This is a genomic window from Paracoccus sp. (in: a-proteobacteria) (assembly GCF_035556475.1).
In the GTDB taxonomy this organism is placed as follows: domain Bacteria; phylum Pseudomonadota; class Alphaproteobacteria; order Rhodobacterales; family Rhodobacteraceae; genus Paracoccus.
In genome coordinates this window covers 1-42,560 of the sequence record NZ_DATMFA010000071.1, presented here as the reverse complement: position 1 = coordinate 42,560, position 42,560 = coordinate 1, and the positions used below count along the sequence as shown (strand labels likewise).

Annotated in this window: 39 protein-coding genes; 20 read left to right on the top strand and 19 right to left on the bottom strand. The window is 65.3% G+C overall.

What is annotated here, in order from left to right; all coding sequences use genetic code 11:
* The 8 genes from VNQ78_RS09015 to VNQ78_RS08980 all read right to left on the bottom strand — a co-directional run.
* Positions 1–504 (bottom strand): copper resistance CopC family protein (locus tag VNQ78_RS09015; RefSeq protein ID WP_325688845.1); only part of this gene is annotated, 504 nt, incomplete at its 3' end.
* Complete coding sequence (locus VNQ78_RS09010) at positions 501–941, bottom strand: DUF1775 domain-containing protein (RefSeq protein ID WP_325688843.1); 441 nt, start codon at positions 939–941, stop codon at positions 501–503. The genes VNQ78_RS09010 and VNQ78_RS09015, both read right to left, overlap by 4 nt.
* Positions 942–945: 4 nt before the next feature.
* The gene (locus VNQ78_RS09005) at positions 946–1,731 is read right to left on the bottom strand and encodes an ABC transporter ATP-binding protein (protein WP_325688841.1); all 786 of its coding nucleotides are present in this window, start codon (positions 1,729–1,731) and stop codon (positions 946–948) included.
* Positions 1,725–2,717, bottom strand: coding sequence for an ABC transporter permease (locus VNQ78_RS09000; RefSeq protein ID WP_325688839.1), 993 nt, complete (start codon positions 2,715–2,717; stop codon positions 1,725–1,727). Before VNQ78_RS09000 ends, VNQ78_RS09005 begins: the two co-directional genes overlap by 7 nt.
* 9 nt (positions 2,718–2,726) lie before the next feature.
* Entirely contained in the window at positions 2,727–3,752 is a 1,026-nt protein-coding gene (locus VNQ78_RS08995) for an ABC transporter substrate-binding protein (protein ID WP_325688837.1), read from the bottom strand.
* A 22-nt stretch (positions 3,753–3,774) separates the two neighbouring features.
* Positions 3,775–4,881: an LLM class flavin-dependent oxidoreductase gene (locus tag VNQ78_RS08990; protein ID WP_325688835.1), complete on the bottom strand. Its 1,107-nt coding sequence runs from the start codon at positions 4,879–4,881 to the stop codon at positions 3,775–3,777.
* 14 nt (positions 4,882–4,895) lie between these two features.
* A complete protein-coding gene (locus VNQ78_RS08985; RefSeq protein WP_325688833.1) occupies positions 4,896–6,050 on the bottom strand; it encodes an acyl-CoA dehydrogenase family protein in 1,155 nt (384 codons plus the stop codon).
* Positions 6,051–6,269: 219 nt separating this feature from the next.
* Positions 6,270–7,157, bottom strand: a complete 888-nt coding sequence (locus VNQ78_RS08980) for a LysR family transcriptional regulator (RefSeq protein WP_325688831.1) — start codon at positions 7,155–7,157, stop codon at positions 6,270–6,272.
* Between the two features lie 96 nt (positions 7,158–7,253).
* Between VNQ78_RS08980 and VNQ78_RS08975 the strand changes: the two genes are divergently transcribed.
* Positions 7,254–7,997 carry a sulfite exporter TauE/SafE family protein gene (locus VNQ78_RS08975; RefSeq protein ID WP_325688829.1) on the top strand — a complete coding sequence of 248 codons (744 nt, stop codon included), beginning with the start codon at positions 7,254–7,256 and terminating at the stop codon, positions 7,995–7,997.
* Between the two features lie 11 nt (positions 7,998–8,008).
* Here the strand turns inward: VNQ78_RS08975 and VNQ78_RS08970 are convergent, their stop codons facing one another.
* The gene (locus tag VNQ78_RS08970) at positions 8,009–9,229 is read right to left on the bottom strand and encodes an amidohydrolase family protein (protein WP_325688827.1); all 1,221 of its coding nucleotides are present in this window, start codon (positions 9,227–9,229) and stop codon (positions 8,009–8,011) included.
* 77 nt (positions 9,230–9,306) lie between these two features.
* On the opposite strand from VNQ78_RS08970, the gene VNQ78_RS08965 reads away from it, so the two are divergent.
* Positions 9,307–9,708, top strand: coding sequence for a nuclear transport factor 2 family protein (locus tag VNQ78_RS08965; RefSeq protein ID WP_325688825.1), 402 nt, complete (start codon positions 9,307–9,309; stop codon positions 9,706–9,708).
* Positions 9,709–9,712: 4 nt separating this feature from the next.
* Here VNQ78_RS08965 and VNQ78_RS08960 read toward each other — a convergent pair whose 3' ends face one another.
* The gene (locus VNQ78_RS08960) at positions 9,713–10,423 is read right to left on the bottom strand and encodes a GntR family transcriptional regulator (RefSeq protein WP_325688824.1); all 711 of its coding nucleotides are present in this window, start codon (positions 10,421–10,423) and stop codon (positions 9,713–9,715) included.
* Between the two features lie 172 nt (positions 10,424–10,595).
* On the opposite strand from VNQ78_RS08960, the gene VNQ78_RS08955 reads away from it, so the two are divergent.
* From VNQ78_RS08955 to VNQ78_RS08935, 5 genes are all read left to right on the top strand, one after another.
* On the top strand, positions 10,596–11,444 hold the full coding sequence (locus tag VNQ78_RS08955) for an ABC transporter ATP-binding protein (RefSeq protein WP_325688822.1): 849 nt from the start codon (positions 10,596–10,598) through the stop codon (positions 11,442–11,444).
* The gene (locus tag VNQ78_RS08950; protein WP_325688820.1) at positions 11,441–12,214 is read left to right on the top strand and encodes an ABC transporter permease; all 774 of its coding nucleotides are present in this window, start codon (positions 11,441–11,443) and stop codon (positions 12,212–12,214) included. Before VNQ78_RS08955 ends, VNQ78_RS08950 begins: the two co-directional genes overlap by 4 nt.
* A gap of 27 nt (positions 12,215–12,241) precedes the next feature.
* Positions 12,242–13,267, top strand: a complete 1,026-nt coding sequence (locus VNQ78_RS08945) for an ABC transporter substrate-binding protein (RefSeq protein WP_325688818.1) — start codon at positions 12,242–12,244, stop codon at positions 13,265–13,267.
* A 5-nt stretch (positions 13,268–13,272) separates the two neighbouring features.
* On the top strand, positions 13,273–14,766 hold the full coding sequence (locus VNQ78_RS08940) for a gamma-glutamyltransferase family protein (RefSeq protein WP_325688816.1): 1,494 nt from the start codon (positions 13,273–13,275) through the stop codon (positions 14,764–14,766).
* 84 nt (positions 14,767–14,850) lie between these two features.
* On the top strand, positions 14,851–15,288 hold the full coding sequence (locus VNQ78_RS08935) for a GNAT family N-acetyltransferase (RefSeq protein ID WP_325688814.1): 438 nt from the start codon (positions 14,851–14,853) through the stop codon (positions 15,286–15,288).
* A 31-nt stretch (positions 15,289–15,319) separates the two neighbouring features.
* Here the strand turns inward: VNQ78_RS08935 and VNQ78_RS08930 are convergent, their stop codons facing one another.
* Entirely contained in the window at positions 15,320–15,496 is a 177-nt protein-coding gene (locus tag VNQ78_RS08930; RefSeq protein WP_325688812.1) for a hypothetical protein, read from the bottom strand.
* A gap of 346 nt (positions 15,497–15,842) precedes the next feature.
* Between VNQ78_RS08930 and VNQ78_RS08925 the strand changes: the two genes are divergently transcribed.
* From VNQ78_RS08925 to VNQ78_RS08915, 3 genes are all read left to right on the top strand, one after another.
* Positions 15,843–16,274, top strand: a complete 432-nt coding sequence (locus tag VNQ78_RS08925; RefSeq protein ID WP_325688810.1) for a nuclear transport factor 2 family protein — start codon at positions 15,843–15,845, stop codon at positions 16,272–16,274.
* Positions 16,275–16,426: 152 nt separating this feature from the next.
* Positions 16,427–18,010 carry an ABC-F family ATP-binding cassette domain-containing protein gene (locus VNQ78_RS08920; RefSeq protein ID WP_325688808.1) on the top strand — a complete coding sequence of 528 codons (1,584 nt, stop codon included), beginning with the start codon at positions 16,427–16,429 and terminating at the stop codon, positions 18,008–18,010.
* 157 nt (positions 18,011–18,167) lie between these two features.
* Entirely contained in the window at positions 18,168–20,693 is a 2,526-nt protein-coding gene (locus VNQ78_RS08915) for a calcium-binding protein (protein WP_325688806.1), read from the top strand.
* Between the two features lie 212 nt (positions 20,694–20,905).
* Here VNQ78_RS08915 and VNQ78_RS08910 read toward each other — a convergent pair whose 3' ends face one another.
* Together VNQ78_RS08910 and VNQ78_RS08905 are read right to left on the bottom strand one after the other, a co-directional pair.
* Entirely contained in the window at positions 20,906–22,639 is a 1,734-nt protein-coding gene (locus VNQ78_RS08910) for an IlvD/Edd family dehydratase (RefSeq protein WP_325688804.1), read from the bottom strand.
* Between the two features lie 159 nt (positions 22,640–22,798).
* Positions 22,799–23,266: an Lrp/AsnC family transcriptional regulator gene (locus tag VNQ78_RS08905; RefSeq protein WP_325688802.1), complete on the bottom strand. Its 468-nt coding sequence runs from the start codon at positions 23,264–23,266 to the stop codon at positions 22,799–22,801.
* Between the two features lie 118 nt (positions 23,267–23,384).
* Here VNQ78_RS08905 and VNQ78_RS08900 point away from each other — a divergent pair, with 118 nt between their 5' ends.
* The 10 genes from VNQ78_RS08900 to VNQ78_RS08855 all read left to right on the top strand — a co-directional run bounded on the left by VNQ78_RS08900 (position 23,385) and on the right by VNQ78_RS08855 (position 34,382).
* Complete coding sequence (locus tag VNQ78_RS08900; RefSeq protein WP_325688800.1) at positions 23,385–25,757, top strand: transketolase; 2,373 nt, start codon at positions 23,385–23,387, stop codon at positions 25,755–25,757.
* Positions 25,758–25,994: 237 nt separating this feature from the next.
* Positions 25,995–26,795 (top strand): creatininase family protein, encoded by an 801-nt coding sequence (locus VNQ78_RS08895; RefSeq protein ID WP_325688798.1) that lies wholly within the window; start codon positions 25,995–25,997, stop codon positions 26,793–26,795.
* Between the two features lie 4 nt (positions 26,796–26,799).
* On the top strand, positions 26,800–27,597 hold the full coding sequence (locus VNQ78_RS08890; RefSeq protein ID WP_325688796.1) for an ABC transporter ATP-binding protein: 798 nt from the start codon (positions 26,800–26,802) through the stop codon (positions 27,595–27,597).
* 4 nt (positions 27,598–27,601) lie between these two features.
* On the top strand, positions 27,602–28,444 hold the full coding sequence (locus tag VNQ78_RS08885) for an ABC transporter permease (RefSeq protein WP_325688794.1): 843 nt from the start codon (positions 27,602–27,604) through the stop codon (positions 28,442–28,444).
* Positions 28,441–29,637 carry an amidohydrolase family protein gene (locus tag VNQ78_RS08880; RefSeq protein WP_325688792.1) on the top strand — a complete coding sequence of 399 codons (1,197 nt, stop codon included), beginning with the start codon at positions 28,441–28,443 and terminating at the stop codon, positions 29,635–29,637. Before VNQ78_RS08885 ends, VNQ78_RS08880 begins: the two co-directional genes overlap by 4 nt.
* A complete protein-coding gene (locus tag VNQ78_RS08875; RefSeq protein WP_325688790.1) occupies positions 29,631–31,013 on the top strand; it encodes an FAD-binding oxidoreductase in 1,383 nt (460 codons plus the stop codon). The genes VNQ78_RS08880 and VNQ78_RS08875 overlap by 7 nt, the downstream gene beginning before the upstream one ends.
* Before the next feature lie 27 nt (positions 31,014–31,040).
* Positions 31,041–32,051, top strand: coding sequence for an ABC transporter substrate-binding protein (locus VNQ78_RS08870; protein ID WP_325688788.1), 1,011 nt, complete (start codon positions 31,041–31,043; stop codon positions 32,049–32,051).
* A 66-nt stretch (positions 32,052–32,117) separates the two neighbouring features.
* Positions 32,118–32,735, top strand: coding sequence for a TetR family transcriptional regulator C-terminal domain-containing protein (locus tag VNQ78_RS08865; RefSeq protein ID WP_325688786.1), 618 nt, complete (start codon positions 32,118–32,120; stop codon positions 32,733–32,735).
* A 35-nt stretch (positions 32,736–32,770) separates the two neighbouring features.
* Positions 32,771–33,967, top strand: coding sequence for an NAD(P)/FAD-dependent oxidoreductase (locus tag VNQ78_RS08860; RefSeq protein ID WP_325688784.1), 1,197 nt, complete (start codon positions 32,771–32,773; stop codon positions 33,965–33,967).
* Between the two features lie 19 nt (positions 33,968–33,986).
* A complete protein-coding gene (locus VNQ78_RS08855; RefSeq protein ID WP_325688782.1) occupies positions 33,987–34,382 on the top strand; it encodes a RidA family protein in 396 nt (131 codons plus the stop codon).
* Between the two features lie 20 nt (positions 34,383–34,402).
* Here VNQ78_RS08855 and VNQ78_RS08850 read toward each other — a convergent pair whose 3' ends face one another.
* The 6 genes from VNQ78_RS08850 to VNQ78_RS08825 all read right to left on the bottom strand — a co-directional run.
* Entirely contained in the window at positions 34,403–35,563 is a 1,161-nt protein-coding gene (locus VNQ78_RS08850) for an alpha/beta hydrolase (protein WP_325688780.1), read from the bottom strand.
* A gap of 69 nt (positions 35,564–35,632) precedes the next feature.
* On the bottom strand, positions 35,633–37,642 hold the full coding sequence (locus VNQ78_RS08845; protein ID WP_325688778.1) for an ATP-dependent helicase: 2,010 nt from the start codon (positions 37,640–37,642) through the stop codon (positions 35,633–35,635).
* Between the two features lie 67 nt (positions 37,643–37,709).
* Positions 37,710–38,195, bottom strand: coding sequence for a CYTH domain-containing protein (locus VNQ78_RS08840; protein ID WP_325688776.1), 486 nt, complete (start codon positions 38,193–38,195; stop codon positions 37,710–37,712).
* A 56-nt stretch (positions 38,196–38,251) separates the two neighbouring features.
* Positions 38,252–39,739 carry an MATE family efflux transporter gene (locus VNQ78_RS08835; RefSeq protein ID WP_325688774.1) on the bottom strand — a complete coding sequence of 496 codons (1,488 nt, stop codon included), beginning with the start codon at positions 39,737–39,739 and terminating at the stop codon, positions 38,252–38,254.
* A gap of 130 nt (positions 39,740–39,869) precedes the next feature.
* Positions 39,870–41,048 carry a dihydrolipoamide acetyltransferase family protein gene (locus tag VNQ78_RS08830; protein WP_325688772.1) on the bottom strand — a complete coding sequence of 393 codons (1,179 nt, stop codon included), beginning with the start codon at positions 41,046–41,048 and terminating at the stop codon, positions 39,870–39,872.
* 1 nt (position 41,049) lies between these two features.
* Positions 41,050–42,560 (bottom strand): transketolase C-terminal domain-containing protein (locus VNQ78_RS08825; RefSeq protein ID WP_325688770.1); only part of this gene is annotated, 1,511 nt, incomplete at its 5' end.

Sequence of the window (42,560 nt, the reverse complement as noted above, 5' to 3'; positions counted from 1 at the left end):
TGCAGCAAGCCGGGGAAAACGGTTGGTCCCTCCGGCAAGGATGCCGCCCCCGGCCGCGAACAGCAGTGCCGCGAGCAGCATGGCGCGTGAGAGCCAGAGCCCGATGCGCGTGGCGGGCGGAGCGCCTGCGACCTCCGCCATCTCTCCGCTGGGCGCACCGACCGAAAAGAGCAGCGCCCCCGCTACGGGATGCCCGTCGGACGATGTCACGCGCCATGACAGCAGATGACTGCCGCGCTGCAATCCGGCGGGGAGGTCATAGGTCAGGCCGCCGCCCGCGGCATCCGGTGCGGGCAGCAGCCGTGTCTCGCCATCGCTCGCGGTCAGCCGCGCGACAAGCGGGCGGACCGGCTCGCTGAAGCGCAGCGTCACCGCAACCGGTGCGGCCTCCAGCACCATGCCCTCGGGCGGGTCCGAACCGGTCAGGGCGGCATGGGAGAACGCTGCCCCCGTCGACAGGAAAAGGGCGCAAAGCGTCCCGGTGGCGCGGAACGCCCGGATCATTTCTTGGGCAGCACCTGCAGGGCCGGCGCCGGGTGATCAGCCGCGGCATCCGGCTCGATCCAGCGCAATTGCTGGTCTCCGCAAACCTGCACCACCGGTAGGGGGATGGTGCCGGGCGCATCGGCGGAGATGGTCGCGCGCAGGACGAATTGCGCCTTTTCGTGATCGGACAGCGGCCCGCCCTGCCAGCCGATCTCGCCCTTGGCCGAGGTCACATGCCAACCCGGTTGGGCCAGCGGTTCGGCGGTCAGACCCTCGGGGATCGCGACGCGCAGCGCGGTCGTCGGCGCACCGGCGCAGCCATGCCCGACAATCAGCACCAGATCGACGGTTTCTCCGGCGCCGGCGGTTTCGGGATGGATGTGGATATGCGCCAGACCCGGCAGCGGCATCAGCGCCAGCCACAGGGCCAGCGCGACCTTCATGCAACTCGTCATCAATTCACCAGCTTGCTTCCAGTCCCAGATGGCGCAGCGCCTCGTGCCGCAATTCGGCCAGCCGCGGATCGCCGCGATGGCGCGGATAGGGCAGGTCCACCTGCAGATCGGCCACGATGCGCGCCGGGCGCGGGCCAAGGACGATCACCCGCTGGGCAAGGAACAGCGCCTCCTCGACATCATGGGTGACAAGAACGGCGGTCAACCCGCTTTGCTGCCAAAGCCGCACCAGCTCGGTCTGCATCGCAAGCCGGGTCAGGCTGTCGAGCTTGCCCAGCGGCTCATCCAGCAGCAGCACGTCGGGACGGTTGACCAAGGCGCGCGCAAGCGCCACGCGCTGCGCCATGCCGCCCGAAAGCTGGTGCGGATAGGCCCGGTCGAACCCGTCAAGCCCGACCAGCCGGATCGCGTCATCGACGCGGCCACCCTCGCTTTTCAGGATGCCCTGCGCCTCAAGCCCCAGCGCGACATTGGCCCGAACATTGCGCCAGGGAAACAGCGTCGGATCCTGAAACACCAGAATGCGCGAGGGGTCCGGGTCCGCGACCGGATCGCCGTCCACCGTGATCTCACCCGCACTCGGATGATCCAGCCCGGCAACCAGCCGCAGCAGCGTGGACTTGCCGCAACCCGAAGGCCCGAGCAGGGCGACGAACGAGCCCGGCTCGATCTGCAGCGAGACATCGTCCAGCACCGGCAAGGGCGCGCCCTCGAGATCGAAGCGGTGCGAGACCGCGCGGATGCTGATGTCACTGCCCGCGGGCGCGATCTTCGGGGATGCGGCTACCACCGGACGACTCCTTTCTGCCAGACCAGCACCCGGTCCCGGATGCGGAAGAGAAGCGTGATCAGGCCCGAGCACATCGCCGCCATGACGAAAAGCGCGGCATACATATTGGCATAGGCGGCCCAGCCCTGCGCCCATTGCAGATACCAGCCAAGGCCCGCCTCGACGCCCAGCATCTCGGCCACAACCAGCACCGCGAAGGATGTGGAGAGGCCCATGAACAGGCCGACGAAGACATGCGGCAGCGCGGCCGGGATCGCGACGCGGGTGATCAGGAACAAGGGCGAGGCGCCCAGCGTCCGCGCGATCTCGTAATAGTCGCGATTGACCGAGGCGATACCTGACCAAGTCAGCACCGCGACCGGGAAGGCCGTCGAGAAAGCAATCAGGAAGACGCTGGCCGAACCCGAGGTCGGGAAGATGAAGAAGGCCAGCGGCAGCCAGGCGGTCGCGGGCAACGGCCCGACATAGCGCAGCAGCGGTGTCGCCCAATAGCTGACAGCCCGCGACCAGCCCATGCCGATGCCGATCAGGAAGCCCGCGATTGCCCCGAAGAAGAAGCCGCGTGCCAGCAACCAGACCGAGAAGGAGGCACTGTAGAGGATCTTCGGCCAGTCATAGAGGAACACCTCCAGCATCGCCTGCGGGGTCGGGAAGAAGGGCTGCGGCAGGATCCCGGTCTTGGCGGTCAGCACCGTCCAGAGCGCCGCGCCCAGCCCGATGGCCAGCAGCCACGGCCCGCGCGAGGCGCTCCAGCGGCCGAGGCGGCCCAGCCGGTTGCCGCCAAGGCCGAGGAGGACCAGCGCGGCGGCGACCGCGCTCCAGAACAGCGCGAGTTCGCGGACCAGCGGCTGGAATGTCAGGTCAGGCCAGAAAAGCAGGATCGCGACGGCGCCGATCCAGCCCAGCGAGGCCAGCAGGGTGACGCGCTGGACCACAGCCTGCGACGGCTCGGCGCGGATCTCGGCCTCGATGTCGATGGTCGTCATCATGGCCTCCTAGACGCTCAGCACGTCGGCATAGACGCGTTCGGCGAATTGCTGCGGATCGGTCGAGCGGCGGAAGATGTTGATCTCGCGCAGTTCGGTCGCATATTGCGCGATCTCGGTCTTGAGGTCCGCGCCGGTCGGCGTGTGGTTATGGGTCTGGTCGTTCAGGACCGCGATCAGATCCTCGACCGTGCGGTTCTTGGGCGCCTGCGGCAGGAAGGCCTTGGCCGCATCCTCGGGGCGGGCGACGGTCCAGTCCTGCGCCTCAAGCAGCGCACGCGTTACCGCCGTGGCCGTCGCCGGATCGTCGCGGACCAGACTGCCGCTGAGGCCGGCGATGCAGCAGACCCGGTTCTCGAACCCGTGATCGAGGTTCGATGCCACCTGCACATATTTCTCCGGCGTATCCTTGAGCCAGAAGAAGGCGCGCGGGTCGCCGTCGGCAATGGCGTCGATCTCTCCCCGCTCGGCCGCGATCTCGAGCACGTCGGTCGAGAAGGCGCGCCATTTCACATCGGTTTCCGGGTTGATCCCCGCCTGATGCAGCAGGATCGAGAAGAAGTTCTTGCCCGGCGCGGCAAGATCGGTCACGCCAATGGTCTTGCCCTTCAGCTGCGAAAGCTCGGTGATGCCGGTCGATTTCAGCGCCACCAGCCGCGAGCAGCCGCCATGGGTGCCCGCGGTGATCTTGACGTCGAAACCCTGCTCCAACGCTTTCAACCAGCGCAGCGCCATGCCGATGCCACCATCGGCCTTGCCGGTGGCAATCGCCTCCAGCAGCGCCTCGGTCGAGGCGCCGAAATTGACGATCTCGACATCCAGCCCATGCTTCTCGAAAATGCCGTGGTCCTTGGCGACAAAGATCGGAGCAAGGCAGATCGCCGAGGCGTTCGAGGCAAATTTCAGCGGCTTCAGCCCCCCTGCCCCCTGTGCGCGGGCAAGCGTGCCCAGCCCGACGCCCAGAAAGGGCGCGGCCAGCGCAACGCCAAGCCCGGATTGCAGCAGGCCGCGGCGGTTCGTGGTGATCTTGGTCATGGTCGTTCCCTTCGGATCGCGCCTATTCGGCGGCATGGCTGCGGACGGCTTCGTCCGCGACAAGGGCGCGCACGCGCGGGATCAGATCCCGGCCATAGCGCAGGGCATCGTTGAGCGGGTCGAAGCCTCGGATCAGGAAGGTCGAGATCCCCAGCCGGTAGTAATCCAGCATCGCCTCGGCCACCTGATCGGGCGTGCCGACCAGCGAGGTCGAGTTGCCATTCGCGCCGGTCAGCGCCGCGATCTCGGTCCAGAGTCGCTTGTCGAGGCGCGACCCCTTGGCGGCGGCGGCCAGCAGGCGGCGCGAACCCTCATTCTGGGGCGCGGCGGGGTTCAGTGTATTGACCAGCCGCTGGCCACCGCCAGCCGCGCGCAAGGCCCGCGCGCGCTCCAGGATGCGCGCGGCCTTGTCCCATGCGGCGTCCTCGGTTTCGGCAAGGATCGGACGCAGCGACAGCGAGAAACGCGGGTTGCGCCCATGTTTGGCCGCTGCCGCCCGGACTGTCGAAACGGTCTCGGCCACCTGCTCATAGGTCTCGCCCCAAAGTGCGTAAACATCGGCATGCTCTCCCGCGACCTCGATCGCGGCAGGCGAGGAGCCGCCGAAATAGACCGGCACCCCTTCCGGCCCTTCGGGTTTCACATCCGAGAACCCGCCCTTCACGCGGTAATAGGTTCCGGCATAGTCGAACGGCGTCTCGCTGGTCCATTCGCGCCGCACGATGTCGAGATATTCGCGGGTGCGGGCATAGCGCTCATCCTTGGTCAGCCAGTCGCCATCCTGCTCAAGCTCGCGGTCATTGCCGCCGGTGATGACATGAACGGCGACGCGTCCATCGGTCAGGTGGTCCAGCGTCGCCAGTTGCCGCGCGGCCAGCGTCGGCGCGGTAAAGCCCGGACGGTGGGCCAGCATCAGCTTGAGCCGGCGCGTGACGCTTGCCACATACTGCCCGACGAAAAGACTGTCCGGTGTTGCCGAGTGAAAGGCCAGCAGGACGCGGTCGAAACCGCTCTGCTCATGGATCGCGGCCGAGGCGCGGATGAATTCGCGATCAATGATCGGCCCCTGACGGGCGATGGTCTCCGAGGCGTTGTGATTGCCGATGAAGCCGATGAATTCGACGGTCATGTCCTTCTCCTCTCTCAGGTTCCCAGCGCGGTGCGACCCGCTGCCAGCAGGACGCTGTCCTCTTGCGGGGTATGGATGCGGCCGCAGAGAACGTCGCGATAATGGCGTTCCAACGGGTTTTTCCGGCTGATGCCGTGGTTTCCGGCAAGCTTGAGCGCAGCCTCGACGGCCGCGATCGCGTTCTCGGTGGCGACATGCTTGATGATCCCGACCTCGCGTGCGGCTGGTGCCGGCCCGGCATCCGTCTCAGCCGCAGCGGAGGCGATCAGACGCCGGTTCACGGCGATGCGCTCCTCGATCCCGCCGACGGCCTCCTGCATGCGGGGCAACTCGGCCAAGGGCTTGCCCAGATTGGCGGGGACGCGGGATTTCAGGAAGGCGACGATCCAGTCGCGGCCAGCTTCGGCCACGCCGGTATAAAGGGCGGCGATCAACAGGCTCGACCATGCAATCGCTTCGTCGGCCCGGATCGCCCATTCGGAAGGCCGCCGGATATCCGCGGCGTGGTCGGCGGGCAGATAGACGTCCTGAAACTCGACATCGTGACTGGACGAGGCGCGCAGGCCCAGCGTGTCCCAGCCAGGAATGATGCGAACCCCCTCGGCGTCCAGCGGCACAAGGAACTGTCCCACGCGCGGCTCGTCTTCGTCCGTGCGGGCCCAGACCACGCCCCAGCGCAGCCCCTCGCTGCCGGTCGAATAGATCTTGCGCCCGGTCAGCAGCCAGCCATCGCCCGCCTGACGCGCGACGGTTTCGGGCAGACCGCCCCGCATCGGGGTGCCAAGCGCCGGTTCGACCCGAAGGGCATTGATCAGCGCGCCTTCCTCGGCGGCGGCACGCACGACGCGGGTGACCAGCGCCTCGGACCAGCGGCCGCGATGCAGGGTCGCGAGATGGGCATATTGCATGACAAGGATCAGCGCCACGGCCGGATCGCCACGGCCGATCTCGCGAATGATAGATGCGGCAAGCCCGAGCCCCGCCCCCTGCCCGCCAAACTGCTCGGGCGCGGTCAGGGCCAGCAGGCCAGCATCGCGCAGGGCCGCGACATGTCCGGTCGGGAAACGCCCCGCGAGATCGTCCTCTGCCGCGCCGAGGGCAAAGGCATCGCCAAGGCGGCGGGCGGTCTCGATCTCGGCTGGCTCGGCATTGACGGGCGAAATGAGCATCGGGGCTTTGCTCCGGCTGGTTCAAACACGATTAACGTAGTCGTATTAACCTCACGCCTCCATTCCAAAGCCGAGTAAGCAAAGGGAAGAAATTGCTCTGGTAGGCCAGCCCGACACATGCGGCGTGCTTTCGGCCGTGGCGGCGATTGTTTTGTCGCGCGCAGAGATCGGCGGTGTTCGTGGATCGCTTTCGTCGTGACCCCGAGGCTGGGGATCAGGCTACCTGATGGAGCGGATCAGATGCTGCAGCAGGCTTCGCGCCGGACCGGAAAGCTCGGTGCCAGTTCTGACGCAGACCGACAGGCGCCGCAGCGCCCAGTCATCGGCCAGCCGGATGATCGCGATACGCGACGACCGTTTCATGCGCCGGGCGACGGTCTGGGGAACGATCCCGATACCGACATCGGCACCGGCCAGAAGGCAGATGGCCTCGAAGGTCCGAAGCCTCACGCGATAGCGCAGCTGCATTCCCGTCGCCGCAGCCTGCGCAGCGATATGATCCTGAAGCGCACTGTCGGAGAGCCCGATGAAATAGCGCCCGGCAAGGTCGGCAAGACGGACCTGCCGCATTCCGGCGAGATCGCTTTGCGGCGCCGTGACGAGAACCAGCCGGTCTTCGGCAAAGGGATACAGGACCAATCCGTCCCGGGTCGCAGAGTCCGAAAGAATGCCGATTTCGGCAAAGCCTGCCGCCACGCTGCGGGCGATCTCGACGCTCTGGCGTTCCTTCAGATCAACGTCGATGCGGGGGTTGGCGGCCATCCAGTCGGCAAGGCGCGGCGGCAACAACTCGGTCATCGCGGCGGTGTTCGCCAGAAGCCGCAGGGTCGAGCGCAGGCCCGTGGCATATTCGCCCAGCTCCCCGCGCATCATCGCCATCTGGCGGGTGATGAGCCGCGCATGATGGGCCAGCGCCTCGCCCGCCTCGGTCAGCGAGACGCCGCGCCGTCCGCGTTCCAGCAGTCTGATGCCGCCGGACAGCTCCATATCGCGCAGGCGCTCGCTGGCGGCGGGCAGCGATAGCCCGGCATCGGCGGCACCATGGGTGATGCTGCCCGCGTCGGCCACGGCAAGAAACAGGCGAAGGTCGGTCAGATCGAAACGCATGGCCCAGCTTAAAACATAAGCAGCCTTCGGGCCAGCCGAAGTCTGGTTTCGGAGGTTCCGCATTTTCCTGAAGTGTCCCGTCGCTATGTAGACGCCATGACCGATTTCACCATTCCGATCGTCGCCGCTACGTTCCTTGCCGCCGGTATTGTCAAAGGCGTCATGGGCATGGGCCTCCCCACATTCGCCATGGGCATCCTCGGCGCGCTGCTGTCTCCCTTGGCGGCGGCGAGCCTGCTGATCATCCCGTCCATGACCACCAATCTGTGGCAACTCCTCGCCGGGCCGAACATCGGCGTATTGATGCGGCGGCTGTGGTCGATGATGGTGGCAAGCATGGCGGGCACGCTGATCGCCGTGCCCTTGCTGACCGAAGGCGATAGCGGGCTGACGACATCGGCCCTCGGCGCCGCGCTGATCGCCTATGCACTCTATACCCTTTTCGCACGGCCATTCCGGGTCTCGTCCCGTCAGGAGCGCTGGCTCTCGCCGCTGATCGGGTTTGTGACCGGGTTGATTGCTGGAGGCACCGGAGTCTTCGTTCTTCCCGCAGTTCCCTGGCTGCACGCACTGGGGCTTGAAAAAGACGACCTGGTTCAGGCGCTCGGCATGTCCTTCACGACATCGACCATCGCGCTGGCGCTTGGACTGGCCTCACGCCAAGCGTGGCAGGTCGATCAGCTTGCACTTTCCATGCTGGCGGTCATCCCGGCGCTGATCGGCATGTGGGCGGGACAGATCCTGCGCCGCGCAGTCAGCCCTGCGACATTCCGGCGCTGGTTCCTGATCATGCTCGCGCTGCTTGGCGGCGAAATGCTGCTGCGCGCCGCCGGGACATGAAGGCGGCGGCCTCAGCGCAGGATCCGCGCCGCTGGCCGAACGAAGCTTTGCCGTCCGGCCTTGAAGCCCATCACGGGCGGGGCGATGGCGGCAAAAGCCTCGCTTTTGTCCGGCGCATCGAAAACGACAAGATCGGCACGGTCGCCGGGGGCAAGTCCATAGCCACCGAGCCGCATCATCCGCGCGGGACCATAGGTGATCATCGACAGGCAGCGGTCAAAGTCCTGCGCGCCCAGATGCATCGCGTTTGCATAGAGATTTGCCATCCGCATCAGCGAGCAGTCGCCATAGGGCGTGAACGGGTTCATGACATTATTAGTGGCGACGCCGGCTACGACCCCCGCATCCGACAGCAGATGCACCGGCGCGATGCCACGCGGGGCGCGATGGCCCTGATCCATGCCGTTCAGGTAAAGGTCGGTTGCTGGCAGTGCGATCACGGCCACCCCCGCCTCGGCCAGCAGATACGCATAATGCTTCAGCCGCGCGTCCTCCATCATTGACAGCTTGGTGGCATGGCCGATCGTGACCCGCCCCTGCCATCCATGACGCAGGCTTGCCGCGCAAATCGCATCCATATGCGTCCAGCTTGGATCCAGGTCGAAATCCAGATGGAAGTCGAGATCGATATCATGATCGACCGCCAGCGCGAAGAGCCGGTCGATCTGGGCCTGCGGGTCGGGATCCGTATAGGGGCAGCCGCCCAGAACTTCGGCCCCGCGCGCCAGCGCGCCGAGCAGCAAGGGTTCCGCCTCGGGGTCGTTCGTCAACCCCTCCTGCACGAAGGCGCAAATCTGGATATCCATGGCGAAGGCATAGGAGCGGCGCAAATCCGCAATCGCTTCGAAGCTGCGCAGACCGGCACGGCCGTCGACTTCCACATGGCCGCGCATATGCATCGTGCCTTGCGTGATCGCGGCTTCGATCACCCTGGCGGCGCGGGCATGGACATCCTCGACCGTGAACCCGCGCTTCAACGTGGCCACGGCCGCCACCGCCTCGGCCAGCGAGGTCGCGTGGCCGCAACGGCAGTTCAGCCCGGCCTTGTCGAGATGGATATGCGCGTCGACAAATCCCGGCAATACCAGCTTGCCTTGCAGGTCGATCTCCCGCTCGGCCTGCCATCCCCCTGCCCCGAGACCGACGATCCGCCCGTCCGCGATGGCGATGTCGCAACTCTCCGTCCGATCCGCCAGATGGGCATTGCGCAGAAGCAGGCTTGGCAGCGGCATTTCGGCAGAATCCTTGCATGTGTATTGCATACCGATTATGTATGCAGAACTGGCATGATTGACAACAGGGCACCACCATGACCGCGCGTAACGAGCAAGACCTTCAAGCCGTCAAAGATTATCTGGATGCCTCGATGGCGCAGGACCCCGAACGCGCGGCGCGTTATGTCGCGACACCGTTTCTGGTGCGCTTCACCGGCAACCGGCATTTCGACACGCCAAGCGGCCCGACCTCGTTCAACGCCGCGCGCTATAAATGGGTGAAGAAGCGGATCGAGCGTTACGACGTGGTCCCGGGCGAGACGGAGACCATCATCTACAGCCTCGGCTATCTCTATGGTGAATGGCCCGATGGCACCGCCTTCGACCATAACCGCTATGTCGACCGCTTTGTCGTCCGCGACGGCCTGATCGTCGAGACGGATGTCTGGAACGACAGCGCCGAATGGATCCTCGACCCCTCTGTCGCGCGGTCCTGACCGGTCAGGAGCCTTGCGCGTAGGGCTCCAGAATGCTGACCAGATCGCGTGCGCGACTTCCTTCGCCGGACAGCAGCGCCCGCGAAGCCACCGCTTCCAGATGGCTGCGCATCATCTGTGCGGCCTTGTCCGCCGGCCCGGTCTGGATCGCGTCGATCAACTCCAGATGTTCGGTAATCGCGCAGTCGGAAGAATGTGGCCGCGCGAGGGATGACAGGCAAAGCCCTGCACGATAACAGATTTCCGTAACATAGCGGATAAAGACCGGCCGCGCGGTCATCTCTGCCAGCCTGATGTGAAACTCGGTGGCCAGCCGGATGGACATGCCCTCGGGTCCGTGCCGCGCCGCGTGCTCCTGCTCGACGATCTCTTTCAGTTCGGCGGCCTGCGCCGCTGTCAGTTTGCCCGCAAGATGACCGACGACCTGCTCCTCCAGCGCGATGCGGATGCCGAAGATGTCGCGGGCCTCCTCTGCCGTGGGCACGGCAATGGTGGCTATCCGGTTGCGGCGCAATTCCACCAGCCCCTCGGCCGAGAGCTGTCCGAGGGCATGGCGGGCTATGGTGCGGCTGACACCGAAGGTTTCGCCCAGGGCATCCTCTGGCAACCGGTCGCCGGGAACCAGGGCACCCTCGATCAACGCGCGACGGAGCGCCCGGCAGATTGCAGCGACTCGATCCCCTTCGGCCTTCGGTATGCTCTTGGCGGCGGCCATGACGTTCCCCCGTCTGTATGCGGCTGCCAAATCGGGCAATGGCGGCACCGCTGCGTAAATTTCATGCATGCAGCGAGAAAGCTGCCAGATGGTTCATATACGGGATTGAGAGCCCTGTCGATGTCAGCAAACAGTGTATGCACTTACCCGATGCAAACTCCGAATGAGACATATGGCCTGCGAGACTTACGCCCAGGATAATCCGGCACTCCACGATGCCGTCGTGCTGTCACAGGCCAGCGTCGCCTTTGGCCGCCCGGGGGCCGAGGTGCAGGCCCTGCAAACCACCGATCTGCGGATCCCCGAGGGCGAGTTCCTTGCCCTTGTCGGCCCGTCTGGCTGCGGCAAGTCTACCATCCTGAAGCTGGCGAGCGGCCTGCTGAGGCCTTCGTCCGGCGCGGTGATCGTCGGCGGGCGCGAGGTCGCGGCCAAGGCCCTGCGCATCGGCATGGCATTCCAGAACCCCACGCTGCTTCCCTGGCTGACGATCGAGAAGAACGTGATGCTGCCCCTGAAGATCGTGCGGCCGTTCCGTCAGGATTTTCGCGCGAAGAGACGCGGCGAATATCGCGACCGCGTTCATGCGCTGCTGGACGATGTGGGCCTCTCGAAATTCGCCAACCATTATCCCTGGCAGCTTTCGGGCGGGATGCTGCAACGCGCCAACCTTTGCCGGGCGCTGATCCATGAACCAAGCCTGCTGCTGCTGGATGAGCCGTTCGGCGCGCTCGACCAGTTCACACGCGAAGAGTTGTGGGGGACGATGCAGGATCTGTGGCTGAAACGCCGCCCCACGGTGATCCTCGTCACCCATGATCTGAAGGAAGCGGGCTTTCTTGGCACCCGCATCTGCGTGATGAGCGCGCGCCCCGGTCGTGTCATTGACGACAGCCCGGTGGATTTTCCCCGCCCCCGCACCGTCGCCATGACGTTCGAGCCCGAATTCGTCGCCCTGAACCAGCGCCTGCGCGAACGCATCATCGCCGCGCGCAGTGAAACCCTGCAAGGGGCAGAAGCATGAACTATGTCCTTCGTCGCCGCATCTGGGCCGCGGGCCTGATCGTTGCCTTCTTCGCGATCTGGGAGGTTCTCTGCCTTGCCCTGGGCATATCGGACCTGATCGTCCCACGGCCAAGCCAGGTCTTCGCCACGCTGGTCGAGCGTTTCCCGGTCCTGATCCCGCATATCTTCCAGACCTTGTGGACGACCATGATCGGCTTTGGCCTGGGCGTCGTCGTTGGCGTCGCCATCGGCGCCCTGATCGGCACCTCGCGCACGGCTTATGACACCTGCTATCCCCTGCTGATCGGCTTCTCCTCGATCCCGAAGGTCGCCGTCGTTCCGATATTCGTGCTTTGGTTCGGGGCCGGTCCCGTTCCGGCCGTCCTGACCGCGCTTGCGATGTGTTTCTTCCCGATCGTCGTGAACATCGCCACCGGCCTTGCCACCACCGAGCCGGAACTGGAGGACGTGCTGAAGTCCCTCGGCGCCAGCAAGATGGACCTGCTGTTGAACGTGGGGCTGCCGCGCACCATGCCCTTCTTCTTCGCCTCGCTGAAGATTGCCGCGACCTTCGCTTTCGTTGGCACCGTGCTGGCCGAGACGGTCGCGTCGAACAAGGGCATCGGCAATGTGATGATGTCGGCCTCCTCCAACTTCGACGTGCCTCTGGTCTTTGCCGGGCTCTTCATCCTCGCCTTCCTTGGCGTCGCCCTCTACGTCCTGTTCTCCCTGATCGAGGGCCGCGTCCTGGGCTGGGCGAACCGCCGCACCGATCTTGCCGCCTCCTGATATTTCCAACCCATCGAGGGACCGACCATGTTCAAGACGCTGCTGACCACCGCCGCCCTAGGCCTTTCGCTGACCGGGCAGGCATTGGCCGATACCGATATCCGCTTCACTCTGGGATGGAAAACCCAAGGGTCCGACGCGCCGATCCTGCTTGCGCTGGAAAGGGGCTATTTCAAGGAAGAAGGCCTGAACGTCACCGTAGACCAGGGCGAAGGCTCGGCCGCGACCGTGACGCGGATCATGTCGGGAACCTATGACGCTGGATTTGGCGACATCAACGCCATCATCCAGAACGCCGCGACCCGCCCCGCCGAGACGCCGGTGATGGTCTACCAGCTGTGGAGCAAGCCGCCCTTCGCCATCGTCTCGAAGAAGGAGACCGGCATTGCCACGCCCGCGGATCTGGAGGGCAAGAAACTTGGCGGCGCACAGGGGACACCGACCACGCGGCTGGTGACGGTGCTCGGCCGCGTGAATGAGGTCGACATGGCCAAGGTCCAGATCGACAACATGGCTCCGAACCTGCAGGAACCGATGCTGATCAAGGGCGATATCGACGGCGCGCTTGTCTTCAACATCACCAGCTGGTTCAACCTCGTGAACAACCGCCAGGATCCGGGCGCCGACTACAATTGGCTGAATTTCGGCGATTTCGGGATGGACCTCTATTCCAATGGCATCATGGTCTCGCAAAAGATGATCGCCGAGAACCCGGAGGCTGTCGAAGGCCTCGTGCGGGCGGTCAACAAGGCGGTGATCGAGATCGCCAGCGCCCCTGAAGCCGGAGCCGATGCGGTCATCGCCTATGACAACCTCGCCAAGCGCGATCTGGAATATGACCGGATGATGTTTTCCTATGACAAGCTGATCGCCTCCGAGGAGGTCGATCGCATCGGTCTGGGCGATGTGGACGACGCACGCCTCGCCCGGGCAATCGACATCGTGGCCGAAGGCTACGGCCTCGAAACCAGGCCGGAGGCCGCGCAGGTCTTCACCCGCCAGTTCCTGCCGGCGCGCGAAGCCCGCAGGCTGGTCTACGTCCCCGGCGAGTGAGCGCGATGGCAGGACTGGTCGTCAGCCCGCATCCACTCGCCACGGCAGCGGGTCAGGCTGTGCTTGAGCGAGGCGGCAACGCAGCCGAGGCCGCGATCGCCACGGGGGCGGTGCTGGCGGTGGTCCTGCCGCATTTCTGCGGTCTGGGCGGCGACGGCGTTTGGATGCTGGCGGATCGGGACGGCTCGCAAACCGCCATCCTCGGGATCGGGCAGGCTCCGCGAATGCTGCCGGACCTGCCTGCCACCTTGCCTCTGCGTGGTCCCGGCTCGATGTTGACCACGGCCTGTCTGGTCGATGGCTGGGACCAGCTCCTGCAGTTCGGGCAAACGCATTGGCAGGGAGGCATGAGCTTTGCCGACCTTGTCGCCCCCGCCATCGAGCACGCCCGCGCGGGCGTGCCAGCCTCGGCCAGCCAAAGCTTCTGGCGCGATTTCCGACGCGAGGAATGGCCGGGCTGGCCGGGGTTCGCGGATATCTTTGCCACGGATCATCTGCATCAGCCCCAACTGGCCGAGATCCTGACCCTGCTTGCCGAGGACGGACCGCGCAGCTTTTATACCGGCCGGGCCGGGCAGCGGGTTGCGCAGGGATTGGATGCGGCGGGCAGTCCGCTTGCCGCGGGCGATCTCGCCTCGACCTCCGCCCGACAGGCAGCGCCGCTATCCCTGCGCTATCGCGATTTGACCCTGCTGGCGCCGCCCTGGCCGACGCAGGGCATGACGACGTTGCAGATCATGGGCATCCTCGACCGGTTTGACATTGCCGCGACCACGGGTGCCAACCGCCTGCATCTCCTCATCGAAGCTGTAAAGCAGGCCTTTCTCGACCGGGGTGAGATTGCGGACCCTGACACCACGCCTGTCAGCGATGCGCTGTCATCCAGCTGGCTGGACGCAAGGGCCGCGGCAATCCGACCGGAGGCCGCCCTGCCCTGGCCGCATCGCTACCAGCATGGCGACACCGTCTTTTTCGCCGTTTGCGACGGGGCGGGGCGCAGCGTCAGTGCCTTGCAAAGCACGTATTTCGACTGGGGCAGCGGCGTGGTCGTCGGCGATACCGGGATCCTGTGGCAAAACCGCGGCGCAGCCTTTGCCACCGATGCCGCGCATCCAAACTGCATCGCACCGGGCAAACGTCCCTTCTATACGCTGAACCCCGGCATCGCGCTGAAGGACGGCGCGCCGCATCTCCTTTATGGTACGCAAGGTGCGGACGGCCAGCCGCAGACGCTGGCGCGGATCCTGACCGCCTTGATCGACGATGGGATGTCGCCTGCCGAGGCCTTGAGTGCGCCGCGTTTCCTGCTGGGCCGCACCTTCTCGGACAGCCGCGACAGCGTGAAGATCGAAGCGTCGATGCCCCGCGACCAGATCGAGGCGCTGACGGCGCTGGGGCATGAGCTGGCCGAACTGCCGGCGCTTTCGCCGATCTTCGGCTGCGCGGGGGTGATCCGGCTGGGCGCGGGTCTAACCGGCGCGCATGATCCGAGGGGATAAGGCGGGCTCCCCTGTCGCCCGATAGCCCTTTGCAGGCTTCCGACCGCAGGCAGGCAATGGCATATGCGCGGCAGGAGGAACCCCATGACCATCCAGATCAGAGCGGCAGAAGCAGCCGATGTTCCCGGCATCTTCCGTGTCCGCACCTCGGTGAACGAAAATGTTCTGTCGGTGGGTCAACTGGCGGACATGGGTATCACGGTGGAGGCCATCACCGCGATGATCGCAAGCGGGCCATGCGCGTGGGTGGCTGTCGACGACGGCGAAGTGATCGGATTTGCGATGATCGACGCGGCGGAGGGATCCCTCTTCGCAGCTTTCGTGCTTCCATCCCATGAGGGCAGAGGCATCGGGCGCCAGCTTGTCGAGATCGCCGAACGCCACCTTCTGGACCGTCATGCAGTCTGCTGGCTCGAAACCGGCGCGACAACGCGTGCCGCAGGCTTTTATCGCCGCTTGGGATGGACGAACGAGCAGGACGTGGGAGGCGGGGACATTCGCCTGGAGAAGCGCCGAAGCTGAGCGTCGGCACCGCGCGAGGCGATCTTCGGGCCTAGTTTACCCGCACCGCCCCGCTGCCGCCGATGGCCGCCCCGGCCACCGCGCCGACCGGCCCGGCGACGATCGCCCCCGCCGCAGCGCCGGTCGTGGCACGGGTCGCGGTGTTTGGCCCGCAGGCGCCAACCGTGAGCGCCAAGGCGCAGATGAGGATGACGGGCAGTCTTGGCATGGCGATGTCTTTCTTCCCTTTGGCAGGTACCGGGGCTGCGAGTGCTCCGGGTCGGACCACTCTAGTTACCTATCACACCGCCAAGAGCAATCCAAAGCAACGACAAATCAGGCAAACTTGATAGCCTGCCAACAGGCGCGGCGAGCGGTGAGCCACCAGTTTCTCCCGCCAAGCCGGCCCCTTCACCACCTGACTTCCCCCATTGTCGGAGATATTCGGGCGTCGATCACCCGAGAAACCCGCGATGATCCTGCCATGGCCGGCGGCTTCCTCTTGGGTGTTGGCAGTCAAGGGTTACCTCGACATGATGCTCAGGCGGGCTGGTCGAGCAAGGGGGAGAGGGACGATGCAGGACGAGGTGAAAAAGCTGTTCGCGCGATACGAGCGCTTGGTCAATCTGGCTCTTCAAGGTGCGGTCGAGATGGAAGAACTCGCCTCGCTATATTCTTCCGAATTCATTGGCGCCGCCCCGGCCGGGGTGCGAACAGGGAAGAACGATGACCAATTCAGGAAGGTCATGGCGCAGGGCTATGAGCGCTATCGGGCGATCGGGACAAAGGACATGCGGATCCGTGCGATCCGGTTCTCCGCCATCGACCCGCTTCATTGCATGGCCCATATCGCCTGGGTCGCCAGCTACGCCCGGAAGGACGGGGCGGAGATCGCGATAGAATTTGACGTTCACTATCTGGTTCAGGTGCTGAACGGCGATCCCAAAGTTTTCGGCTGGATTTCCGGTGACGAGGAAGCTCTTCTGAAACAGCACGGAATTGTCTGAATATCGCCACCCCCGCCAGCGCTTTGGCTGCGGCTTGCAAAATCGACAACCTTCCCTACCTAACAGCCACCCTTCCCACGGAGACGCCATCGTCATGGACCTGAACCTCGCCGCATTCACCCCTTCGGTTTCGCTGCGAGAAGTTCTGTCCCATGCCTGCATTCGTCACCCTTTCCGGCCTGTCCTGGTCCACAGCTGACGGCACCCCGCTTTTCACCGATCTCGACCTGACCTTCGGGCCCGAGCGCACTGGCATTGTCGGGCGCAACGGCACTGGCAAAAGCACGCTGCTGCGCCTGATCTCGGGCGAGTTGCGGCCCGCCTCGGGGATGATTCAGCGATCCGGCACCATCGCGATGATGCGACAGGAGGCGGTGGAGCGGCCGGGAGAGACCATTGCCGATCTGTTCGGTGTGCAATCCGCCCTTCGTCTGCTGGACCGAGCCGAGGCCGGGCTTGCAGACGCTGAGGAACTGGCCGAGGCGGACTGGACATTGCCCGCGCGGATCGAGGCTGCACTTTTGCGCTGTGGCCTGTTCGTGGGGACGCAGACGCCGCTGCGAACCCTCTCGGGTGGACAGCGCAGCCGCGCCGCCCTCGCCGCGCTGACCCTTGCCGAGCCCGATCTGCTGATCATGGACGAGCCGACGAACAATCTCGACCGTGACGGGCGCAGGGCGGTGATCGACCTGATCCGGGGCTGGACGGGTGGTGCGGTCGTCGTCAGCCATGATCGCGAGCTTCTGGAGGAGATGGATGCCATTGTCGAACTGACCTCGCTGGGCGTTACCCGTTATGGCGGGAATTACAGCGCCTTCCGGCAGCGCAAGGACACCGAGTTGGAAGCGGCGGCCCGCGACCTCGCTTATACCGAAAAGGCCGGCAAGGATACTGCCCGGCGCGCGCAGCAGGCGGCAGAGCGCAAGGCCCGCAAGGACAGTGCGGGGCACAAGGCCCGGGCAAGGGGCGATCAGCCGAAAATCCTGATGGATGCGGCCAAGGGCCGGGCCGAAGCGTCGGGCGGCGCGGCCACGCGCCTGCGCGAAGCCCGGCGCGAGGCCGCGGAACTGGCGCTCTCCGCCGCCCGCGAGAAGATCGAAAGCCTGCAGCCGCTGCGCATGGACATTCCCCCGACGGGTCTTGCGCCCGGCAAGACAGTGCTGCGGCTGGAGGATGTGACGGGTGGATATGATCCTGCCCGGCCGATTATCCGCGACCTGTCACTGACGATCACCGGCCCCGAGCGGATCGTCGTCGCCGGGCCGAACGGCAGCGGCAAGACGACGCTGCTGAAGATGATTACCGGGCGGCTCGCGCCCCAACGCGGGCAGTTGGACCTGTCGGTGACATTCGCGCTGCTGGATCAGCATGTGGGCCTGCTCGACCCCACCCTGAGCCTGCGCGAAAACTTCCAGAATCTGAACCCCGCAGCGGATATCCATGCCGCCCATGCGGCGCTGGCCCGGTTTGGGTTCCGGGCTGGCGACGCCTTGCGCCCGGCGGGACAACTGAGCGGGGGTGAACGCTTGCGCGCGGGTCTTGCCTGCGCGCTTGGGGCCGTGCCACCGCCGATGCTGCTGATCCTGGACGAGCCGACCAATCACCTTGATCTGGACGGTATCACCGCATTGGAAGCCGCGCTGAACGCTTATGACGGTGCCGTGCTGGTGATCAGCCACGACGCAGCTTTCCTTGAAACGCTCGCCCCGGACAGGACCATTCATCTCGGAGGATGATCTTCCCGAAGGCGATCCCGGTCGCTGAAGCAGATCCCGGGCATGGCGCAACACCGGCTCCCGCTCTGTTTCTGTCGACGCAAAATCGTTTGACACCCGGACGAAACATGAACTTATTGCCTTTGATAAATTTTTACCAATCAGTATGAGATTAACAATGGCGATTATCCCGGGCACGAGTGGCAATGACAGTCTGGTGGGCGGTGCGGAAGACGATGCCATCTATGGCGGGGCGGGCAACGACACCCTGACCGGCGGGGCTGGAAATGACTCCCTCTACGGTGAATCCGGCAATGATATCTTCGACATCACGGCCAATGACTTCGGCACCGACAGCTTCTTTGGCGGTGATGGCACGGATTCGATCCGGCTGAGGGCGCATATCCAGTCGTCCAGCGTGCTCTGGAACAGCACCTATCTGGACAGTGTCGAACAGCTCGATTTCAACTATTACACGCTTGCCGGCACAACGGGGAACGACCTGATCGATATCAGCGGCTTCTCCTCGATCCTGGGCTACCGCCATATCTATCTGGGCGATGGAAACGATACTTTCCGCGGCTTTGGGGGCGCGGATCTGGTCGATGGCGGAGCTGGAAGCGACAGGCTTTACGGCGGCGCGGGGAACGATACGCTGACCGGTGGGGCCGGAAACGACTTCCTCTATGGAGAGTCCGGTAATGACATCTTCGAAATCACGGCGAATGACTTCGGGACCGACAGGTTCTTTGGCGGCGATGGCACGGACTCGATCCGGCTGAAGGCGTATATCCAGTCCTCCAGCGTGCTCTGGAACAGCACCTATCTGAACAGCGTCGAACAGCTCGACTTCAACTATTACACGCTTTCCGGCACGACTGGGAACGACCGGATCGATATCAGCGGCTTCTCCTCGATCCTGGGCTACCGCCAGATCAATCTGGGCGACGGGAACGATATCTTCCGCGGCTTTGGGGGCGCGGATCTGGTCGATGGCGGCACCGGCAGCGACAGCCTTTACGGCGGCGCGGGGAACGATACGTTGACCGGTGGGGCCGGAAACGACTTCCTCTATGGGGAGTCCGGCAATGACATCTTCGAAATCGCGGCGAATGACTTCGGGACCGACAGGTTCTTTGGCGGCGATGGCACGGATTCGATCCGGCTGAAGGCGTATATCCAGTCCTCCAGCATCCTGTGGAACAGCACCTATCTGAACAGCGTCGAGCAGCTTGATTTCAACTATTACACGCTTTCCGGCACGACCGGGAACGACCGGATAGATATCAGCGGCTTCTCCTCGATCCTGGGCTACCGCCAGATCACTCTGGGCGACGGAAACGATATCTTCCGCGGCCATGTCGGCTGGGATGTGGTCGATGGCGGCGCCGGAAGCGACAGCCTCTATGGCGGCGCGGGGAACGATACGCTGACCGGCGGGGCCGGAAACGACTTCCTCTATGGCGAATCCGGCAATGATATCTTCGACATCACCGGCAGCGATTTCGGAACCGACAGGTTCTTTGGCGGCGGAGGCACGGACACGATCCGGCTGCGGTCCAATATCCAGTCGTCGAGCATCCAGTGGAACAACAGCTTCCTGAACAGCGTCGAAGAACTCGACTTCAACTATTACACGCTTTCCGGCACGACCGGGAACGACCGGATAGATATCAGCGGCTTCTCCTCCGCTTCGGGTTATCGCCTGATCGAACTGGGCGAGGGCAACGATACCTTCATCGGCTATCGCGGCAATGACTATGTCGATGCCGGGGCGGGCAACGACACCTTGACCGGCGGAGCGGGCAATGACACGCTGAATGGCGGGGCGGGCAGCGACACCGGGAATTACGCAGCGGCTTCGGGCGCGATCAAAATCAATCTGGGGCTGACCTCGGCTCAAGCCATTGGCGGAGGACAGGGCAGCGATACCCTGATCAGCATCGAGAACCTTTCGGGCTCGCGCTTTGCGGACAACCTGATCGGAAACGCCGCAGCGAACCAGTTGATCGGAAATGCCGGCAACGACACCTTGAACGGGCAGGCCGGGAATGACCGGCTTATCGGCGGCGCGGGCAATGATGTGCTCATCGGTGGCGCTGGCAACGATATCCTGAACGGCGGGGTGGGCAGCGATACCACCAACTACGCATCGGCGGCAGGTGCCATCAAGGTCGATCTGAGGTTGACTGCGGCTCAGCTCATTGGCGGGGGGCAAGGCAGCGATACCCTCGTCAGCATCGAGAACCTCGCCGGCACACGCTTCGCGGATCGGCTGATCGGCAATGGCGCAGCAAACCAGCTGGTCGGGGGTGCCGGAAATGACACCCTGAACGGACTTGCCGGAAATGACCGGCTGGTCGGCGGGGCGGGAAAGGATGTGCTGACCGGCGGTGCCGGGGCAGATACTTTCATCTTCAACACCATTCAGGAATCTGGAAAGGGTGCTGCCCGCGACGTCATTGCCGACTTTGTCTCGGGTGTCGATACTATCCAGCTTTCTGCGATCGACGCCAATTCGACAATCGCTGGCAATCAGGCTTTCCATTGGTCCGGCGCGCAGGCAAGCGCATATGGCGTGTGGAGCGTGCAATCCGGCAATAACCGCCTTGTCCGCGGGGATACGAATGGCGACGGGGTGTTCGACTTCGAAATCCAGCTGAACGGAGTCTCGCGCCTGACGGCCAACGATTTCATCTTGTAAGGTGAAGGGAGATCGGGGCTGAATGGATTGTTTGAACCGAGAACGAAGTCCCGAACATTCTGACAAAACGCGGGGGGTTGCGGCATCAGGCCGCCACCCTCGACCGAAGGCGGCAATGCCAGATAGGCAGACGGCGATCGGCAACATACGGGCGGATTGTGACAGGTCGTCCCCGCCGGTCACTGCCAAATGAGAGCCGGGAGAAACCCGGCTCAGCCTTTCCTTTCTGGGACCGATGCAATCATCTTCGTCGCCTGCAGGAATACAAAATCGCAGCCCTCGTCGGCTTGCGTCATCTGCTCATGGAACAGCTTGCGATAGCCGCGCTCGGCCTCGGAAGGCTTGGGCAGCTGCAAGGCGCGCCGCCGCCCGTCCAGTTCTGCCTCGGGGACCAGCAACTCGATCTCGCGCGCGGAAACGCTCAGCCTGATCCGGTCGCCCGAGCGCACCAGCGCCAGCGGGCCACCCAGCGCGGCTTCGGGTGTCACATGCAGGACGATCGTGCCCGCCGCCGTCCCGCTCATCCGGCCGTCAGAGATGCGGACCATGTCCTTGATCCCGGCCTTCGCCAGCTTCCTCGGGATGGGAAGATAGCCCGCCTCGGGCATTCCCGGCGCGCCGATCGGGCCGATATTCTTCAGGACAAGAATGTCCTTGGCAGTCACATCAAGCATCGGGTCGTCGATCCGGCTGGCCATGTCCTCGGCATCCTCGAACACGACAGCGCGCCCCTCATGCTCCATCAGGGCGGGATCCGCCGCGGATTGCTTGATGATCGCCCCCTGCGGCGCGAGGTTTCCCCTGAGAAACGCGATGCCGCCCGCCGGGTAGACAGGGTTGTCGAAACGCCGGACCACATGCTGATCGAAGGCCGGGAAATCCTCCAGCTCCTCTCCCAGCGTGCGCCCGGTGACGGTAAGGGCGTCGAGATGCAGCTGATCCTTCAACTCGCGCAGGACGGTCTGCAATCCGCCGGCGCGGTGCAGATCCTCCATGTAGAAATCTCCCGAGGGCTTCAGGTCGACCAGCACCGGTGTCTCGCGGCTCATGCGGTCAAAGGCCTCCAGATCGACCTTGTAGCCCATTCGCCCCGCGATCGCCGTCAGGTGGATGATGCCGTTGGTCGAGCCGCCGATCGCCAGCAGGACACGCAAGGCATTTTCGAAAGCCTTCCGGGTCAGGATCCTGTCGGGGGTCAAACCATTGCGCGCCATCCGAACGGCCTGCCTGCCGCTTTCCTCGGCAATCCGCATCCTGTCGCTGGTGACGGCGGGCGGGCTCGCACCGCCGGGCAGGACGATCCCCAGCGCCTCGCCCAGACAGGCCATGGTGCTGGCGGTGCCCATGACCGAACAGGTGCCGACGCTTGCGACCAGCTTGCCGTTCACCTCGGCAATCTCGGCCTCGTCCATTTCCTCGGCCCGGAAGCGGCCCCAGAAGCGCCGGCAATCGGTGCAGGCGCCGACCCTTTCGCCGCGATGACCGCCAGTCAGCATTGCGCCGGTGATCAGCTGGATCGCCGGGATATTCGCCGATGCCGCGCCCATGAGCTGCGCCGGAACCGTCTTGTCGCAACCGCCGATCAGGACGACCGCGTCCATCGGCTGCGCCCGGATCATCTCCTCGGTATCCATCGCCATCAGGTTGCGCAGATACATGCTTGTCGGCGAGGAGAAGCTCTCCGCGATCGAGATGGTCGGGAAGTCGATCGCAAGCCCGCCCTCCAGCATCACCCCGCGCCTGACTGCCTCGACAAGCTGCGGCGCGTTGCCGTGGCAGGGGTTATAGCCGCTGCCGGTGTTCACGATGCCCACGATCGTGCGGTCGAGGGCGTCATCGCTGTATCCTGCGCCCTTGATGAAGGCCTTGCGCAGGAACAAAGCAAAGCCTTCATCGCCGTAATTGGTCAGCCCGCCCCGCAGACCCTTTGACGCGTTTTCTGGCACGCTGACCTCCCCTATCCCCTGGATCGACGACGCGAGCCTGCGATCATCGCAAACCGCGCCATGCCGTGGCAGAAGATGAACGGAGTGCAAGCTTCTGAGCAAGGTAAACAATTCCTGCCACATCCCACTGGACGCGGCGGGAGGACTCGCGGTCCCTCATCATGGCATCCTAGATATGCCGGTCTTTACGCGGCGCAGGGGGATCGAACTTTCCAGGGTCGAGACACCCGCTATTCGTGTCAGTTGACCGGTCAGGAATTTCTCGAAATCCGCAAGGCTGGCCGTAACCACGCGCAGCAGATAGTCGCGGTTCCCGGTCATCAGCCAGCAATCGACGACCTCGGGGAAGGTCTTGATCGCAGTTTCGAACTTGGCCAGAGCCTCGTCGACCTGCCGGTCGAGTTGGACGGAAACGAAGACCGACACCGGATAACCCAATGCGGTTTCGTCCAGAAGCGCCGCATAGCCGGTAATGATCCCGCATTCCTCCAGCGCCCGGATACGGCGCGCAACCGGTGACGGGCTGAGACCCACCTGCTCGCTGATCTCCTGCACCGAGGCGCGGCCGCTTTTATGCAGATGCCGCAGGATTCTCGCATCAACGCCGTCAATTCGGGTGGTTGTCATAAGTCGTTCCTGAAACGTCGCCGGTTTCCATCAAGAATAGGCAGGAATGCGGCCGGAAACAGCGAAAAAATGCGCGGGTCCGATGCTAAGGTCGATGGCATCCGCGAAAGGAAACGCCATGGCCCATCCCCATCTCAACACCATTGAACAGCGCCTGCTTTGGCTCTCGCATTGGATGATCCATCAGGCAAACCACATCCGCCCGAAGGAGGACGGCATCAAGATCGGCGGCCATCAGGCTTCGTCCGCCTCGATGGTGTCGATCATGACGGCGCTCTATTTCTCGGCACTGCGGCCCGAGGATCGCGTGGCGGTCAAGCCCCATGCCGGGCCGGTCTTTCATGCCATGCATTATCTGATGGGCAATATCCCGCGCGAGAAGATGCAGGAATTTCGCGGCTATGGCGGGGTGCAAAGCTATCCCAGCCGGACCAAGGATGCCGCCGACGTGGATTTCTCGACAGGCTCGGTCGGGCTTGGGGTGGCGATCACCTCCTTCGCCTCGCTGGTGCAGGATTACATCGCGGCGAAATCCTGGGGTGGCGACCGGCCGCTGGGCCGGATGATCGCGCTGATGGGCGACGCCGAACTGGACGAAGGCAACATCCACGAATGCCTGCAGGAGGGCTGGAAGCACGACCTGCGCAACACATGGTGGGTGGTGGATTACAACCGGCAATCTCTGGACGGGGTCGTTCGCGAGGGGCTGTGGGAACGGATCGAGGGGGTCTTTGCCGCCTTCGGCTGGGACGTGGTGCGCGTCAAATACGGCCAGCTTCAACGCGCCGCCTTTGCCGAGCCGGGGGGCGAGCAGTTGCGGCAATGGATCGACGGCTGCCCCAACGATCTTTATGCGGCGCTGACCTTTCAGGGCGGCGCGGTCTGGCGCGAGCAGCTGATGAACGATCTGGGCGATCAGGGACCGGTCAGCGCCCTGATCGCGCGACGCGACGACGACCAGCTTGCGGCCCTGATGGAGAACCTCGGGGGCAATTGCGTCGAGACCATGGCCGAGACCTTTGCCGCGATCGACCATGACCGTCCGACCTGTTTCCTCGCCTATACGATCAAGGGCTGGGGCACGCCGATCGCGGGACACAAGGACAATCACGGCGGGCTGATGACAAAGGCCCAGATGGCAGATTGGCAGGTCCGCATGGGTGTTCCGGTGGGCGAGGAATGGGAGCCGATGGCAGGCGTCGCCCGGCCCGCGGCGCTCCGCGCCTTTCTGGACGAGGTGCCCTTCTTCGCCGCCGGCTCGCGTCGCCTTGCCGATGCGCGTGTTTCCGTCCCGCCGATCGAACCGCCGGGCGACCGCGTGATCTCGACCCAGCAGGCATTCGGCAAGATCCTTGACGAACTGGCGCGGGGCGACAGTGATCTGGCGGCGCGGATCATGACGACCTCGCCCGACGTGACCGGGACAACCGGCCTTGGCCCCTGGGTCAACCGTCGCCGCCTGTTTGCGCGCAACCAGCGCAGCGACATGTTCCGGGCGCGCAGCATCGCCTCGACCGCGAAATGGGATTTCACGCCTCAGGGCCAGCATGTGGAACTTGGCATTGCCGAGATGAACCTGTTCCTGCTGCTGGCCGCGGCGGGCCTGTCGCATTCGCTTTTCGGCAAGCGGCTGCTGCCGGTCGGCACGGTCTATGACCCCTTTGTCTGCCGCGGCCTCGATGCCCTGAACTATGCCTGCTATCAGGACGCGCGCTTCATGATCGCGGGCACGCCTTCGGGCATCACCCTTGCCCCCGAGGGTGGCGCACACCAGTCCATCTCGACGCCGCTGATCGGGATGGCGCAGGACGGGCTGGCGGCCTTCGAGCCGGCCTTTGCCGACGAACTCGCGGTGATCATCCGCTGGGCCTTCGACTACATGCAGCGCGAGGGCAAGAGCGATCTGGACGAGCGGACATGGCTGCGCGACGAGACCGGGGGCGCGGTCTATCTGCGCCTCTCGACCAACCCGATCGAGCAGCCGGGACGGCGCCATGACGACGCCTTCGTGCAGGGCGCGATCGACGGGGCCTATTGGCTGCGCCCACCGGGGCCGAATTGCGAGGTGGTCATCGCCTATCAGGGCGTCGTCGCCCCCGAAGCGATTGCCGCCGCTGGAATGATCGCCGAGGCGCGCCGCGATGTCGGGGTGCTGGCGGTGACCTCGGCCGACCGGCTGAATGCGGGCTGGAGCGCGGCGCAGCGCGCCCGCGCCCGTGGCAACGAGATTGCACAGAGCCATGTCGAACGCCTGCTGCGGCCGCTGTCGCGCGACTGCCGCATCGTCACGGTCATCGACGGTCATCCGGCGACGCTGGCCTGGCTCGGCTCGGTCCATGGGCATCGCACCATCGCGCTGGGGGTCGAGCATTTCGGCCAGACCGGCACCATCGGTGACCTCTACCGCCATTTCGGGATCGACGCGCAAGGCATCGTGGACCGGGTGGCGGGCCTGACGCCCGGTGCCCGGATCGCCGCCCGCTCGGCCTGATCCCCAAGGCTGCATCCGGTCCTTGGCCCCGTGCTCAGGCGCGGGGCCTTTTGCTGGCCACCATGCGTGATCTGCCGCGAGCTGCGCCATATCGGCGTCTAACATGCCGCGAAAACAATCTTCTGCGCAATTTTCTGACCTGACTGCCCGATTTTCATACCAACTGGTCTGATCAAATGGTATGGAAATGGAAAGAAGCCGCAGTGCCTCAATCTCGCGGCAGGGGAACGGGAAAAGATGAAGCGTTTCTGGGCGGATTATTCGAGCCTTGAATTCTCGCGGCTGGACAGGTCGCGGCTGATTGCGGTCCTGCCCCTCGGCGCGATCGAGCAGCATGGGCCGCATCTGCCGATGTCGGTGGATACGACCTCGGTGAACGGGATCTGCGCGGGTCTGGCCCGCGACCTGCCCGCGACAAGCCCGGTCGTGTTCCTGCCGACGCAGGCCGTGACCAAGAGCAACGAGCATCTGGCCTTTCCCGGCACCCTGACGCTTTCGGCCGAGACGCTGATCCGCGTCTGGACCGAGATCGGGGCCTGCGTCGCCCGCGCGGGCGTGCGCAAGCTGGTGCTGCTGAACGGTCATGGCGGCAATATCCCGGCCATGGACATCGTGGCGCGCGAATTGCGCATTTCGCAGCGGATGATGGTCTTTTCGCTCAACTGGTTCGGTGCCGGGATGCCCGAGGGCGTCTACTCGGCCGCCGAGCGGGGCTATGGCATCCATGCCGGGGACATGGAAACCTCGGTCATGCTGGCGCTGGACCCGGCAAATGTCGACATGGCGCAGGCGCGGGACTTCCGCTCGCGCGCGCAGGATTTCAGCGAAACCCATCCCTCGATCGCGCTTGGCGGCCCGGCCAAGCCCGGCTGGATGATTCAGGACCTGAACCCGGCCGGCGCCTGTGGCGAGGCGCATTTGGCCAGCGCCGAAAAGGGCCGCGCCACGCTGGACCATGCCACGGCACGGCTGATCGACATTTTCCACGATATCGACCGGGCGCCGCTGTCCTGGCTCGACACAACGCCGGAGTGGTAAGCGCATGACCCCCATTCCCCACCCGAATGCCGCGCAGGACCAGATCGTCCTCTCCCATGTCGAGAAACGCTTCGGTAACGGGACAGTGGCGCTTCGCGACATGAACCTTGTCATTCGCGAGGGCGAATTCGTCAGCTTTCTCGGCCCCTCGGGCTGCGGAAAGTCCACCGCACTTCGGATGATCGCGGGCTTGCTGGAGCCGAGCGGCGGGACGATCACCGTCGACGGACGCGCGCCCGGCAGCAATGAGGGAGAGGTCAGCTTCGTCTTTCAGGACGCCACGCTGATGCCCTGGGCCACGGTTTTCGACAATGTGCTGCTGCCGCTCAAGCTGCGGGGGATGAAGCGGGCCGAGGCGAGGGCGCGGGTCGAGGAGGCGCTGGAAATGGTCGGGCTTACGAAATTCGCCCGCTCCTACCCGCGCGAGCTTTCGGGGGGCATGAAGATGCGGGTCTCGATCGCGCGGGCGATGGTGACGAAACCCCGCCTGCTGTTGATGGACGAGCCCTTTGCCGCCCTCGATGAGATGACGCGGTTCAAGCTCAACAATGACGTGCTGGAGCTGTGGCGCAGGCAGGGGCTGACGGTGATCTTCGTCACCCATTCGGTCTTTGAGAGCGTTTACCTGTCCAGCCGGGTGGTCGTCATGGGCTCGCGCCCCGGCCGGGTCGTCCATGACTTGCCAATGCCCGAAGGCGAGCGGGACGAGCATTACCGCACCACCGCCCGTTATGCCGAAACCTGCCGCACCGTGACCGAGGCATTGGAAGGGACCATGGATCATGTCGACCTCAACCACTGAGAGCATGTCAAACCCGACCGCGCCGGCCATCCCCGCCATCGACCCCGCGCTGCTGCGCGCTCGCCATGAACGGCGCATGCGCATCGGGCTTCCGGTCTGCACCATCGCCGCCGCCCTGCTGCTGTGGGAGTTTCTGGTCTGGTATAACGAGGTTCCGCATTACCTGATCCCGGCCCCCAGCCTGATCGCCAGAACGCTGGTCGCGAATTTCGGCTCGCTGATGGGCAGCGCCTGGTTCACGATCAAGCTGACGCTGATGTCGCTCGCCCTCGCCATCTTTGGCGGTGTCGCCCTCGGCATGGTCTTTGCCCTGTCGCGCCGGATCGAGATGAGCCTCTTTCCATTCGCGGTGATCCTGCAGGTGACGCCCATCGTCGCCATTGCGCCCCTGATCCTGATCTATGTCCCCGACACGTTCTGGGCGCTGCTGATCTGCGCGTGGATCGTGGCCTTCTTCCCGATCCTGTCGAACACCGCGATCGGGCTGCGCAGCGCCGACCACAACCTGCGCGACCTCTTCACGCTCTACCGCGCCACGCCCCTGCAACGGCTGCGCTATCTGCTGATCCCCTCGGCCCTGCCCTATTTCATGGCTGCGCTGAAGATCGCGGGTGGCCTCTCGCTGATCGGCGCGGTGGTGGCGGAATTCGTGGCGGGCACGGCGGGGCAGAATACCGGCCTTGCCTCGCGCATCCTCGAATCCAGCTTCCGAAACGAGATCCCCCTGATGTTCGCGGCCCTCTTCCTCGTCTCGGCGCTGGGGGTGGTGATCTTCCTCGCGACCTCGTGGCTGTCCAGCGCGGTGCTTGGCCACTGGCATGAAAGCGAGATCGCGAGGACGCGATGACCAGCATGTTGCAACGCGTCGTCACCGATCTGAAGGGCGTCCGGCTGGCCGGTCGTCCGGGGCACTGGGATCTGGGCATCTCGGGCGGTCGCATCGCGACGTTGCGCCCCTCGGACCAGAACGGCGGGGGCATGGTCACGCCGCTTTTTGCCGATCTCCATGTGCATCTCGACAAGACCTATACCCTGCACCGGATGCCGCGCCGGGCCGGATCGCTGCATGACGCGATCGAGATGATGGCAGGCGACGTCGCCCGATGGACGCCCGAGGATATCCGCGACCGCGCCGAACACGCGCTGGCCCGCGCATGGGGCCACGGCACCGGGCAGATGCGCAGCCATGTCGACTGGCATGATGACCGGACCCCCGCCGCGTGGGAGGTGCTGGGCGAGTTGGCGCGCGAATGGCGGGGTCGGATCGCACTGGAACTGGCCTCACTGACGCCGCTCGATGCCTTCGCAGCGCATGGCGAGGCGATTGCGCGCCGCGTCGCGGCCTCTGGCGGGGTGCTGGGGGCTTTCATCTATCGCAATGCCGATCTGGCCGCGGGCGTCGCGCGGGTCTTCGATCTGGCCGAGCGTTTCGACCTCGCGCTGGATTTCCATGTCGATGAGGGCACCGACCCCGAGGCGCAGGGCTTCGACGCGGTCCTTGCCGAGACCGAGCGGCGCGGCTTCGCCGGCCGCGTCCTTTGCGGCCATGCCTGCGCGCTGTCCGTTCGGCCGGCGAATGAGGTCGCGCGCCTCCTCGACCGGGCAGCCGCGGCCGGGTTGGGCCTTGTCGCCCTGCCCGCCTGCAATGCCTGGTTGCAGGACGCGACAGGCGGGCGCACTCCGCGCCTGCGCGGTCTGGCCCCGATCCGCGAGGCACGCGCCGCCGGAATGCAGGTCATGTTCGGTTCGGACAATGTCTGCGACGGCTTCTATCCGCATGGCGACTACGATCCGGCCGATGCCTGGCGGCTCGCGGTGCTGCTCGGCCATCTCGATCCCGAGGATTGGCTCGACGCGGTCACGACGCTGCCCGCGGGCTGGTCCGGCGCCTCTGCCCCACTCGCCGAGGGCGCGCCCGCGGACTTCATCCATTTCGCCGCCCAAAGCGCCGATGAACTGGCCAGCCGCCCGACAGCCGGGCGCACGGTCTGGCGCGGCGGCACCCCGATTGCCCCAATGAACGGAGCCTTTCCATGCTGACCGAAGCCCGCGCGCCCCGCGCCGCCGCCCTTGCCGCGTTCAAGGCCGAACTGGACGGCCTCCGCATCCATGACGACGCAAAGACCCTTGAGCTGCGCTCGCGCGATTATTTCTGGTATAGCCCGATCCTGAACGAACAGCTTGAGGATTGCCGGGGCGAGGTGGTCGTCATCCCCACCACGCAGGAGGAACTGGTTCGCGTCGCCTCTGCCGCCGCCCGCCACCGCCTGCCCCTGACCCTGCGCGGCGGCGGCACCGGCAATTACGGTCAATGCGTGCCGCTGGATGGCGGCGTGGTGGTGGACATGACGCGGCTCGACCGGGTGGTCGAGATCACGCCGGGCCATGTCCGGGTCGAGGCAGGGGCGCGGATCTCGCGCCTCGACGATGCGGTGCATGAAACCGGGCAGGAATTGCGGATGTATCCCTCGACCCGGTCGCTTGCGACCATCGGCGGTTTCATCGCGGGCGGCTCGGGCGGGATCGGCTCGTTCCGCAACGGCACGCTGCGCGACGACGGCAATGTCACCTATGCCAAGATCATCACCGTCGAGCCCGAGCCGCAGGTGATCGAGCTGCATGGCCGCGACGTTCACAAGGTCCAGCACGCCTATGGCACGAACGGCATTCTGGCCGAGGTTGGCCTTGCCCTGACCCCGGCGACAGAATGGCTGCATGTCGCGGCGCTGTTCGACGGTTACGGCGCGGCCCTTGAATTCGCTACGGCGGTGCAAGAGGAGGGGCTGGATCTTTACCTGCTGACCTGTGTGGAGCGCCGCTTCTCGGCCTATTACCGCAAGCTCAAGGACCATTTCCCGGCCGATCGCGACGCGGTCTTTGCCATGGTCGCGCCCGCCGAACTCGCGCGGTTCCGCGAGGCGGTCGCGCAGCATGGCGGCCATGTTCCCTTCGCCCTGACCAAGGACGAGATCCACAGCCAGGGCCTGCAACCCGCCTATGAGCTGGGCTGGAACCATACCACGCTGCAGGCGCTCAAGATGGACAAGGGCTGGACCTATCTGCAGGTCGCCTATCCCCATCCTTTCGACACCGAACTGGCAAAGCGGCAACTCGAACGCCACGGCGACGAGATGTTCTGGCATCACGAGATGGCGCGCGAAAAGGGCCGGGTCCAGATCTTTGCCCTGCCGCTGGTCCGCTATCGCGGCAAGGACGAGATGTATCGCCTGATCCGCCAGCTTGAGGCGGATGGCTGCACCATCTTCGACCCGCATGTCTACACGATCGAGGATGGCGGCATGAAGACCATCGACGACACGCAGATCGAGTTCAAGAAAAAGGCCGATCCCTACGGCCTGATGAATCCGGGCAAGACCCGCGGCTGGACGCCCGAAATGGCGCTGGCCGACGACTGAACGACAAAATCCCGACAGGAGAGTTCCATGACTTATGGCAAGACGCTGATGCTGGCGCTGGCGGCCTCGGTCGCAGCGACCGCCGCCTTCGCGGCGGACAAGGTGAAATTCGGCACCAACTGGCTCGCTCAGGGCGGGCATGGCGGCTATTATCAGGCCGTCGCGGACGGCACCTATGAGAAATATGGCCTCGAGGTCGAGATCGTCCCCGGCGGGCCGCAGGTCAACAACCGCCCGATGCTTCCGGCCGGGCGGCTGGATTTCCTGATGGGCGGCAACCTGCTTCTGTCCTTCGACAATGTCCGCAACGGCATCCCGACCACCGTGGTCGCAGCGATCTACCAGAAGGATCCGCAGGCGCTCATGGCCCATCAGGGCAGCTATGCAAGCTTCGCCGACCTCGCCAAGGCGCCAAGCGTCCTCTTGGCCAAGGACGGGCAGTTCTCCTACTGGAAATGGATGGTCAAGGATCACGGCTTCCGCGACGAGCAGGTCCGCCCCTATAACTACAACCTCGCCCAGTTCCTGCAGGACAAGGCGATGGTGCAGCAATCCTACGCCACCGCCGAGCCGCTTTATGCCGCCGAACAGGGCGCGTCGGTCGATGTCTTCCTGCTGGCCGATCACGGCTGGTCGACCTATGCCAGCACCATCGAGACGCGTCAGGATCTGATCGACGAGAACCCCGAACTGGTGCAGCGCTTCGTCGATGCCTCGATCGAGGGCTGGTACAATTTCCTCTACGGCGACCGGACCAAGGCCTATGAAGCAATCATGGCCGCCAACCCGGAAATGACCAAGGCCAAGCTTGATGCCGAAGTGCAGCAGATGATCGACCTTGGCATCGTCGACAGCGGCGACGCGCTTCAGAATGGCATCGGCGCCATGACCGAGGACCGCCTCCGGGCCTTCGAGACGCTGGCCGTCGGCGCCGGCCTGATCGACGAGGGCGCGGTCGATCCTGCCAAGGTCGCCGATCTGCGCTTCGTCAACAAGGGCAAGGGCCTCGACCTCCGCAAGGAACTGGTCGCAGACTGAACCCGGCCGGCGGCGGCAGCAAAGCCGCCGCCCGTCACCCTGAATGACACCGAAGGCAGGAGCTCCATGTCCAGTGCGAAACAACGGCGGGAAGCGATCCATGACAGCATCCGCGATGCCGCGATCTCGGAATTCGCGCGGAACGGCCTCGCCGGAACCTCGACGCTGGCCATCGCCCGGACCGCCGGCATCACCAAGGCGCAACTGCACTATTACATCACCTCCAAGGAGGATCTCTACCAGCAGGTGCTGGGCGAGATCGTCACGCATTGGAAGGAGATCTTCTTCCTCTCGGCCTCGTGCCCCGATGACCCGAAGGCCGTCATCGCCGACTATGTCCGGCGCAAGATCCGCCACGCGCTGGAACATCCCGAGGTCGCCCGCTTCTTCGCGCATGAGATTGCCCGCGGCGGTCTGGAGATGGCGGCGCATTGGCCCGCCTTGCGGCTTTCGGTGGACGAGGCCACGGCCGTTATTCAGGGCTGGGTCGATGCGGGCCGCATCCGCCCGGTCGATCCGCTGTTGTTCCAGATGAACCTCTGGGCGGTGACGCAGCATTATGCCGAATATGAGGCGCAGGTCCGCAGGCTGATGGATGCGCCCGCCCCGACGCCGCTGAACGAGGCCCGGATCGTCGCAGAGGCGACGGCCCTGTTCCTCGGCCGCTGCGGCCTTCTCGACTGATCGCCATTCCCTTGACCCGTAAGACGGAGGACGCCGTGAACCATGTCCTGATCCTTGGCGCCGGTCAGGCCGGCGCGGCCCTTGCGACGCGATTGCGGAGCCTTGGCCATGACGGCCCGATCACGCTGGTCGGCGAGGAAGACGCGCCCCCCTATCAGCGCCCGCCCCTCTCGAAGAAATACCTGCTGGGCGAGATGTCCCGCGAAAACCTGTTCCTGCGTCCCGAGCGTTTCTATGGCGATCAGGGAATCACGCTGCATCAGGGCCGCCGCGCCACCCGGATTGACCGCGACCGGCGCCGGGTCGATCTGGGCGGCGAATGGCTGGATTACGACCACCTCGTCCTGACCACCGGCACCCGGCCGCGCAGCCTGCCCGCGGCGATGGGCGGCGATCCCGCCTTGATCCACACCCTGCGCGGGCTGGCCGATATCGACCGCCTCGCGCCCGAGATGCGCCCCGGCCGCCGCGTCCTGATCGTCGGCGGCGGCTATATCGGCCTCGAGGCGGCGGCCATCGCCAGCCGTCAGGGCCTGCACGTCACGCTGATCGAGGCTGCGCCCCGCATCCTGCAGCGCGTCGCGGGCCCCGAGACCGCCGCCTTCTTCCGCGAATTGCATCGCGGCCACGGCGTCGAGTTACTGGAAGGCATCGGTCTGACGGCGCTGCATCCCGGCGCGCCGCTTGCCGCCGAACTCTCGGACGGCATCCGGCATGAGTTCGATTTCATCGTTCTGGGCATCGGCGTCGTCGCGAATGACGAACTGGCCGCCGCCGCCGGGCTGGAATGCGACGGCGGCATTGTCGTGGATGCGCGTGGTCGCACCTCGGACCCGCATATCTGGGCGGCGGGGGATTGCACCCGCCTGCCCTTGGATGGCCGGATGATCCGGCTGGAATGCGTCCAGAATGCCATCGATCAGGCCGAAGCCGTGGCCGCCAATATCATGGGCGCGGGACAGGACTATCACCCGAAGCCGTGGTTCTGGTCGGACCAGCATGACATCAAACTGCAAATCGCCGGGCTGAGCGACGGGCATGACAGCGTGATCACAAGGCCGGGCGCGACCGGACGATCGCATTGGTACTTCGCGAAAGGTCGGCTGATCGCGGTCGACGCCATGAACGACCCCCGCGCCTACATGATCGGAAAACGGCTGATCGAGGCAGGCCGCTCGCCCCTGCCCGCCCAGTTGGGCGATGCCGCCCTCGATCTGAAAACCCTGCTCTGACACTCTTCAGGATCCACGGATGACCTTCACCTCGCTTGCCCCCGCCTCGATCGCGCCGCCCTTCGGCAATTATTCCCACGGGATCGGAACCGGGGAACTGGTGGTGACATCGGGCCAGCTCGCGCTTGCCCCGGATGGCTCGATCCCCGAGGGGGTCGAGGCGCAGGCGGCGCTGTGCTTTGCGAATATCGCGGCGATCCTCTCCGAAGCCGGGCTCGATTTCAGCCATGTCCTGCGCTTCACCACCTATGTCACCCGGCGCGAGGACATGGCCCCCTATATGGCCGTGCGGGATCGGGTTCTGGCGGATGTCGCGGTAAAACCCGCTTCGACGCTGCTGATCGTCTCGGGCTTCACCCGGCCGGAATTTCTGGTCGAGATCGAGGCCATCGCCTTGGCCCGGCCCGCGTCCTGACCGAAAGCGGACCTGCCGGGCTAGTCTCCGCCAAGCGCGCGGGATGCGGCGTCGAACGGGCTCGACAGGATCCTCCCCGTCGTGTCGAGGAGATAGATCCCCGCCCGCCGGAACCGGTCACCCCCGCGCCCGTCCTCGGCCATGTCGGCATATCGGGCGGCGAAGGCGATATAGCGGTCATGGTTCAGCCCGCCCGTCGCTGGCACGGCGGAGATGTCAAAGACGCGCATGCCGTTCTGCTGGGCGATGGCCAGAAGCTGCGGGTCGTTCAGCCCGGCATTGCCCACCCGCGCCCGCCGGCCGGCCAAACCACCCGATACGGCAAGCGCACGGTCATCGGGCGAAACCAGCAGGGTAAGGGGCGTGGGCAGCTTGCCCACCGCCCCGGCCTGCTTGCGGAACACGTCTATGTCGATATCCGGGGCCGCCAGAACCACCTGAAGCTGATCGACAATATTGCCCTGGCCCTGCATCCGCATCTGGCGCAGCGCCTCCATCACCAGCCACGCACCCATGCTGTGCCCGATGACGCCGATATTCCGGCCCGGCGCCTCCTGCCGCAATGTGGTGAGCAGGCGGACAAGATCATCCCTCGCATAGGTCGCCCCGTCGCGATCCGCCAGATAGCCCGAGGCCCTGCCATCCGAGGGCCAGGAAAACAGGATCGGGACCGAGGATTCGCTGGTCTCGGCATTGAGCTGCGCCACCCGGAACACCGCCTCCTGATAGCTGTAATTGTAGCCATGCACGAAGACGGTGATCGACGTGTCGCGCGGAGCGGTCCTGCGGATGACCTCGTCCTCGAATGCGGCCTCGCTCATCAGCCGGCGCCCCACGGTGACGAATTCCTTCGACGGGTCGGCTTCGGGGGTGCCGCGGTCATCGGCCTGCGTGGCGGGCGTGCGCGTCAAGAAGGTGAACTCCTCGAAGCTGGGGGTGCCCCGGCCGCTGCCAAAGACCGGCGGCACGGTCGCGGTCCCGGTGCGATTGGTCATCGACAGGACCGTGATCGGGGTGCCGCCACCATTCGGGTTCGCCACCGGCAACAGCGTTTCCGGGCCAGGCCGCGCGCCACATGAGGACAAGACCATGACCAGAACGGCAAGCGACGCCCGGAATCGTCCGGTCCGGCGGCGGGAATCGCGCGCGACAAAGCGGGGATGGGGAATGTCCTGACGCATGGGGCCTTTCCGGTTCGATTCCATCGCGGCCCCGAGGCTAGGCCAGAGACCGGGCGAAAGCCATCCGGCTCAGCTCCACATCCCGCGCATTCGCTGGCCTACGTCAATCACGGGAAGGGCGGGGCTGACCGTCGCGCGGGAGGGCGGCGGCGACCAGTGCCGCACCTCGAACCGTTCCAGCAGGTCGCGCGGGATGAAGCGGCTTCTTGCGGCATAGATATACCGGTCGCCCCTACGCGTCTGCTGGGTGACATAGAACTTCAGCGGCACGCCCAGCGTCAACTGATCCTTGGCGCGCGTCATCGCGACATAGAGCAACCGACGCTCCTCCTCGATCTCGGCGCTCTGGCCGGTGCCAAGATCGGACGGGATGCAGCCATCGACGACATTCAGCACGAAGACGGATTTCCACTCCTGCCCCTTGGCGGAATGGATGGTCGAGAGGATCAGGTAATCCTCGTCCTTCAGCGGCACCCCTGCCTGAGCGCTGGTCGCGTCCGGGGCGTCAAGCGTCAGGTCGGTCAGGAACCGCTCGCGCGTGGGATAGGCCGATGCGATCTGCTCAAGCTGGAGGAGATCCGCGCGACGGCTTTCCGCATCCTCGTGGATGCGTTCAAGCTGCGGGTCATACCAGTTGCGGGCGCGGGCGATCTCCTCGGGCCAGTTGCAGGGACCAAGCGCCGCGACAAGCTCCTCCCACCCGGTCGCGCGGGGCGGCGGCGCAAGCTCGGCCAAGGCGCGCAACGGCTCGGCCGCGGGCTGGATGCGGTCCAGAACCTTGCCCGCGGTCCCCGGCCCGATCCCCGGCACCAGTTGCAGGACACGGAAGCCCGAGACCCGGTCGCGCGGGTTCTGCGCAAAGCGCAGCAGGGCAAGCAGATCCTTCACATGGGCAGAATCGAGGAATTTCAGCCCGCCGAACTTGACGAAGGGCACGTTCCGGCGCGTCAGCTCGACCTCGATCTGGCCGGAATGGCTCGACGTGCGAAAGAGGACAGCCTGCTGCTTCAGTGTCATGCCGGTTTCGCGATTGGCAAGGATCCGGTCGACGAAATGGCGCGCCTGCTCGGCCTCGCTCGCATAGGTCACAAGGCCGGGCCGTTCCGCCGAGGGGCGGTCGCTCCACAGATCCTTGGTGAACCGCTCGCTCGCCAGCCCGATCACCGAATTGGCGGCGGCAAGGATCGGCTGGGTCGAGCGGTAGTTGCGATCGAGCGTGACAACCTCGGCCGGGGGGCTGAAAGCCTCGGGAAAGTCGAGGATGTTGCGGACGGTCGCGGCCCGGAAGGCATAGATCGACTGGGCATCGTCGCCAACCACCGTCAGGCCACGCCCGTCGGGTTTCAGCCCCAGAAGGATGCGCGATTGCAGCCTGTTGGTGTCCTGATATTCGTCGATCAGCACATGATCCCACATCGCGCCCAGATGGGCGGCAAAGCCCGGCTCCTCCATCACCTGCGACCATGCAAGCAGCAGGTCGTCATAATCGAGGACATTCTGGGCCTGCTTGGCGGCCACATAGGTCGCGAAAAGCGATTTCAGCTCGGCCTCCCACTCGGCGCACCACGGAAAGCTGTCGCGCAGGACATCGCCCAGAGCCTCGCCCGCGTTGACGGCGCGGGAATAGATCGCAAGGCAGGTGCCCTTGGTCGGAAAGCGCGCCACGGCCCGGGACAGGCCCAGTTCGTGCCGGCAGAGGTTCATCAGATCGGCCGAATCCTCGCGGTCATGGATGGTGAAATCCGGGTGCAGGCCGATCTGGTGGGCGTGATCGCGCAGGATGCGGGCGCCGATGCCGTGGAAGGTGCCGGCCCAGGTCAGGGCCTCGGCCGAGTAGCCCTGGCCCATCGCCTGCGCGGTGATCCGTTCGACCCGGCGCGCCAGCTCCGACGCGGCGCGGCGCGAGAAGGTCATCAGCAGGATCCGGCACGGATCCGCCCCGCCCACCAGCAGATGCGCGACGCGGTGCGCGATAGTGTTTGTCTTGCCCGATCCCGCCCCGGCGATGACCAGAAGCGGACGGTCCCCGAACTCGACCGCCTGCCGCTGCCGTTCGTTCAGCTTCTCCAGATATGCCATGCCTGTCCCCTTTTCCCGAAGCCTACCCGTTTCGGAACGTAAAGGGAACGCCTCAAGGCATGGCCGGCTAGATCCGGGGATCGCCAACGGGCGAACCGCCCCGCGCGATGACAAGGTTGATCTTCCGATGCTGGGGCTGACCGGTCACTTCGGGGCCGAGCCATGGCGGCAATGGAAAGCCTGTGGAGGCCGAGGGCAATTCGATCTCGGCATAGATTACGCCTTCGAGAAGACCCCGATACTCGTCCACCGACCAGTCGAAGCCCGCGAATGTCAGGTAATGGCGGGTCTTTTCCAGCACCTCGCCATGACAATGCTTCTGGAACAGGATGGTGGCGTCCGAGGCCGGGATCTCGTATTCGAACTCGTCCCGGGCAAGGCCTTCATGCGGTCCCTTGATCGTCAGGGTGGCGCGGTCGTCATAGAAGCGGACCCGGACCTTGCGGCCATCGCGGAATGCAAGCAGCCCGTCGCGGATCCGCACCGTCGACAAGACATGCCGGCGCCATCCATCATCGGCAACGAGGAACTTCCGTTCGATTTCTCGGATCATCTTCCTCTCCGCAGAGCTTGCTCATATTGCGACCGACGGTCATCGCTTGGCACGGCTCACTCCGCCGGGCTCGATTCACGGGCTGGCGGCAGGCCGGGATTGCGCGGGCTGGAGGGCGGACTCGCCTCGGTCGTGACCGAGATCTGCGGCGCGACCTCGGCCGCTTCGGACTCGTCCAGCCGGGCCATGTCGCTGCTGCGTCGCCAGCCCCCTTGCAGATAAAGTGCCCCTGCCATCAGCATGGTCGATAGCATGGCGATCGGAAAGCTGAGCCACAGCGCATCGACCCCGAGCCAGTCGCGCAGCCCCAGCGCAACGCCCAGCCGCACCGGATAAAGCGAGACGGCAAGGATGATCAGCGGCCAGACCACCTGTCCGTTGGCCCGGACCGTCCCGAACAGCACCATGCTGATCCCGAAGGCGATGAACCCCCAGGTCGCCAGCCGCGCGATATGCTGCCCGATCGCGATGGCCTCGCCCTCGGACCCCAAAAACAGCGCCAGCGCATGGCGGTCGACCAGCATGAGGATCGCAACAAGCCCACCGGTCAGCAGGAAGTTGAGGAGGATGCCCGCACGGGTGATCTGCCCGACCCGGTCCCATCGCCCCGCGCCGATATTCTGCGCGGCCATGGCGCTGACCGCCGCCCCAAGCGCCATGGCGGGCATCTGCACATAGGTCCAGATCTGCTGGGTCGCGCCGAATGCGGCGGTGGTCTCCACGCCCTCGCGGTTCACCAGCGTCATCATGGTCAGCATCGCACTGGAGACGACGACCATCTGCAACCCGATCGGCAGCCCCTTGCGCAGCATCAGCCGCAGGATGTGCGGCGCGGGCCGCAGCATGGCCAGATCCTTGCCCGCAAGCCGCAGCGGATGGCGGCGGATATAGACATAGCAGAGCATGGCGATAAGGCTCGTGTAGTTCGCGACCGCCATCGCGAAGGCCGATCCGCCGATCCCCATTTCGGGCAGCGGCCCTTTCCCGAGGATGAAAAGCGGGTTCAGCACCACGTCGAGGACCACGGCCAGCGCCATGAAGATCAGCGGCGTCAGCGCATCCCCCGACCCGCGCAGCGCCATCATCAGCATGGTCTGCATCAGGATCGCGGGCATGGCGAGGAATGTCACCCGCAGGAAGGCGCGCGCCAGCGGCGTGATCTCGGGTCCGGTGCCCAGTACCGACAAGAGGCTCGGGGCAAGGAACCAGCCGATCACCGCGATCAGCACCGCAAGGGGCGCGAAGGTGCCGATCGCGGTTCCGACCACCTCGCGCGCGCCGTGCATGTCGCGCCGCCCGACCGACTGGCCGATCAGGATGGTCGAGGCCATGCCGAAGCCAAAGACGAAGGCCGTCAGCAGGAACATCACCAGATTGCCGTTGGTCGTGGCGGCAAGCGCGTTTTCCCCCAGAAGATGCCCGACCCAGACCGCGTCGATCGACCCATTGGCCGATTGCAATACCGAGGAACCCAGCGTGGGCAGCGCGAAAAGCAGCAAGCTGGGATAGATCGGCCCACTCGTCAGGTCGACGCGTTGCTTCATGTCCTATCCCTCGTCGCGTTGGATGCTGCGGACAACGCCCGTAACCGGGGGAAGTTCAGACCCCGGATCGAAAGCCCACCTCCGGTCCCAATCTCCGCGAATTTTCCGCGCAACGCCAGTGGTGACGATCCTAGCCGGAGGAGGCGTCCCATCCCTCGATCGCCGCGACGAAGGCGGTCAGCCAGCCGTTCGTCTGGTGCCCGTCCAGCACGCGATGATCGATCGTCAGCGAGACATAGCACATGGGCCGGATCTGGATGGTGTCGATGCCCTCGACCTCGCGGACGACGACCCGCTTCTCCATCTTGCCGACCCCGAGAATGGCCGATTGCGGCTGGTTGATGATCACCGGCGCGGCCAGAAGCGACCCCGAGACCCCATGGTTCGAGATCGTGAAGGTGCCGTCCCGCATGTCGGCGGGGGCGAGATCGCCGTTCCGGGCGCGGGCCGTCACCTCCTGCAACCTCGCGGCGACCCCGCGCAGCGACAGATCCTGCACCTTGCGGATGACGGGGACGACAAGGCCCTTATCCCCAAGCGCGGTGCCGACGCCGATATTCACGTCCTCGAAGATCTCCAGCCGGTCGGGATGCCAGCGGCTGTTCACCTGCGGCACCGCCCGCATCGCCTGCGCCGAGGCAAGGAGGATATAGGGCATGAAGGACAGCGCGATACCGTCCTCGGCAAAGGCGGATTTGTGGCGGTTGCGATGGGCCATCACCGCGCTGAAATCGGCCTCGAACACCGCCGTGACCTGCGGCGTTTCGGTGACGGAACGCAGCATGTTCCGGGCAATGGCAAGCCGCATCTGGTCATGCGGGACAAAGCGGCTACCGGTCCGGGTAGGAGCCTCGGGTTGCGGATCGGCGGCCCGCGCGGTCGCGGCCGTCTCCACATCGGCGCGGGTCAGTCGCCCATCCCGACCGGTGCCCCGGATGCCGGCGGGGTCCATGCCGGTCTCGCTCAAGGCCTTCCTGACGGCGGGCGAGTGCCAGCCGGACATGTCCCTGCCCCTCCCCCGCCCCGCTGGTTCCGGCTGCGGTTCGGGCGCGACCTCGGCAGCGGCCGGGGCATCGGCCACCACCTCGATCCGGGCCAATATGTTTCCGGGCCGCGCCTCGCCCCCGGCGTCGATCAGGATCTCGGCCAGCCGCCCGGAAACCGGCGCGGGCACCTCGACCGAGACCTTGTCCGTCTCAAGCTCGACCAGCGGATCATCCGCCGCGACCAGATCGCCGACCCGGCGCAGCCAACCCGATACCGTCGCCTGCGTGCCTTCCTGCTCGAGCGGAACCAGAACATCGACCATCTCAGAACTCCAGCAGATCGCCCAGACGGGCGCGGATCGCGGCGACCGAAGGCACGGCCCGGTCGAGAAAGGCGGGATTATGGGGGCTTGGGATGTCAGGCATGGTCAGGCGCGCCACCGGCGCATCAAGATCGGTGAAGGCCTCGTCCGCGACCACCGCCGCGATCTCGGCGCCGAAACCGGCGGTCTGCAGATCCTCATGCACGATCAGGCAGCGATGGGTGCGCGCGACCGAGGCCAGCACCGCCTCGCGGTCCCAGGGGACCAGCGTGCGAAGGTCGATCACCTCGACCGACAGCCCCTCGGCCGCTTCCTGGCAGCGATCGACCAGCCCGCCCCATGTCACGATGGTCGCGCGGGTGCCCGGCGTCACGATCCGCGCCTTGCCGAAAGGCAGTACGTAATCGTCCCCCGGCCATGCCCGCCGCGCCCAAGCGTGATCGAGCATCGCGCGATGCTCAAGAAAGATCACCGGGTCATTGCCGCGCAATGCGCCGCGCAGCAGCCCCACCGCATCCTCGGCATTCGAGGGGGTGGCGACCTTCCAGCCGGGACTGTGGATAAAGGCAACCTCGTTCGTCTGGCTGTGCCACGGATCGCCGCATTTGAAGAAACCGACCGGCATCCGCACCACCATCGGCGCGGCAAAGCGGTTATTGGTCCGCCACCGCAGCGAGCCGCAATCGTTGAGCTGCTCGGTCGCGGGTTCGGCATATTTGCGGAACTGGATCTCGGGCACCGGCAATAGGCCCGCCAGCGCCATGCCCACTGCCCGGCCGATGATGCCCTCCTCTGACAGCGAGGTGTCAAAGACGCGCTCGGCCCCGTGCTTTTCCTGAAGGCCCAATGTCACCGCATGGACACCGCCCTTGGGCCCCACATCCTCGCCAAAGACGACCATGCGCGGATTGGAGGTCAGTTCCTGATCCAGAACGCGGCGGATCGCCGTGACCATGTTCAGGCGCTGGCCCACAGGCTCGGGCCGCTCGACCGAAGCGGGTGGGGTCCAGCCCTGCGCCATCAGCCCGCCGATCTGCTGCATCTCGCCCTCGTAGAAAACGTGGCGCGTGACCGTATCGGGATCGGCGACCGGGCGCGCCTCGGCGGCGATGCGGGCGGCCTCGACCGTCTCGTGGGCCTCGATCACGGCATTGTCCCAGGCTTCGGGGCTGACGACACGGGGCACCAGATGGCGATGCAGCTTTGCCCAAGGATCGCGCGCCCGCTCGGCCATGACGGTTCCGGCCGCCTTGTAGGCTTGGGTGTCCTGAAAACTGTGGCCCTGCAAGCGGGGGACGGTCAGGCGCAGCATCGCCGGGCCGCGCTCCTCACGGACATGGGTGACGGCCTCCGCGATCAGATGCGCGGCCTCCTCCGGGGCGGTTCCGTCGCCCGAGAAGATCCGCAAGCCCTGCCATGAGGCGAGGTTGGCCGCGATATTGCCCCCCGGCGTCTGCAAGGTCGACGGCACCGAGATGCCGTAGCCGTTATCCTCGATATAAAACAACATGG

Bases quoted from the DNA above. Each gene is read 5' to 3' on its own strand.
- VNQ78_RS09010 (WP_325688843.1), bottom strand. From the start codon at position 941: ATGACGAGTTGCATGAAGGTCGCGCTGGCCCTGTGGCTGGCGCTGATG.
- VNQ78_RS09000 (WP_325688839.1), bottom strand. From the start codon at position 2,717: ATGACGACCATCGACATCGAGGCCGAGATCCGCGCCGAGCCGTCGCAG.
- VNQ78_RS08995 (WP_325688837.1), bottom strand. From the start codon at position 3,752: ATGACCAAGATCACCACGAACCGCCGCGGCCTGCTGCAATCCGGGCTT.
- VNQ78_RS08990 (WP_325688835.1), bottom strand. From the start codon at position 4,881: ATGACCGTCGAATTCATCGGCTTCATCGGCAATCACAACGCCTCGGAG.
- VNQ78_RS08985 (WP_325688833.1), bottom strand. From the start codon at position 6,050: ATGCTCATTTCGCCCGTCAATGCCGAGCCAGCCGAGATCGAGACCGCC.
- VNQ78_RS08980 (WP_325688831.1), bottom strand. From the start codon at position 7,157: ATGCGTTTCGATCTGACCGACCTTCGCCTGTTTCTTGCCGTGGCCGAC.
- VNQ78_RS08975 (WP_325688829.1), top strand. From the start codon at position 7,254: ATGACCGATTTCACCATTCCGATCGTCGCCGCTACGTTCCTTGCCGCC.
- VNQ78_RS08970 (WP_325688827.1), bottom strand. From the start codon at position 9,229: ATGCCGCTGCCAAGCCTGCTTCTGCGCAATGCCCATCTGGCGGATCGG.
- VNQ78_RS08965 (WP_325688825.1), top strand. From the start codon at position 9,307: ATGACCGCGCGTAACGAGCAAGACCTTCAAGCCGTCAAAGATTATCTG.
- VNQ78_RS08960 (WP_325688824.1), bottom strand. From the start codon at position 10,423: ATGGCCGCCGCCAAGAGCATACCGAAGGCCGAAGGGGATCGAGTCGCT.
- VNQ78_RS08955 (WP_325688822.1), top strand. From the start codon at position 10,596: ATGGCCTGCGAGACTTACGCCCAGGATAATCCGGCACTCCACGATGCC.
- VNQ78_RS08950 (WP_325688820.1), top strand. From the start codon at position 11,441: ATGAACTATGTCCTTCGTCGCCGCATCTGGGCCGCGGGCCTGATCGTT.
- VNQ78_RS08945 (WP_325688818.1), top strand. From the start codon at position 12,242: ATGTTCAAGACGCTGCTGACCACCGCCGCCCTAGGCCTTTCGCTGACC.
- VNQ78_RS08940 (WP_325688816.1), top strand. From the start codon at position 13,273: ATGGCAGGACTGGTCGTCAGCCCGCATCCACTCGCCACGGCAGCGGGT.
- VNQ78_RS08935 (WP_325688814.1), top strand. From the start codon at position 14,851: ATGACCATCCAGATCAGAGCGGCAGAAGCAGCCGATGTTCCCGGCATC.
- VNQ78_RS08930 (WP_325688812.1), bottom strand. From the start codon at position 15,496: ATGCCAAGACTGCCCGTCATCCTCATCTGCGCCTTGGCGCTCACGGTT.
- VNQ78_RS08925 (WP_325688810.1), top strand. From the start codon at position 15,843: ATGCAGGACGAGGTGAAAAAGCTGTTCGCGCGATACGAGCGCTTGGTC.
- VNQ78_RS08920 (WP_325688808.1), top strand. From the start codon at position 16,427: ATGCCTGCATTCGTCACCCTTTCCGGCCTGTCCTGGTCCACAGCTGAC.
- VNQ78_RS08915 (WP_325688806.1), top strand. From the start codon at position 18,168: ATGGCGATTATCCCGGGCACGAGTGGCAATGACAGTCTGGTGGGCGGT.
- VNQ78_RS08905 (WP_325688802.1), bottom strand. From the start codon at position 23,266: ATGACAACCACCCGAATTGACGGCGTTGATGCGAGAATCCTGCGGCAT.
- VNQ78_RS08900 (WP_325688800.1), top strand. From the start codon at position 23,385: ATGGCCCATCCCCATCTCAACACCATTGAACAGCGCCTGCTTTGGCTC.
- VNQ78_RS08895 (WP_325688798.1), top strand. From the start codon at position 25,995: ATGAAGCGTTTCTGGGCGGATTATTCGAGCCTTGAATTCTCGCGGCTG.
- VNQ78_RS08890 (WP_325688796.1), top strand. From the start codon at position 26,800: ATGACCCCCATTCCCCACCCGAATGCCGCGCAGGACCAGATCGTCCTC.
- VNQ78_RS08885 (WP_325688794.1), top strand. From the start codon at position 27,602: ATGTCAAACCCGACCGCGCCGGCCATCCCCGCCATCGACCCCGCGCTG.
- VNQ78_RS08880 (WP_325688792.1), top strand. From the start codon at position 28,441: ATGACCAGCATGTTGCAACGCGTCGTCACCGATCTGAAGGGCGTCCGG.
- VNQ78_RS08875 (WP_325688790.1), top strand. From the start codon at position 29,631: ATGCTGACCGAAGCCCGCGCGCCCCGCGCCGCCGCCCTTGCCGCGTTC.
- VNQ78_RS08870 (WP_325688788.1), top strand. From the start codon at position 31,041: ATGACTTATGGCAAGACGCTGATGCTGGCGCTGGCGGCCTCGGTCGCA.
- VNQ78_RS08865 (WP_325688786.1), top strand. From the start codon at position 32,118: ATGTCCAGTGCGAAACAACGGCGGGAAGCGATCCATGACAGCATCCGC.
- VNQ78_RS08855 (WP_325688782.1), top strand. From the start codon at position 33,987: ATGACCTTCACCTCGCTTGCCCCCGCCTCGATCGCGCCGCCCTTCGGC.
- VNQ78_RS08850 (WP_325688780.1), bottom strand. From the start codon at position 35,563: ATGCGTCAGGACATTCCCCATCCCCGCTTTGTCGCGCGCGATTCCCGC.
- VNQ78_RS08845 (WP_325688778.1), bottom strand. From the start codon at position 37,642: ATGGCATATCTGGAGAAGCTGAACGAACGGCAGCGGCAGGCGGTCGAG.
- VNQ78_RS08840 (WP_325688776.1), bottom strand. From the start codon at position 38,195: ATGATCCGAGAAATCGAACGGAAGTTCCTCGTTGCCGATGATGGATGG.
- VNQ78_RS08835 (WP_325688774.1), bottom strand. From the start codon at position 39,739: ATGAAGCAACGCGTCGACCTGACGAGTGGGCCGATCTATCCCAGCTTG.
- VNQ78_RS08830 (WP_325688772.1), bottom strand. From the start codon at position 41,048: ATGGTCGATGTTCTGGTTCCGCTCGAGCAGGAAGGCACGCAGGCGACG.